Source organism: Spiroplasma endosymbiont of Labia minor (genome assembly GCF_964019845.1).
Classification (GTDB): Bacteria; Bacillota_I; Bacilli_A; order Mycoplasmatales; family Mycoplasmataceae.
In genome coordinates this window covers 922,744-980,414 of record NZ_OZ026465.1, presented here as the reverse complement: position 1 = coordinate 980,414, position 57,671 = coordinate 922,744, and the positions used below count along the sequence as shown (strand labels likewise).

The 57,671-nt window shown below is 26.4% G+C and carries 55 protein-coding genes (2 of these 55 only partly in view); 30 read left to right on the top strand and 25 right to left on the bottom strand.

All coding sequences use genetic code 4. The features are described from left to right. The 3 genes in view from mnmE to AACK85_RS04955 are tightly spaced (at most 53 nt apart) and all read left to right on the top strand, a layout consistent with a single transcriptional unit that may run on beyond the window. A protein-coding gene (mnmE, locus tag AACK85_RS04965; protein ID WP_422397530.1) for a tRNA uridine-5-carboxymethylaminomethyl(34) synthesis GTPase MnmE crosses the window boundary here: on the top strand, positions 1-30 show its 3' end. Its footprint begins 1,323 nt before the window's first position; 30 of the gene's 1,353 nt are visible here — the last part of the coding sequence; its start codon lies off the left edge, out of view; the stop codon is at positions 28-30. Positions 31-41: 11 nt separating this feature from the next. Then, positions 42-830, top strand: a complete 789-nt coding sequence (locus AACK85_RS04960; RefSeq protein WP_338969799.1) for a TatD family hydrolase — start codon at positions 42-44, stop codon at positions 828-830. Between the two features lie 53 nt (positions 831-883). Beyond that, positions 884-1,699, top strand: a complete 816-nt coding sequence (locus AACK85_RS04955) for a TatD family hydrolase (protein ID WP_338969797.1) — start codon at positions 884-886, stop codon at positions 1,697-1,699. Between the two features lie 68 nt (positions 1,700-1,767). Here the strand turns inward: AACK85_RS04955 and AACK85_RS04950 are convergent, their stop codons facing one another. From AACK85_RS04950 to AACK85_RS04870, 17 genes are all read right to left on the bottom strand, one after another. Next, a complete protein-coding gene (locus tag AACK85_RS04950; protein ID WP_338969795.1) occupies positions 1,768-1,983 on the bottom strand; it encodes a hypothetical protein in 216 nt (71 codons plus the stop codon). A 40-nt stretch (positions 1,984-2,023) separates the two neighbouring features. Continuing rightward, the gene (locus AACK85_RS04945) at positions 2,024-2,485 is read right to left on the bottom strand and encodes an AAA domain-containing protein (RefSeq protein WP_338970964.1); all 462 of its coding nucleotides are present in this window, start codon (positions 2,483-2,485) and stop codon (positions 2,024-2,026) included. 201 nt (positions 2,486-2,686) lie between these two features. Then, on the bottom strand, positions 2,687-2,938 hold the full coding sequence (locus AACK85_RS04940) for a hypothetical protein (RefSeq protein WP_338969793.1): 252 nt from the start codon (positions 2,936-2,938) through the stop codon (positions 2,687-2,689). Between the two features lie 9 nt (positions 2,939-2,947). Next, positions 2,948-3,706 (bottom strand): hypothetical protein, encoded by a 759-nt coding sequence (locus tag AACK85_RS04935; protein ID WP_338969791.1) that lies wholly within the window; start codon positions 3,704-3,706, stop codon positions 2,948-2,950. Between the two features lie 64 nt (positions 3,707-3,770). Beyond that, positions 3,771-4,025 carry a hypothetical protein gene (locus AACK85_RS04930; protein ID WP_338969789.1) on the bottom strand — a complete coding sequence of 85 codons (255 nt, stop codon included), beginning with the start codon at positions 4,023-4,025 and terminating at the stop codon, positions 3,771-3,773. Positions 4,026-4,101: 76 nt separating this feature from the next. Then, positions 4,102-4,320 carry a hypothetical protein gene (locus AACK85_RS04925; RefSeq protein ID WP_338969787.1) on the bottom strand — a complete coding sequence of 73 codons (219 nt, stop codon included), beginning with the start codon at positions 4,318-4,320 and terminating at the stop codon, positions 4,102-4,104. Positions 4,321-4,360: 40 nt separating this feature from the next. Further along, positions 4,361-4,552, bottom strand: coding sequence for a hypothetical protein (locus AACK85_RS04920; protein ID WP_338969785.1), 192 nt, complete (start codon positions 4,550-4,552; stop codon positions 4,361-4,363). Positions 4,553-4,682: 130 nt separating this feature from the next. Further along, positions 4,683-4,889, bottom strand: a complete 207-nt coding sequence (locus tag AACK85_RS04915; protein ID WP_338969783.1) for a hypothetical protein — start codon at positions 4,887-4,889, stop codon at positions 4,683-4,685. 714 nt (positions 4,890-5,603) lie between these two features. Further along, on the bottom strand, positions 5,604-6,653 hold the full coding sequence (locus tag AACK85_RS04910; protein WP_338969782.1) for a rod shape-determining protein: 1,050 nt from the start codon (positions 6,651-6,653) through the stop codon (positions 5,604-5,606). 90 nt (positions 6,654-6,743) lie between these two features. Continuing rightward, entirely contained in the window at positions 6,744-7,304 is a 561-nt protein-coding gene (locus AACK85_RS04905) for a hypothetical protein (protein ID WP_338969780.1), read from the bottom strand. Between the two features lie 73 nt (positions 7,305-7,377). After that, entirely contained in the window at positions 7,378-9,270 is a 1,893-nt protein-coding gene (gene mnmG, locus AACK85_RS04900; protein ID WP_338969778.1) for a tRNA uridine-5-carboxymethylaminomethyl(34) synthesis enzyme MnmG, read from the bottom strand. 89 nt (positions 9,271-9,359) lie between these two features. Beyond that, positions 9,360-10,871 carry a methionine--tRNA ligase gene (metG, locus tag AACK85_RS04895; RefSeq protein WP_338969776.1) on the bottom strand — a complete coding sequence of 504 codons (1,512 nt, stop codon included), beginning with the start codon at positions 10,869-10,871 and terminating at the stop codon, positions 9,360-9,362. A 7-nt stretch (positions 10,872-10,878) separates the two neighbouring features. Then, positions 10,879-11,478 carry a phosphoribosyltransferase gene (locus AACK85_RS04890; protein ID WP_338969774.1) on the bottom strand — a complete coding sequence of 200 codons (600 nt, stop codon included), beginning with the start codon at positions 11,476-11,478 and terminating at the stop codon, positions 10,879-10,881. Continuing rightward, positions 11,457-12,770, bottom strand: a complete 1,314-nt coding sequence (gene purB, locus AACK85_RS04885) for an adenylosuccinate lyase (RefSeq protein WP_338969772.1) — start codon at positions 12,768-12,770, stop codon at positions 11,457-11,459. Before purB ends, AACK85_RS04890 begins: the two co-directional genes overlap by 22 nt. Continuing rightward, the gene (locus AACK85_RS04880) at positions 12,763-14,076 is read right to left on the bottom strand and encodes an adenylosuccinate synthase (RefSeq protein WP_338969770.1); all 1,314 of its coding nucleotides are present in this window, start codon (positions 14,074-14,076) and stop codon (positions 12,763-12,765) included. The genes purB and AACK85_RS04880 overlap by 8 nt, the downstream gene beginning before the upstream one ends. Then, complete coding sequence (gene pth, locus AACK85_RS04875) at positions 14,069-14,659, bottom strand: aminoacyl-tRNA hydrolase (protein WP_338969768.1); 591 nt, start codon at positions 14,657-14,659, stop codon at positions 14,069-14,071. Before pth ends, AACK85_RS04880 begins: the two co-directional genes overlap by 8 nt. A 5-nt stretch (positions 14,660-14,664) precedes the next feature. Continuing rightward, positions 14,665-15,708, bottom strand: a complete 1,044-nt coding sequence (locus AACK85_RS04870; protein WP_338969765.1) for a ribose-phosphate diphosphokinase — start codon at positions 15,706-15,708, stop codon at positions 14,665-14,667. Between the two features lie 161 nt (positions 15,709-15,869). Here AACK85_RS04870 and AACK85_RS04865 point away from each other — a divergent pair, with 161 nt between their 5' ends. The 4 genes from AACK85_RS04865 (at position 15,870) to coaD (ending at position 19,538) form a co-directional block, all read left to right on the top strand. Further along, the gene (locus AACK85_RS04865) at positions 15,870-17,402 is read left to right on the top strand and encodes an ABC-F family ATP-binding cassette domain-containing protein (RefSeq protein ID WP_338969764.1); all 1,533 of its coding nucleotides are present in this window, start codon (positions 15,870-15,872) and stop codon (positions 17,400-17,402) included. Between the two features lie 105 nt (positions 17,403-17,507). Further along, on the top strand, positions 17,508-18,659 hold the full coding sequence (gene nagA, locus AACK85_RS04860) for an N-acetylglucosamine-6-phosphate deacetylase (protein ID WP_338969762.1): 1,152 nt from the start codon (positions 17,508-17,510) through the stop codon (positions 18,657-18,659). Positions 18,660-18,711: 52 nt separating this feature from the next. Next, positions 18,712-19,119 (top strand): hypothetical protein, encoded by a 408-nt coding sequence (locus AACK85_RS04855; RefSeq protein WP_338969760.1) that lies wholly within the window; start codon positions 18,712-18,714, stop codon positions 19,117-19,119. Continuing rightward, positions 19,113-19,538, top strand: a complete 426-nt coding sequence (gene coaD, locus AACK85_RS04850; RefSeq protein ID WP_338969758.1) for a pantetheine-phosphate adenylyltransferase — start codon at positions 19,113-19,115, stop codon at positions 19,536-19,538. Before AACK85_RS04855 ends, coaD begins: the two co-directional genes overlap by 7 nt. A gap of 10 nt (positions 19,539-19,548) precedes the next feature. Here coaD and AACK85_RS04845 read toward each other — a convergent pair whose 3' ends face one another. The 6 genes from AACK85_RS04845 to rnmV form a co-directional block, all read right to left on the bottom strand. Next, complete coding sequence (locus tag AACK85_RS04845; protein WP_338969757.1) at positions 19,549-21,822, bottom strand: fructose-specific PTS transporter subunit EIIC; 2,274 nt, start codon at positions 21,820-21,822, stop codon at positions 19,549-19,551. A gap of 1 nt (position 21,823) precedes the next feature. Next, on the bottom strand, positions 21,824-22,774 hold the full coding sequence (locus AACK85_RS04840) for a 1-phosphofructokinase family hexose kinase (protein ID WP_338969756.1): 951 nt from the start codon (positions 22,772-22,774) through the stop codon (positions 21,824-21,826). Between the two features lies 1 nt (position 22,775). Next, positions 22,776-23,477: a DeoR/GlpR family DNA-binding transcription regulator gene (locus AACK85_RS04835; RefSeq protein ID WP_338969754.1), complete on the bottom strand. Its 702-nt coding sequence runs from the start codon at positions 23,475-23,477 to the stop codon at positions 22,776-22,778. Between the two features lie 74 nt (positions 23,478-23,551). Next, positions 23,552-24,277, bottom strand: coding sequence for a hypothetical protein (locus tag AACK85_RS04830; RefSeq protein ID WP_338969753.1), 726 nt, complete (start codon positions 24,275-24,277; stop codon positions 23,552-23,554). Next, entirely contained in the window at positions 24,268-25,071 is an 804-nt protein-coding gene (gene rsmA / locus AACK85_RS04825; protein ID WP_338969751.1) for a 16S rRNA (adenine(1518)-N(6)/adenine(1519)-N(6))-dimethyltransferase RsmA, read from the bottom strand. The genes AACK85_RS04830 and rsmA overlap by 10 nt, the downstream gene beginning before the upstream one ends. 15 nt (positions 25,072-25,086) lie before the next feature. After that, complete coding sequence (rnmV, locus tag AACK85_RS04820; protein ID WP_422397528.1) at positions 25,087-25,620, bottom strand: ribonuclease M5; 534 nt, start codon at positions 25,618-25,620, stop codon at positions 25,087-25,089. Between the two features lie 133 nt (positions 25,621-25,753). On the opposite strand from rnmV, the gene AACK85_RS04815 reads away from it, so the two are divergent. The 20 genes from AACK85_RS04815 to AACK85_RS04720 all read left to right on the top strand — a co-directional run bounded on the left by AACK85_RS04815 (position 25,754) and on the right by AACK85_RS04720 (position 48,857). After that, complete coding sequence (locus AACK85_RS04815; protein ID WP_338969747.1) at positions 25,754-26,803, top strand: rod shape-determining protein; 1,050 nt, start codon at positions 25,754-25,756, stop codon at positions 26,801-26,803. Positions 26,804-27,028: 225 nt separating this feature from the next. Next, positions 27,029-28,078: a rod shape-determining protein gene (locus AACK85_RS04810; RefSeq protein ID WP_338969745.1), complete on the top strand. Its 1,050-nt coding sequence runs from the start codon at positions 27,029-27,031 to the stop codon at positions 28,076-28,078. A gap of 136 nt (positions 28,079-28,214) precedes the next feature. After that, positions 28,215-29,243, top strand: coding sequence for a rod shape-determining protein (locus AACK85_RS04805; RefSeq protein WP_338969743.1), 1,029 nt, complete (start codon positions 28,215-28,217; stop codon positions 29,241-29,243). A 190-nt stretch (positions 29,244-29,433) separates the two neighbouring features. Further along, complete coding sequence (locus tag AACK85_RS04800) at positions 29,434-30,165, top strand: lipoprotein (RefSeq protein ID WP_338969741.1); 732 nt, start codon at positions 29,434-29,436, stop codon at positions 30,163-30,165. Between the two features lie 212 nt (positions 30,166-30,377). After that, positions 30,378-31,409 carry a rod shape-determining protein gene (locus AACK85_RS04795; protein ID WP_338969739.1) on the top strand — a complete coding sequence of 344 codons (1,032 nt, stop codon included), beginning with the start codon at positions 30,378-30,380 and terminating at the stop codon, positions 31,407-31,409. Positions 31,410-31,490: 81 nt separating this feature from the next. Beyond that, positions 31,491-32,534: a rod shape-determining protein gene (locus tag AACK85_RS04790; protein ID WP_338969737.1), complete on the top strand. Its 1,044-nt coding sequence runs from the start codon at positions 31,491-31,493 to the stop codon at positions 32,532-32,534. A gap of 143 nt (positions 32,535-32,677) precedes the next feature. After that, positions 32,678-35,971: an FtsX-like permease family protein gene (locus tag AACK85_RS04785; RefSeq protein ID WP_338969735.1), complete on the top strand. Its 3,294-nt coding sequence runs from the start codon at positions 32,678-32,680 to the stop codon at positions 35,969-35,971. Between the two features lie 87 nt (positions 35,972-36,058). Then, a complete protein-coding gene (locus AACK85_RS04780) occupies positions 36,059-37,594 on the top strand; it encodes a hypothetical protein (protein WP_338969733.1) in 1,536 nt (511 codons plus the stop codon). A gap of 3 nt (positions 37,595-37,597) precedes the next feature. Next, positions 37,598-38,287 carry a hypothetical protein gene (locus AACK85_RS04775; protein ID WP_338969731.1) on the top strand — a complete coding sequence of 230 codons (690 nt, stop codon included), beginning with the start codon at positions 37,598-37,600 and terminating at the stop codon, positions 38,285-38,287. Positions 38,288-38,332: 45 nt separating this feature from the next. Further along, positions 38,333-39,043 carry a 16S rRNA (guanine(527)-N(7))-methyltransferase RsmG gene (rsmG, locus tag AACK85_RS04770; RefSeq protein WP_338969729.1) on the top strand — a complete coding sequence of 237 codons (711 nt, stop codon included), beginning with the start codon at positions 38,333-38,335 and terminating at the stop codon, positions 39,041-39,043. Positions 39,044-39,097: 54 nt separating this feature from the next. Further along, complete coding sequence (locus AACK85_RS04765; protein WP_338969727.1) at positions 39,098-39,868, top strand: AAA family ATPase; 771 nt, start codon at positions 39,098-39,100, stop codon at positions 39,866-39,868. After that, positions 39,858-40,757: a ParB/RepB/Spo0J family partition protein gene (locus tag AACK85_RS04760; protein ID WP_338969725.1), complete on the top strand. Its 900-nt coding sequence runs from the start codon at positions 39,858-39,860 to the stop codon at positions 40,755-40,757. The genes AACK85_RS04765 and AACK85_RS04760 overlap by 11 nt, the downstream gene beginning before the upstream one ends. Positions 40,758-40,794: 37 nt before the next feature. Beyond that, positions 40,795-41,895 carry a redox-regulated ATPase YchF gene (ychF, locus tag AACK85_RS04755; protein WP_338969723.1) on the top strand — a complete coding sequence of 367 codons (1,101 nt, stop codon included), beginning with the start codon at positions 40,795-40,797 and terminating at the stop codon, positions 41,893-41,895. A gap of 26 nt (positions 41,896-41,921) precedes the next feature. Then, positions 41,922-42,380, top strand: a complete 459-nt coding sequence (gene ispF, locus AACK85_RS04750; RefSeq protein WP_338969721.1) for a 2-C-methyl-D-erythritol 2,4-cyclodiphosphate synthase — start codon at positions 41,922-41,924, stop codon at positions 42,378-42,380. A gap of 24 nt (positions 42,381-42,404) precedes the next feature. Beyond that, positions 42,405-43,859 (top strand): glutamate--tRNA ligase, encoded by a 1,455-nt coding sequence (gene gltX / locus AACK85_RS04745; RefSeq protein WP_338969719.1) that lies wholly within the window; start codon positions 42,405-42,407, stop codon positions 43,857-43,859. Then, positions 43,860-45,056, top strand: coding sequence for an HD domain-containing protein (locus AACK85_RS04740; RefSeq protein ID WP_338969717.1), 1,197 nt, complete (start codon positions 43,860-43,862; stop codon positions 45,054-45,056). A 40-nt stretch (positions 45,057-45,096) separates the two neighbouring features. After that, positions 45,097-45,537: a DNA-directed RNA polymerase subunit delta gene (gene rpoE, locus AACK85_RS04735; protein WP_338969715.1), complete on the top strand. Its 441-nt coding sequence runs from the start codon at positions 45,097-45,099 to the stop codon at positions 45,535-45,537. 76 nt (positions 45,538-45,613) lie between these two features. Beyond that, entirely contained in the window at positions 45,614-47,206 is a 1,593-nt protein-coding gene (locus AACK85_RS04730; protein WP_338969713.1) for a CTP synthase, read from the top strand. Positions 47,207-47,296: 90 nt separating this feature from the next. Further along, positions 47,297-48,190: a class II fructose-1,6-bisphosphate aldolase gene (gene fba / locus AACK85_RS04725; protein WP_338969711.1), complete on the top strand. Its 894-nt coding sequence runs from the start codon at positions 47,297-47,299 to the stop codon at positions 48,188-48,190. A 43-nt stretch (positions 48,191-48,233) separates the two neighbouring features. Then, on the top strand, positions 48,234-48,857 hold the full coding sequence (locus tag AACK85_RS04720) for a lipoprotein (RefSeq protein WP_338969709.1): 624 nt from the start codon (positions 48,234-48,236) through the stop codon (positions 48,855-48,857). A gap of 43 nt (positions 48,858-48,900) precedes the next feature. Here the strand turns inward: AACK85_RS04720 and AACK85_RS04715 are convergent, their stop codons facing one another. Continuing rightward, positions 48,901-49,500 carry an FMN-dependent NADH-azoreductase gene (locus tag AACK85_RS04715; RefSeq protein ID WP_338969707.1) on the bottom strand — a complete coding sequence of 200 codons (600 nt, stop codon included), beginning with the start codon at positions 49,498-49,500 and terminating at the stop codon, positions 48,901-48,903. A 147-nt stretch (positions 49,501-49,647) separates the two neighbouring features. Between AACK85_RS04715 and AACK85_RS04710 the strand changes: the two genes are divergently transcribed. Both AACK85_RS04710 and AACK85_RS04705 read left to right on the top strand, forming a co-directional pair. After that, entirely contained in the window at positions 49,648-50,331 is a 684-nt protein-coding gene (locus tag AACK85_RS04710) for a hypothetical protein (protein ID WP_338969705.1), read from the top strand. A gap of 38 nt (positions 50,332-50,369) precedes the next feature. Further along, complete coding sequence (locus AACK85_RS04705) at positions 50,370-54,623, top strand: ABC transporter permease (protein ID WP_338969702.1); 4,254 nt, start codon at positions 50,370-50,372, stop codon at positions 54,621-54,623. 44 nt (positions 54,624-54,667) lie between these two features. Here the strand turns inward: AACK85_RS04705 and AACK85_RS04700 are convergent, their stop codons facing one another. Next, positions 54,668-55,747 (bottom strand): hypothetical protein, encoded by a 1,080-nt coding sequence (locus AACK85_RS04700; RefSeq protein ID WP_338969700.1) that lies wholly within the window; start codon positions 55,745-55,747, stop codon positions 54,668-54,670. An 82-nt stretch (positions 55,748-55,829) separates the two neighbouring features. Between AACK85_RS04700 and AACK85_RS04695 the strand changes: the two genes are divergently transcribed. Next, positions 55,830-57,671 carry the 5' portion of a hypothetical protein gene (locus AACK85_RS04695; RefSeq protein ID WP_338969698.1) on the top strand. 147 nt of this gene lie beyond the right edge of the window, so 1,842 of the gene's 1,989 nt are visible here — the first part of the coding sequence; the start codon lies at positions 55,830-55,832; the stop codon falls past the right edge of the window.

Below are 57,671 nucleotides of genomic sequence, written 5' to 3'. Positions count from 1 at the left end.
ATTTTTAGAAAATATTGTTTAGGAAAATAAAAGGAGTAATTATGAAATATTTAGATTCACACACACATTTAAATGAACAAAAATATAAAGAAGAAAAAATGTCTATAGAAAAAATTATTAAAGAGGCTCATGAAAATGATGTTGTGGCAATGATTGATGTTGGCTATGATATAATTTCATCTCAACAAGCTGTTGATAATGCAATTAATCATCCCACAGTATTTGCAGCAATAGGTATTCATCCAAATGAAGTTTCGAACGCAACAGAAAAAGATTATGAATTTTTAGAAAAATTAATTGCAAATTCAAAAGTTATTGCTATTGGAGAAATAGGTTTGGATTATTATTACTCAAAAGAAGATATTAATTTACAAAGAAAATGATTTATACGTCAAATTAGATTGGCAATAAAATTTAACAAAACAATTATGCTACATATACGTGATGAAAAAGATAAATTTGATGCATATTATGATGCTTTAGAAATATTAAAATTAGAGAAAGCAAAAAATGTAATGTTACATTGTTTTACTGCAAATATTGAAATTGCCAAAATATATCAAGAAAATGGTTTTTATATATCAATAGGAGGCATATCAACTTTTAAAAATGCTATAGATATTCAAGAAGCAATCAAAATAATAGATTTAGATAAAATGTTAATTGAAACAGATGCCCCATATTTGGCACCAGATCCATTTAGAGGGAAAACTAATTATCCTAAATATATTAAATATACAGTCGAAGCCATTGCAAGATTAAAAAATATACCATCATCTGAAGTGGCTATTAATACTTATAAAAACGCTTTAGAAATTTTTAAAATATAATTTCTTTATTTTAACTGAGTGTATAATTTATTTTGTAGAAAGGCTAAATTTATATGGCAGGAATATTTGATGTACATGCTCATTTAGCACATGAAAAATATGTGGAGGAGGGCGTTACAGTAGAAGAAATAGTTGATGATGCAAGAAATTTTGGTGTTGATAGAATAGTTAATGTAGGTTATAATGTAGAAACATCAAAAATAGTAATGTTACAAGCGAATCGAATTAATGGTTTATATGCTGCAGTTGGAATACATCCATTGGAGGTAAAATTTGTTACAGATGAAGCTTATGCAAAAATAGATGATTATGCAAATTCAAAAAAAGTATTAGCAATAGGTGAAATTGGCTTAGATTATTATGAAAAAAATTTTAATAAGGAAAATCAATTGCATGGTTTTGAGATGCAATTAAAAATTGCAAAACAAAATAATTTAGCTGTACTACTCCATATCAGAGATGTAGAAAATAATTATACAGCTTTTGATGATGTGCTTAAATTACTAGATAAATATGATATAAAAAGGGCAGCAGTGCACAGTTTTACTGGCAATTGAGATATTGCTCAAAAATTTATAAAAAGAGGTTACTATATTTCAATATCTGGATTAATTACTTATGCAAGAAAATTTGAAGAATTAAAAAATGTTGTTAAAAATGCTTCTTTAAATTATTTAGTAATTGAATCAGATTCACCGCACATTACACCAGAACCTAAAAAAGGTAAATTAAATTATCCGGGTAATTTGCAATTAACAATTAATAAAATTACTTCTATTAAAGGAATTGAAAAGGATGAAGTAATTTCATCAACTAGAGTTAACGCACAAAAATTATTTGGTTTATTAAATAAAAAAGACTTTTTATAGAAAATCACAAAAGGCAATTTCTAAATAAAAAGAATATTATATGAAAAAACAATCAAGCTTGGTTGTTTTTAATTTGCCTTATTTATTAAGATATTTAACTCATTAATTATTTTTTGTTTAGATAATTTAAAATTAATTTCTTTTATTCTATAGATATTATATTCTTTGTTTTCTAAAAAATCTTGTCTTGATAAATCATCAAGATATTTATCAAATCCTTGACCATCATGATATGCGTACCCATCAACTTCAATACCAAGTATGAATTCGTCTTTCTCGCTCATTAGTGCAATATCTATTGAGTAACTACCAACTTCAAATTGTTTAATTATTTTTTACCTTATTAACAGTTAAAAGATTTGCTTTTAAAAATTCTATTACATCTCTTTCAAATTTGGAATCAGATTCACCATAAATTTCTTCCAATTTGTTTTCGCCTTGTTTGGAAAATGCTTTTTGTTCTGCCTCGCTCATATCTAAAAATTCAAACCAATTTTTAAATGTTACAAAGTCGGATGACTTAGCATTTTTGATAGTTTTACTTGTAATTGATTTAATTACAATCATTTTATCCCTAGTTCTTGAAATTGCTACATTCAACGCATTTTTACCACCATCTCTTGCGACATAAGTAGAACTAATATTTGTTGTGTGATCATAAATAACTGATGCTATAACAATATCAGCTTCATCACCTTGGATATTTTCGATATTTCTAATTGAAAGTTTTTCTTCTTCTATTTTTTTATAAATTATTGGATGTTGTTCTAGTATTTCTTTTTCAATTAATTGTCTTTGATTTTAATTAAAAATTAATATTATCATAGAATTGTATTTTTCAATTTCTTTATAGGAAACTTCTAAAACTTTATCTTTTTCAATTATATTAACACCAGACTCTCAAAAGCCTTTTACATTAATAATTTCTATAGATTTATCTACAACTTTATTTTTATTATCAACTACATCTAATTTAGAATTATAAAATTATTTAGAAGAAAATGAAATTAAATTTGCAGATGAAGATCTATAATTTTTATCTAGCATTATTTGGTATATACCTTTGTCTAAAGCGTAATCGAGTAGGGAATCAGCGTTCTCAACTACATCCTCTTCTTCAGACTCTTCTATTTCATCTCTTGTTGTGAATCATGAAGAAGGATGTATTTGTTCAGTATCTCCAGCTATTATTTTTATTTTAGCCAGATATAAAATAGGCAATCTAATTTCTAAAAACATCTGTGAAGATTAATCTAAAATTGCATAATCAAAATGCTTTTTTTCTCAGTTAATAAAATTAATTTCTGGAGTTGTAATTATAATAGGAAATAATAATTTAATAATATTTATATGGTCATTCATAATTTTAAAAGGTAATCTTCTTTCGGCTCTAACAGCATTTGCAAAACGTTTATAGTCTCAAAAATTTCTGTCATCTAAACGTTTTCAATTCTCTATCATTTTAATAATTTTTTCAGATGAAAAGGCTGTAATAAATTTCTCATCTGAAATGTAATTATTTTCTTTGTCATCTATGCCAACACATAATTGTAGTTGTTTAACCGTTTTAAAATCAGTAGTTTTAGCCACAGCTATTAATTCATTTAAATTTATTTCTTCTTTTAAAAATAATGGTTCTGCATAATAAGAAATATTCTTAATTTTTTTAGGAATTTTCTTAAAACCAAAAATTCTCGTTTTTTTTATTTCGTTTAATTTTATTAACTCATTACAAAATTCTTTATTAGAATTAAAAAATGATGGATATTTAATTTCAAAATCCAAATTAAACAAATTATTTAATGAAGCATCATTATTATTAAGAATTTCTAAAACTTCTAATGATGTTTCATAATTACCTTCTCTTTTTGTTTTAGAAATTATTTCAAGCATTTCTAAATGAGTACTTTCAATTATCTCTTTACTATTATGAGATGTAATATAATTATTATTTTCAACCATGTTTATAAAACTTTGAAGTGGCTTATAAAATTCTGCTTTATCCATTTTGTTATTATTTAGTATAAATAATGCAAAGGGGGATATTTTACCAAGTCGTTTTTAAGAACATCTAGTGTTGCTTTTTTTGCGACATAACGATTGCGGTATTTCCATTTTTAAATACATTGGCAATGATATTGGCAATAACTTGAGATTTTCCAGTCCCTGGTGGTCCTCAAATAACTGTATCTTGAATTAAAGATGATATTAATGTTTTATCTTGGGAGAAGTTGTTTGGTTGTATTCTTACAAGATCTTTTGATTTGCCAACAATATATTTGTTAATTCTTTCTTTATATTGATTCTTATTTGGATCCGCATCCAATATTTCATCAATTTCATTGTTTTTCTGATGTTACCAGCAGGGGTTTGAACATACCTAAAATAAGTCCAGAATGAAATTATATTGAGGTATTTTTTATTTCTTCACCTTTTTTGTTTTCGAATTTATCTGTAAATTCAATATAAAGTTTTGATAGATTTAACTGTGAAAGTATTTTTGGCATTAATTCATCTAATTCATCATCTTGATTAAAAATATTTGCGTTTATAGGAATTCCATTTTCTGATAATAAAAATATTAATTTCTCATTAATTTTTCATGATCCTTCAGACTTCAATTGTATTGTGTCGTCATTCTTTATATTTAAATTCACTTCTTTAAGTAACGGGGGGGCCATAAATATTTTTATTTGTTGTTTGTATAGATATAAACATTGTAGCAATGTGCAAGGGTCAAACATTATCTTGTATATTTGAATCTAAAACTTTACGTCTGTATTGTTTTCATCTTATTTTTTCTTTCTGTATTTGTTCTTTTAATTTTTCTATAATTTCTTTTTTTTGTAGCATCAAAAGTCTCCCTATTTATTAAAAAAATTTTCTTTGTATTATAAAGTTTTTGACTGTAGTTTTCATATAATTCAATTATTTCCTCGCCAGATTCAGAAGAATTAATTAATTTTAATAATTATTGTAAGTCTTACTCTTCCAAGTTTAATATAAATTGTTTTTGTTTTAAAATTTTATCTGAAATAGACTTTGAAAATTTAGAAGTAACATCAAACGAATCCACGCTATTAACTTTTGTAAAAATAGATTGATTCCTACCTTTGATAGCTAGTAAATTATTTAATAATTTACTATATTTTTTATCACCCTTTATTGACTCATTATTTATTCCAAACATGTATTTTACCTCTTTTTCTCATTATACCCAAAAATAAGCATATTTCTTTATAATGGTTATATATATTCTTAGATATATATAAAGAAATATGTTAAAAATTCTCCTATTTTTTATCATTTTTTAATATATGCTGGCAATATGGGGGAAAAATATACCGGCAAATTTGGAATAAAAGTCAAAAAAATTTATACAGATTTAATAAGGTTTGATATACTGATATTTTTTATCCAATTTTAAAAATGGTAAAAGGTATATTTATGCGATAATAGAAGCTTCTAACAGACAAGTTATTGATTATAAAATTTTAATAAATAATGATAATGAATTAATTATGCCCAGTTTATCAGACACTATAACGAAAGCAAAAGAGAATGGATATGATGTCAATAGCATTATTTTAAACTTCAATAGGAGTTTTTGGTATGCATCGCTTGAATACACAAGAAATGTGTAAATTTCACGGAATATTATCTTTTATGGGCAAAGCAGGGGAGTATGTTGTATGTTCTGACGTTCTGACAATATCGTTATCTAATCGTTTTATTTCCGACTCAAAGAACAGCAAAAAGTCAAGAACATGGATTAATGGAATGTTAACGTTACTCTAAAAAAAATCAACTCCAGGAGTTGATTTTTTTTAGAGTAACTAGTTGATATTTAACACTATATTTGAGCATCAAATTACTTTTTTGGTTTAGACTATTAAGGCCTTTTTTATTTAATAAATTCGCTTCTTTCAATTCTATTAGCTTTTCCATAATATCCTTGTTCATAACGTTTATTAATCACTTTTTGATATTGTTTAGTGCCTTCTATAACGCACTCTAATGGATTTTTTGCTTTTTTACATGGTAATGAAAATATATCTTCAAAATATTTATCAACACCTTTGATTAAAGCACCACCACCACATACAATCATTCCGTTTTTTATAATATCTCCAGCCAATTCTGGTGGTGAAAGTTCTAATAATGAAATAACTGTATCTGTAATTTTTGCAAACGAAGAAACCATAACATTTCTAATTTCTTCTGATGATACTTTAGCTTCCTTTGGTAATCCTGAAATTATATCGCGTCCAAATACAGGTATTGATCGTTCGTCTTTTATTTTTTGCAATGAAGCTATTTCTTTTTTGATTCTTTCAGATGAAATTTCACCAACTTGAATGTTATATTCTGAACGAATGTATTTTCTTATTTCTTCATCGAAATGTTTGCCTGCCATTTTAATTGATTTTGAATAAATTATACTTCCTGATGCAATGATAGCAATATCGGTTGTTCCTCCACCGATGTCTATAACAATGTGTCCACTTGGTGAATCGATATTTAATCCAGCACCAATAGCTGCCATCAAAACTTCTTCTTCAACTATTGCAAAAGACGCTCCCATTTCAACTGCAATTTCTTTTAATGCTGCTCTTTCTAATTCGGTGATATCACTTGGACATGCAAGTAATACAACAGCATCTTTAAATTTATTTGTCATATTTATTTTTCCAAAAACATTTTTAATTAATTCTTTAGCGGCATCAAAATCAGAAATAGTTCCCTCATTAATTGGAACAACCATCCTTACCATATCTGGTGTTTTACCTATCATTTCATATGCCTCTTGTCCCATAGCTAATAATTTATTTGTCATTATGTCGTATGCTAGAACTGATGGTTCATTATAAATAATTCCTTGTTTAGCTACATATGCAATAATATTACTTGTTCCCAAATCAATACTAATAAATGGTCTATCTTCAAATTTCATATTTCGTTCTCCTTTTATTTAATTATATAATAGTATAGTAAGAATATATTGTTAAACTGTAAATTTAAAATTATATTTTATAAAAAATAATTAGATATTATTTTTTGTACTATTATCGGATACTAAAATGAATTGTGCCAATTGATTTTGATCATTTTTGTCATTTACAAAATTACCATTTGTATCTTTTGTAAATTTAAATATTTTTACAGAAATTGTGTAAATTTTATTTTCAGATGAATTATCAACTGGTATTAGTGAATTTAAATATTCACTGTAAGATGTTTCATCTTTAACGTTATCTACAGTTTCGTTGTATGCAATTGCATAAATAATGTTTTCATCTTTGTAGTCTGTATCAAAATTTTTGTTATTTGAATATTCTGCAAAAGTTTTATCTTTTAGAAATGAGGTCGTTCTAGAATTATAAAACGCAGAAATATATCCACCATTATCATTTTCATAATCATTATAAGTTTGGGGTAATAATGTTCATAAATTAGAATTTTTGTATGTATTAGTATCAAGTGATTGTAATAATGGTATATCATCAAAATACAATATTTCTTTTGCAATTTCACAAGAAATTATTGTTGATGCACTAGTTGATGCAATTGAAATTCCAGAAAGTAAAGTTAATATTTTTTTCATTTTAAAAACCTCCTTTTATGGTTTAATTTTAGCGATAAAAAAAATATTGTCAACATAATTGACAATACTAAATTTATATTTTGGTGTCATTTGCATACTCTTTTTTCAAATAAAATAATAACATTTGTATATCTGCTGGATTTACACCAGATATTCTTGATGCTTGTCCAATAGAATTCGGCCTAATTTTATTTAATTTTTGTCTTGCTTCTATTGCTAGATTTGATACAAGATCATAATTTATGTTATTTGGTATTTCTTTTTTATTTAATTTGTTCATTTTAGATGCAAGTTCATATTGTTTTTTTATATAGCCATCAAATCTAATACCAATCATTAATGATTGGTATTGATTATTTGTTAAATTTTGTAATTCAATTATATAAGGTATTAAATCTTTTATATTTATTTGTGGTTGTTTAATTAATTCTAAACCTGATATTCCTTGTGTGATTTCAAATTGATTAGTGTTTTTTAAATGTAATGCAAGTTCTGATTTTGGAGTAAATCTAATTTTTTGCAAAGCATTTTTTGCAACTTCAATTTGCATTGTATATTTTTTATATTTATTTCATTCTTTTTCTTTTATTAATCCAACAGAGTATCCAATTTCTTTTAATCTTTCCTCTGCGTTATCATTTCTCAATAAAAGTCTATGTTCTGCTCTTGATGTTAAAAGTCTATATGGTTCATTTGCACCTTTGTTAATTAAATCGTCAATCATGACCCCTATATAAGATTCATCACGTTTCAAAATAATTGGATCAAGTTTGTCAATTTTTCTAGAAGCATTTATTCCAGCAATTATCCCTTGTCCGGCAGCCTCTTCATAACCACTTGTTCCGTTTATTTGACCAGCACAAAATAAATTATTAATACTTTTTATTTCTAAAGAATGTTTAAGTTGTATTGGATCTATACAATCATATTCAATTGCGTAAGCTCATTTATCAATAACAACATTTTTAAACCCTGGTAAACTTCTCAACATTTTTTCTTGTATTTCTATTGGCATAGATGTAGAAAAACCTTGTACATAAAAGGTGTTCATTTTTTTTGATTCGGGTTCTAAAAAAATTTGGTGTTCATCTTTATTTTGAAAACGAATAATTTTATCTTCAAAAGAAGGACAATAACGAGGACCTGTAGAAAAAATAGTTCCAGAATACATAGCTGCTTTATTTAGATTTTTTTCAATAATTTTTTTAGTCTCTCTTGTTGAATGAATTAAATAACATGATTCTTGTTTTTTTAATGGAGTAAATTTACTTGTTGAAAATGAAAAACTTATTTCACCTTCAGTGCCATTCTCTATTTTTGCAAATGATAAGTCTATTGAATCTTTTTTAACACGCGGCGGTGTACCTGTTTTAAATCTTTGTAATTTTATATTATGTTTATTTAAAGTTTCTGAAATTCCCGATGTTGTAATTTCTTCATTTGGTCCAGCATTTTTTCTTTCTTTTCCTCTAAAAATTATACTTTTCAAATAAGTTCCAGTTGTTAATATAACTACTTTAGAAAATATCTTTTTGCTATTTTGTAGTATGACTCCATTAATTTGGTTATCTTCAATAATTAGGTTTGAAACTATATCTTCAATTATTACCAAATTATTTTCGTTTTGTATAATTTTTTGCATATATGTTGAATATTTCAATTTATCGGTTTGTGTTCGTATAGCTCAAACACCAGGTCCTTTTGATAAATTTAATAATTTTGTTTGAAGAGCAGTTGCATCCGCGGCTTTACCCATTTCACCACCAAGTGCATCTATTTCTCTAACTACTATTCCTTTTGCTGGTCCTCCTATAGAAGGATTACAAGGCATAGAAGCTATTTTATTTTTATACAATGTAATTAATGCAGTCTTTTTTCCAAGTCTTGCAGTAGCCAAAGCCGCTTCCACACCAGCATGTCCAGCACCAATAACAATTACGTCATAATTGAAAATTATGTTTGACATTTTTCGTTTTCTCTCCTTAAAAAAGTTTTTGATAAACTTTATTTATTATTTATGATTTACTTTGACTAAACGATTTTTATAATAAGTATTTATATTCTTTTGAAAATAATTAATTTGTCTGTAATTTTTTCAAATTTGATAGTATTTAAATTCGAAAAATCTATCTTTTCTTGTTCGTAACCAAATTGTTGTGCAAATAATTTTATTTTATTAACTAATATTGGTTTTAACATTAATGTCATCGCTGTTATACAATATCTAATTGCAGCTAAGAAATTTTTCAATTCGTCATATTTTTTTTTGTCAAATAAATTCCAAGGCTTAATTTCTTCAATAATTTTATTACAATGTTGTCCAAGTAATAATGCTGTATGTACTGCTTCTGAAATATCATAGTTATTCATTAGTGTCTGAAATTTATCAATAGTTTCATTTGCGAATTTAAATATTTCTGAATTATCAAAATTTGTATCAATTAATTCACCATCAAAATATTTAATTATCATATTTGAGACTCTACTTGCAAGGTTACCAAAATTATTGGCCAAATGAGTATTATATGATTCTATAATTAAGTCCTCTGAATAATTTCCATCTCTATTTGTTGGTAGTTCGTGTGCTATATAAAATCTTAATGTATCTGATTCAAATTTTTCTATTAAATCTAAAGGGTTTATTACATTACCAAGTGATTTAGACATTTTTGCATTTTTAAAGAGTATTCATCCATGACTTAAAAGCTTGTCTGGTAATCTTAAGTCAAGTGATTTTAAAATAACTGGTCAATATATTGAATGAAAACGCGTAATTTCTTTGCCAACTAATTGAACAATTTCTGCATCGTTTGATCAAAATTTTTTAAATAATGAGTCATCGCTACTATTATAACCAAGTGCAGTAATATAATTTGATAAAGCATCCAATCAAACATATATTACATGTTTTAAGTCTTCGTTTATTGGAATACCCCATTCTAGTGTTATTCTTGTGACTGATAGATCTTCAAGTCCTGGTTCTATGAAATTTTTTAACATTTCCTTGCGTCTAGACTCTGGAATTAAAAAATTCGTTTTTAATAGTTCTGTTAAAAATTCTTGAAATTTTGAAACTCTTAAAAAATAAGTATCTTCTTTAATTAACTGCGGTTTGTCACCAGAAATTATACAAAAACCTTCGCTACTTATTTGTGAAGATGTCAAAAATTCTTCGCACGTTACGCAATATATTCCATCGTATTGACCTTTGTAAATTAAATCTTTATTATACAAATTTGTAAAAATTTTTTTCACAGCATCTATATGTTGAATATCTGTTGTTCTAATAAATTTAGAATAATCTATATTTAATTTTTCTCATAATATTTTAAAATTTGCTGTTACTTTGTCAACATATTCTTGTGGGCTTAATTGCATTTCGATAGCTTTTTTTTCTATTTTTTGACCATGTTCATCTGAACCTGTTAGAAAAAAGGTTTCGAAATTTTGGATTTTTTTATATCTGCTCAAAATATCTGCAAGCGTTGTTGTATAGGCATGACCAATATGTAAATTTCCAGAAGGATAATAAATGGGTGTTGTTACGTAAAAGTATTTTTTTTGCATTAATTTTTTATTTTCCTTTATTTGTTTCATTTGATCTTAAATCTGTAGTTGATAAAATTTTTTCTTTAATTTTGCCATCAGCATCAATTGTTGAACTCTTGACAATATAAATATTTTTCAAATTAGCGTAATGACCGTTATAGTTCATCCCATACCCACAAATAAATTCATCTTTATCTATATTAAATGATGCTGTGTAAGGTATTTCAAATTCTTGATGATTTTTTTCACGATCTATTAGAGTAATTACTTTTATATCTGCTGGGTTTTCATTTTCAATTACTTTATGAACCATTTTTGTAGTTTTTCCGGCATTAATTATGTCGCAAAGCAAAATAACATGTTTACCTGTGATTTCTCTTGAAAATTGTGCAGAAACATATCTTTCATTTAATTCATTTTTCTTTAATTGCACAAATTCAACAGAAACATCGTTTGGTAATTCTCTTATTAAATCGGCTATAAACATAAATACAGAACCTGTTGTGCAAACAAAAACTATTTGTTGTCCCTCATAAGTTCTTTCTATATCACTAACCATTTTATTAATTGCAGATTTAATTTCTTCATAAGTAATTAAAATTGTTAAGTCATTTTTTTCAATCATGATATATCTATCCTTTCATAAATTTTTTCTGTATTTCGTAAGAAATACTCATCTTTAAATATTTTATTAAGCGCGTTTATTGAAATAAATTTTTGTATATTATTTTGTTCCAAAATACTTTTAAAATCTTTATTTTCATTCATTGCTTTTATAGTAGCTGCTTGAATAAAATCATAAATCTCTTCTCTTGAAAATTTTGTAGTTTTTATAATATAAGTTAACAAAGTTTGAGAGAAGTATATATTTTTTGCTTCTTTAATATGTTTGTTAATTTCATTTTTGTCAATTACTAATTTTTCTAATGTGTCAGTTAACCTATTTATACTATAAACTAATATATTAAATACATCTGGTAAAATTAAACGTTCGTTTGATGAATGTGAAATATCTCTTTCGTGTCACAGCAAATTATTTTCAAACGAAACAGAAACAAATGATCTAATATATCTAGATAGTCCACTAATATTTTCTGAAGAAATGGGGTTTCTTTTATGTGGCATTGATGATGAACCTTTTTGATTAACACCAAAACCTTCATTTCATTCTTTAATTTCACTTCTAGAAAATAATCTAATTTCTTGAGCAATTTTTTCTAAAGTTGAAGCTATATTTGCAAAACAAGACAACAAAAAAGCATGACGATCACGTTGTGTTACTTGTGTATTTATACTATCTATACTTAGTTTTAACTTTTCTGCTACAAATTCTTCTATTTCAGGTTCTATGTGAACATAATTACCCATTGAACCCGAAATTTTAGTTATTTCTATTTGTTTTTTTGAAAATAATAGCCTTTCAATTTGTCTACCAATTTCATCGAATCATAATAAAAATTTTAAGCCAAGAGATGTTGGTTCGCCATAAATTCCATGGCTTCTACCCATTATTAATGTATTTTTATATTTTTTTGCAAGACTAAATAATGTTTCTCCTAATTTTATCATTTCATTTTGAACAACTTCATTTGATTCTTTGATTAAAAAATTTTGAGCTGTATCAATTATATCTGTCGATGTTAATCCGAAATGAATTCAGCGTTTTTCATCATCTAATGTTTCACTAATCGCTCTTGTAAAAGCAACCATTTCATGTTTATTTTCTATTTCTAATTCAAACATTCTATTTATATTAATTTGAGCTTTATTTCTTATTAGTTTTGCATCTTCATTTGGAATTACCCCAATAGAAGATCAAGCCTCTACTATTAATTTTTCAATTTCCAATCAAGTTTCATATTTATTTTTGTCAGATCATATTTCAACAATTTTATCGTTAGTATATCTATTAATCATGGTTAAATATTTGATCTAATAAAATTGTTTGTTTTCGATCTGGACCGATTGAAAATCCAATTATGTCTATTTCACAAATTTTTTCAATCATTTTTAAATAATTTTTTGCATTTTCTGGTAATTCATCAAAAGATTTAACTTGTGTAATATCTTCGTTTCATCCAGGCATTTCCAAGAAATTTGGTATACATTCTTGATAATCTTCATCACATGCAGGCAAAGAGTTTATTTGTCTGTTGTTTAGAGTATAAGATGTGCATATTTTAATTTTTTCTAAACCAGATAACACATCAAGCAATGTAATGAATATATTTGTAATTCCACCAACTTTTATTGCATATTTTAATGCTACTGCATCTAATCAACCAACACGTCTAGGTCTACCTGTGTTTGAGCCGTATTCATGTCCTTTTTCTCTAATTTGATCACCAATTTCACTTAATAATTCAGTTGGGAAACCACCGGCACCAACTCTAGTACAATATGCTTTTGCAACTCCAATTACATGTTTAATTAAATTTGCAGAAATTCCAGCACCTGTTGGTGCATTGTTTGCTGATGTATTTGAAGATGTCACAAAAGGATAAGTACCGTGATCAATATCTAGCAAAACACCTTGAGCTCCTTCAAATAAAACAGTTTTATTTGATTTAATTGCGTCTTCAATTATTATTGCTGTGTCTGTGATTTTATCTTCAATTTTTTTGTATAATTCAATTGTTTCATTATAGATATCTTCAAAATTTAATGGTTTACCATCAAACATAGCTTTAATAAATTTATTTTTGTATTCAACATTATATTTTAGTTTTTCTTTAAAATCTTTTTTCGCTATATCGCAAATTCTTATTCCTTGTCTGTCAACTTTGTCAGAATAAGCTGGTCCAATTCCTCTTTTTGTAGTTCCTATTTTTTTATTTTTTCTTTCTTTTTCTTGAAATTCATCTATAACTATATGGTATGGAAAAACCAAATGAGCTCTGTTTGAAATTTTAATAGTATCTGTTATGAAACCTTCTTTTTCCAAAATTTCCATTTCTGAAATAAGACTTGGTAAGTTTATTACGGTTCCGTTACCAATAACATTAATAACTCTAGAATTCATTATTCCAGAAGGCACTATAGTTACTTTTAATTTTTTCCCGTTTTGTTCGATAATGTGACCTGCGTTATTTCCTCCTGCAAATCTAACTACCATATCAGCAGATTGAGCAAAGTAATCCGTAATTTTCCCTTTTCCTTCATCTCCTCATTGTGCGCCCACAATAACTAATGAACGATAATCTTGGCTTTCGTTTTTATTCATTTTGAAATTCCTTCCTTTTATTTTTATTGTATTTTGACATTAAATTATTTATATTTTGATTATTGGCTCAATCTTTAATGATATTTAAAACTGTATCTGATAAATTTTTTAATTGTTGTATTTCTGCAGTATTCATTTTTGAAAGAACTCAGTCAATGATTTTATAATTGTTTTCTGGTGTTCCAATTCCAATTCTTAATCTTGCAAATTTTTCTGAACCAATTTCAGCGATAATGTTTTTTAATCCATTGTGGCCACCATGTGATCCACCAAGTTTTATTGCTAATCTTGCAAATTCAAAATCCTTATCATCATGAATTATAATGATGTCATCTAGACTCAATTTATAAAACTGCATACACATAACAAGTGACTGCCCACTTAAATTCATAAAAGTATGTGGTTTAAGAATAATTATTTTTTCGTTATTTATGATAAAAGTATGCGTTTCACCTTTAAATTCTTGTTTGGTTTTAACATTGTCAGTGTTACTTATTAATTCATCTGCTATTATTCAAGCTGCGTTATGTCTTGTATTTGCATATTCTTTACCGATATTTCCTAATGCAACTATTAGTTTCAATTTTATTATTTTTTGAATGAAGATAAATATAAATTTATTCGTTCATTGATTTCTTTATGATATTGTTCATAAACACCTGTTAATGAATCAAATTCAACAGATGCGGAAATCATATCGGCTAATAATTTAGCGACTGAAATAACTTTTAGGCCAGGAAATATTTTATTTTCAGGAATTTCAATAGTATTTGTAACTACAACTCTTTTGATTGTTCCTGCTTTTATTTCGTTTGCCATTCTTTCTGGCGCTTTACCATTGAATAAACCATGTCCCGCGAAGATATAAACCTCTTTTGCACCTTCTTTTTTTAATGCTTTTCCAGCAGCTAATATTGTGCCACCTGTGTCAATCATGTCATCTATGATAAAACAAATTTTGTCTTCAACATTTCCATTGACAAATTCAACTTCTGCAACATTTGGTTCTGGACGTCTTTTTGCGATTACTCCAATATCTTTAATTATTGATTCTAAATATCTTCCAACACTATGGACACGTTTTAAACCACCTTGGTCAGGTGAAATGAGCATACAATCTTTTGGATCTAAATTATTTTCAATTATGGTATTAACGATTTCTGATGCAAGAACTTGAGCACTATTTAAATTATCTGATGGAATATCAAAAAATCCCATAGATTGTTCCGAGTGCATATCTACAATTATAATTCTTTGTGCTCCAGCTCTTTCTAATAAATTTGCAATCAATCTTGAAGTTATAGGTTGTCGTCCTTTTGATTTGCGGTCCTGTCTTGCATAACCATAATATGGTATAACAACATTGATTTTTTGTGCTGATGCTCTTTTAAAGGCATCTAAAGCAATTAGCAATTCCATTAAATTTTCATTAACTGGAGCACTTGTAGATTGAATTAGATAAATTTCTCTTCCTCTAACTGTATCTTGTGCTTGAACTAGCATTTCTCCATCTGCAAATTTCATAGTAGTTACAGATTTTGGTTTTGTTTTTAATATTTCACAAATTTCTTCTGTTAATTGATGTGAATTTGATAATGGAAAAATATTGTATTTTAAATTTTCTTTTGACATTGTTTGTTCCCCTCAAATTCAATTTTAACAAAAAAACACACTATGAAATTGAATTAGTGAAATATTAGAATTAATTTTATTTTAGTAATATACAATAATTAAACATTTTTGCTATAATGATATAGTTTTAATATTATTTAAAGAAAGTGCGTGAATATTTTATGAGTTTAATATTTTTTGAAAATCTTACCCATTCAAATGGTGGCAAAAAATTATATAACAATGCCACAATGCGTATAAATAAAGGTGAACACATTGCGCTACTTGGTGCAAACGGAACAGGTAAAACCTCTTTATTGAATTTAATTGTTAATAAAACAATTCCTGATGTCGGAGAAATTGAAGTACAGCCCCGCATAAAAATAGGTTATTTAGATCAACATCATGACATAAATCAAGAACAAACAGTTGAAGAATATTTAAAAGACACATTTAGTGATTTATATGAGATGCAAGATAAAATTACTAAAATATATGAGAGCATGGCTTTAGAATACAAAGAAGAAGAATACATTAAGGCACTTGAATATCAAGAATATTTGGATATGAAAGGTTTTGATTTGATTGAAAAAAACATTGGTAATTTTATTAGTGGTTTAGGTATTGAACAAGAAAATTATACGAAAAAATTAAAACAATTATCAGGCGGGCAGATAGGAAAAATTTTGCTTGCCAAATTGCTATTATCAAATTCAGATGTTTTGTTATTGGATGAACCGACTAACTTTTTAGATATTGAACAGGTTGAATGATTGATGAAATTTCTGCAAAATTATGAAAATGCTTTTTTAATTGTTTCTCATGATAATGATTTCATAAATAACACAGTTAATATAATTTATGCAATAGAGAATCAACAAATTAATCGTTATGTAGGAAATTATGAAAAATATATAGAATTATCTAATTTAAGAAAAGAACAATACGATAAATCTGTTGAATCTCAACAAAATCAAATTCAAAAATTACAGACGTATGTAGATAAAAATAAAGCGAGAGCTTCTACAGCCAAATCAGCTCAATCAAGACAAAAGAAATTAGATAAAATGACAATATTAAAAGAGAGAACTGAATTAGCAAAACCAAATTTTAAATTTAAATATAAAAGACCAGCTACATCCATAACTATAAAATTAGAAAATTTAGAAATAGGTTATGATTTCGCTTTAACAAAACCACTTAATTTTGAATTAAGAGAGGGAGAAAAAGGTATTGTTTCAGGTTATAATGGCATTGGTAAAACAACTTTTTTAAATACAATCACAGGAAATTTACAACCAATTTCTGGAAAAGTGGAAATTGGCAATGGTGTGATTATTGCGTATTTTAAACAAACAGAAATTAGTGATGATTTAACGCCAATAGAATTTTTGATGAGAAAATTTCCAAATATGGCAGAACAACAAATAAGACAAACGATTGCAAAATTTGGTGTTAAAAATGATTTAATGTTAAACAAAATGAATCTGTTATCTGGTGGCGAACAAACAAAAGTAAGATTAGCTGCGTTATCTTTAGAATCATGTAGTTTATTAATTTTAGATGAGCCTACAAATCATATTGATGTATTAGCAAAGGAATCACTTTTGGAAGCTATTGAATTATTTGAAGGAACAGTTTTATTAACAACTCATGATATTAATTTTCAAACAAATTGAGCAAATAAGATAATTAATTTTGAAACATTAGTTTAAAAATTAATTATTTTTTTATTACTTATTAGAAATATAATAATGTTTAATTTAAAATAAAATTATAATAAAGCATATAAATTATTTGCTTATAAAGGAGTTTAACAAATGTATATTTTAAAAAATGCCAAAATTGTTTTGGAAAACAAAATCATTGAATGTGGTTGATTGGAGATTAACAATTCAAAAATCACTTCAATTAATGAAGGTGTGACAACCAAAGAAGGAATGAATTTAAATGGTAATATTTTAATGCCAGGATTTATTGATGTACACATGCATGGTGGTTATGGAATAGAATTTGAAACAGCAACCATTGATGGATATAATCATGTTGCAGAAAATATAGTTAAAGAAGGAGTAGTGCGTTTTTGTCAAGGCCCTGTTACAGCAACCATTGATGATTTAGTTAAATATTTTAAAGTTTATGCTAATTATTTAGATAATCATAATGTAGGAAAAAAGGCAAGACATATTGGCGCTCATATGGAAGGACCTTTTATAAATGAAAAATTTAATGGTGCACACAATATTAATTTATTACATAAACCAAATGTTGATGAAATGAAGAAAATTATTAATGCTGCAAATGGCCACATAGCGTATGTTACTTATGCACCGGAATTACAAAATGGTGAATTTACAAAATTATTAATTGAAAATAATATAAATCCATCAATTGGGCATTCAAATGCAACTTTTAAAGAAGTTGAAAAAGAATTACAAAATGGCGCAAAACATATGACGCATTTGCATAATGCTATGTCGCCTTATCATCATAGAAACCCAGGAATGGTCAATGCTGGTCTATTTTTTGATGAAATTATGACGGAATTAATAACGGACGGAATTCATAATGATATAGATGTAATTAGAGAAGTATATAAAATAAAAACTGCAGATCATATGATGATAATTACAGATTCTATGAAAGCAAAAGGAGAACCTGATGGTGATTATTATCTTGGCCCATTACCCGTGACAAAAAAAGGTTTAAAAATAACTTTAGCAGATGGAACATTAGCCGCTTCTGGTGATACATATAACTATAATGTAAGTTGTTTTGCAAAAGCAACTAAGGCACCATTAACTGATATAGCTAAAGTTTCTTCATTAAATGCAGCTAAAGAATTAAGAATTTTTGATAAAACCGGCTCAATAGAAGTTAATAAATATGCAGATTTAGTAGTTTTAAATAATGAATTTGAAGTTTTAATGACAATTGTTGAGGGAGATATTTGTTTTAATACATTTAATTAATAATTAATTTTTATGCTTTATAGGAATAAACTTAATCATGAGGTGACTTTTAATGATTGATCTTAGAGTAACTGAAAAAGATTTATTGAATATGGATATTGATAAAAGACATATTACCTTGCAGTCATTATTAGAATACGCTCAACAATATTGAAAAAAAATAAAATCACCATCTGAAAGTGAAATAACTGGTTTTTTGCAAATTGTTTTAAGAGGAAAATTAGAAACACAAATCAAGAAATATTTTTTGGCAGATATTAATTTTTTAAGTTCATCATCTTCTAATAGAGATAATTTTAAAGAGCAAATTAAAATTTTGAAATTTTGATGACTTGGTTACACACAAGATTTGTATGAAAACATTTTAATAGCAACAGAAGATGATGTTTATGATTCAGTAGAAAGAATTTTTAGTGAAATTAATTATTTTATTAATTTCAGTGAGGGGAAAATATGATAGCAATATATCCTGGTTCATTTGATCCATTTCATGACGGTCATATGAAAATTATTTCTAAAGCCTTAAAATTATTTTCAAAAATTTATGTTGTTGTTACAAATAATATAAATAAAGTTCATAGAACTCAAATTGACTTAAGATTTCAAAAAGTTAAAAAAATTTTAGCTCATATGAGTGTTGTTGAAGTAATTATTAATTCTGATGATTTAACTTCTAATGTGGCAAAAAAATATAATGCAAATTTTATGATTAGGGGAATTCGCAATGGTGAAGATCTTCAGTATGAAATAGAACTTTCCGATGCAAATAAAATGATGAATAAAGATTTAGAGACAATTCTTTTTATATCAGATGTTGATGTCAGAAATATTTCATCAACCTTTATATCAGAAATTGAATTATATAAAAATAAAAAATAATCCGTAAGGATTATTTTTTATTTTTATGATTTATTTTTTCTGCATATAATTTTTGTTTTGTTTTTAGATTTTTTTCGTAATCATTATATGCATTTATTTTTATATTCAATTTTTCAATTTGTTTTTCCATTTTATTATGATTTGGCTTTTGTAAATTTAATTTATCATTTAAACTAATTAATTTATTTTGATATTTTTCTTTTAAACCATTTGTTTCGTCAAGCACGAAACTTCCTTTTTTGATATCGTGTGTTCTTCAAAATCCTAAAATTAGAGATGAAATTATAGTTCCAATTATTAAAATTCCAAAAGCCAATATTATTCCTATGCCTATTGAACTTGCAGTTAAATCATAATTTGGATTATTAATTCCTGTTTTCATTAATGCAAAAACAAATATTCCACCATGTGGTGCTCCAACAGATAGTTTAAATAATCCAGTTGTAAGACCAACAAATAAACCACCTATCATAGCTGATACAGAAATTCGTTTTGGATCTTTAATCATAAATGGTATTGCACCTTCTGTGACAAAACACAAACCCATAACTCAATTGACTTTTGCAGCATCACGATCTTTTGCAGTTCAAGCTCTTGGAAATATAATTGTACATAAAGCAATCATTAATGGTGGCAACATTCCTGCAAGTAATGCAGCTGCCATTAAAATTTGTTGTTGGCCTAATAATGCACCAGTAGCTGGGTTATTTCCATCTTTCACTAGCTGTCCAGCAACTGCAAGTACACCTAACGAATAAGCGATTTTATTTATGGGACCACCCATATCAAAACACATCATTATGCCAAATAATGCAGATACTAATAATATTAAATTATTATTTGCAAGTCACTTAATACCTTCACTTAATTCCATCATTAAATAACCAATAGGAATATTAATAATAAACATTGTAATTCCAATAGATAAAATACTTAAAATTGGTATAAATACAATATCTCTTGCACCTTGCAAGCTTTTTGGTAATTTCTCAAAAGCTTTTGTTCAACCAAAAACTATAAAGGCGGCTAAATAAGCTCCAAATATTGCACCAATGAATCCAGATTCATGACTTTCAAAAGGTAATAATTTCCCTCACATATTTGATCAATCATTATTTGAACCATATGCAAACGACATAATATTTGAAGATGTTAAGCCTGCAATCATTCCGGGCATTAATCCTTGTGGACCAACGATTGAATAAGTGATATAGGCACCTAATATTGGAATCATTAGTGACATTGATAATTTACCTAAAGCAGCAAATCAACCGGCTACTTTATTTGTTGTTCCAAAATCACTGCCACCCTTTGAACCTGCTGCAAAGTCTATTAGGAAGGCTATCCCTAATACTATTCCACCAGCAACGACAAATGGTAACATTCTAGAAACTCCCGCCAATAAATTACCTTTAATATCTTTAAATTTTTTTAAAGATAATTCAGAATCACCATCTTTGGTATTTGCATGAATAGTTTTTAAATTTTCTCCTTTTAATGCATTTTCTATAATTTCTTTACCCTTAAAAATAGCATTTTTAGTTCCAGTTTCAATTACTTTTTTGTTATTGAATCTATCCATTCCTGTAATCGCTTTATCGTGTGCTAGAAAAATAACTTTTGCATTGTTTATTTCTTCTTGCGACAATTTAAACTCAGTTCCTCTACGGCCTTGAGTTTCTACTTTAGCTGTTAATTCTAGTGATTTAGCGTAATCAATAATTTTTTCTTGTGCCAAATATGTATGGGCTATTCCTGTTGGACATGCAGTGATTCCAACAACATCGTAATAATTTTCACTTTTAGAAGATATAGTATTTTCCTTAACTGATATGCTGTAATCATTAAATAAGTTTTCTATTTTTTTGGCGCTCTTAATTTCATTTAAACTTAAAATATTTTCTTTTTTTATTAAAAATTTTGATAGTTCTCCGAGTGCCTCAAGATGTTCATTACCATCAACTCCATTTGTGATAATAAAAAATACTAAATTAACTTTTTTATTATCAAATGCATTTCAATCAAGGCTATTTTTTAAACGAACAATTATTATTCTAGATTCATTGACTGTTGAATTTAGGATGTGTGGTATTGCTATACCATCACCAATGGCTGTTGATTCTTGATTTTCTCTGTTTATTATTTCTTTTATAAATTTTTCTTTGTTTTTAATTAATTTTATTATTAATAATTTTTCTGCAATTATGTCAATTAATTCCTTTTGTGAATTAGCTTCTAAATCTAAAAATATTGTGTCTTGTGTGATCATATTTTTTAAAAGCATATTAAAAATCCCCTTGTTTTATTTTTTCTAAAACGATTTCTTGAATGTGATTTTCGATTTCTTTTTTTGTTGCAAGTCAAGATGTAAATGCGGTGGCTCCTCCAGCAGCAGCAGCATATTTAAGACAATCTTCAATATTCATTTTTAATGAAAGACCGTGAATATATCCTGCAAGCATACTATCACCAGCGCCAACGGAATTAACTAATTTTCCTTTAGCTACACCTATTTTTATAATTTCATTTTCATTTGAAAAATAATAGCTACCTTTTGATCCCATACTCAATAATATATTTTGTGCACCTAACAATTTTGTTTTCTTTATCAAAAAAGTTATACCATTTAAGTCATCTTCGCTTATGCTTGTGTTTAATAAATCATTTAATTCATCTATATTAGGTTTAATTAAAAATGGTTTTTCTTTTAATGCAAATTTTAAATTATCTTTTGCGGCGTCACAAATAAATATCGCTTTGTGTTTATTTGCAATATTTCCTATTAATTCATAGATATTTGATTCAATATTTTTTGGAATACTTCCGGTAGTAACTACAATATCACCATCAATAATATTTTCATCTAAATAATTCAATAATTTTTCAGTATTGATTAATTCTGTTTTAAATCCTTGGCCATTTAATTCTGTTTCTTGTTTGGTACTCAAATTTTTAATTTTGTAATTTGTTCTTGTATTCCCTTTGTTGATAAAAAAATTATTTTTAATGTCTATTTCTGAGAATTTTTCCAAAAATAAATTTTTATTATTTTTCCCAATAATTCCTGTAATCATAACGTTGTTTTCTAAATTTTTTAATATAATTCCAACGTTGATTCCTTTGCCACCAATAACAAAATATTCATCACTATAATAATTAGTTTTGTTTGCAATCAAATCATTCTCCATTAAGATTATGTGGTCAATTGCTGGGTTTAGTGTAATAGTATAAATCATATTAGTATTCCTCATGTATAATTGGCATTTTATTTTTCGAACTAAATTTAACAATTGAGATAGAATTAAGTTTTGAACTATCTATTAATGCAAAAGGTAAAGTTGAATGTTCAATTATTTTTTTCTTTATAGTAGCTTCATCTGTATCTGTTGTGTAAAAATTAAATTCTTCATCAACTGCATTAACACCAATAAAAGCTGCATCAAAATGAAAATTATCAAGATAGGAAATTGCATCAACTCCAACAATTGATCCGGTAGCATTTTTTAAACGACCCGGAATTAAGTTAATGTTATTTACATTATTTTTTGATAATTGAATTGCGTTTTCTATTGAATTTGTGTAAATCTTTAAATTCAAATTTGGCTTTATTAATTTTGCGAGTTGCAATGTAGTTGAACCTGCATCAATAAAAATAATTTCATTTTCTTTGATGCAATCCAACGCCTTTTTAGCTATATTTTTTTTTGCTGTTATATTTTTTTCTAATTTTTCATCCAATTTTTGTTCATAAATCACGTTATTCAAGATTGATTTAGCTCCGCCATAAATTCTAATAATTTTAGAAATTTTATCTAGTTCATCTAAATCTCGTCTTAAGGTAGTAAGTGGTATATTCAAATTTTCGGAAATAAGCTCATTAGAACAATATCCGTGTTTATTCACAAATTCAGTAATTAAATCTAATCTTTGCGCTTTCATCTTATCACCTCTGTGCCATCTTACAACCAAAATAAACCAAAGTCAACTAAAATTAACAAGAATTAATTAAATTTTTATTTTAACATAGGTCATTTTATGAATGTAGATCCACTACCAGTCATTGAAATTTGCTTATTTATTGTTTTTAAATCATTGAACTCTTTTTCTAGTTCTGGATAAATTTTGAAACAGGGGATTATTAAATTATTATTAAATTTTCTTCATTGCTTATTATAATTTTTATCAAAAGATTCATAAACTAATTTTGTGTCACACTTTATATTAGAGAAAAATAAATCACGTTTCACGAATGATATATTTTTTAAACGCTTAATTTTATTTCCATATTTTGTAACTAAAGCTGTTTTAAAGTTTTCTAAGAAAAAAAAGCAATCACTGCCAATCATTTTTGCATATTTTAATTTTTGTGATTTTGATATATTTAATTTGAAAAATTCGTCTAATAATTTTATTGTTGCCATTGCATCGCTAGAACCACCACCCAAACCAGATTTAATTGGAATATTTTTTGTAAGAACTAATTTAATTGGATCATCATTTAAGTCAAAATCTTTTCTTATGAAATTTGCAATTATTGAAACATAATTTTCTTCATTATTTAATTCTGGAATATTGGTTTCTATATGTCATAAATGATCTGGTGATTTTTTAATTTCAATAGTGTCATATAAATCGTCGACTAAAGTAATTATTGATTTTATTTTATGCAATTTTCTTTTTTCTTTTTTTGGAAACACTTTTAAAGTTAAATTAATTTTTGCAAATGCTTTTACTTTCATTTTTGTATTTCCTCTATTAATAAAATAAATTCTTCTATTGAAATATTTTCTGGTCTTAAATTTATATCTATATCAACATTTTTTAAAATATTTTGTCCGTCCTTTTTAGTTATTAAAACATTTTGCAAGTTATTCAAAATTGTTTTTCTTTTGTTATTAAATAATTTTCTTATTGTTTTTGTAAAAAAAATGTCAAACTCATAATTTTTAGATAATGATTTTGAAAAATCAAAAGAAACAATTGCAGAATCAACTTTTGGTTCTGGATTAAATAAATTTCTTTTAACTGTAAATTCATATTTTGGTTTCGAGAAATAATTTGAAATCACTGTTAAATTATTATATTTTTTCCCATCAACTTTAGATGTTATTCGTTCAGCCACCTCTTTTTGCATCATAAAAATTGCTGACACAATTTTATGTGATGATGAAAAAACTTTAAATAAAATTTCGCTAGTTATGTAATAGGGAAGGTTTGAAATTATTGCAACTGGAAAATTATTTATATTTTTTGTTTTTATAAATTCATCTAAATTTAAATCTAAAACATCTTTCATAACTAATTCAAAATTAGAATCTTTAATTTCGCTTTTCAAATAAATTTCTAAATCCCTATCAATTTCAATTGCAATAACTTGTGAAAATTTCCTTACCAAATTTCTTGTAAGTGCGCCACGACCCGGACCAATTTCAATAATCAACATCTCTTTTTTATCACCTAAAAGTGAAATTATTTTGCCTATTAAATTTTTATCTGTTATAAAGTTTTGGCCAAATTGTTTTTTTGCAATCATAAATAATTCCTCTTTTTATCTCTTTAAAATTTTCTGGACTTCATTTTTTGTTATGTTAAATAAATTAATTCATTTAAATAATCTTTTATTATTTATTGTTTTTTCTAAATTTAGATATTCACAAATTTTATTGTGGTTGCTTTTTAAAAAACAATCTAAATTTAAATAGTCTTTTCATTCCAAACTTAATTTATCATTTTTTTTAATTTCTAATGCATTGTTTAAGGCATTAATAATTGCACTGCTATTTGCTTCTGCAATTCCTATTTTCTTTTTATTTTGGATATCTTTTTTTGTGATAAAGGCATGTGTAACTTTATCATTTAAAAAATTTGAAATGATGTCTCTTATTTTATTTCCTGCGCCATCGGGATCTGTAAAAATAACAACTCCTACAGAATCGTTTATTTTTTTAATCTGTAATAGTTTTTCATTTGTTAAACCCAATCCATTAGTTTCAATGATGTTTATGTTATTGCCATAAATGCTTTTTAACTTATTTGAATCTGTTTTTCCTTCAACAATAATTACTTTATTCATCTTATCCACTTCTTATTCGTTATTATTCTAATACATTATCTTAATTTTGTGGTATAATATTTTATGTATAAGTTATATTAAAGTCAATAAGCTTTTTATAATTTTGTGCAAACAGCATAGAAAGTCGAAAGGAGAAATACTTATGGCATCATGAACACAAAGAAAAGAATTTGTTGCTTTAGATTTAGGTACTGCAAACACAGTTGCTTATTTGGGTGGGCAAGGAATTATTTATAATGAACCTTCAGTTATAGCATATGATATTTTTACAAATAGTGTTATTGCGGCTGGTGAAGCTGCTGGAGATATGATAGGTAAAACAAACTCAAATATCCGTTTAGCAGTTCCTTTAGTAGATGGAGTTATTGCAGATATGGATGCTGCAAAAGATTTAATTAAAATTATTTTTCAACGTATTCGTTTAAATGAAATTTTGAAAAATGCATTAGTTGTATTGGCTTGTCCATCAGGAGTTACTGAACTTGAAAGATCTGCTTTAAAACAAGTAGTAGCTGATATGGGAGCTAGAAAAGTTTTAGTAGAAGAAGAAGTTAAACTATCAGCAATAGGAGCTGGAATTAACATTCAATTAGCTTCAGGAAATTTAGTTGTGGATATCGGAGGAGGAACTACCGATGTTGCAATTATATCTTCAGGTGACATTGTTGTTTCACGTTCTGTAAAAATAGCTGGAAATCACTTTAATGAAGAAATCAGAAAGTACATTCGTGCAGAATATAATGTTATGGTTGGTATTAGAACAGCTGAAAATATTAAAAAAGACATTGGAGCATTAACAAAAATAGATAATTCAAGAACATATCGTGCATATGGTCGTGATATTATTTCTGGTTTGCCAAGAGAAGTTGTTATTTCACCAGAAGAAGTTAAAAATGCCTTGTTAGGTCCATTCTCAAAAATTACAGATTTAATTGTTGAAGTTATGGAAAATACACCCGCAGAATTAGCTGGTGATATTATTAGAAATGGTATTACTATTTGTGGTGGTGGAGCATTAATTCGTGGAATTGATACTTATTTTGAATCAATTTTCCAATTAAAAGTAACTAAAGCTTCAGATCCGTTAATGACAGTTATTGATGGCGCAAAAGAATATGAAAAAAACATTGATAAATGATTAGAAGTTGTTGAACTTCGTGATAAAAATTCATCATTCAGTGCTTATAAATAATGAAGAGGCTAATCTTTAGGGGTTAGTTTTTTTATTGTTTAAAAATGGTTAATATATTTTTATTTTTATGATAGAATATAACATGAAGAGTTTACTATGCCTCTTTATTCAAGGATGATATTTTAATATTTGTTTGATTAATCGAACAATAAATTATCGCATTTGTTTTTGTAACATAAGCATAGTACATATTTAAAGAGATATTAAACAAGAGGAGAGAATATTATGGCATCATGAACACAAAGAAAAGAATTTGTTGCTCTAGATTTAGGTACTGCAAACACGATTGCTTATCTTGGCGGTCAAGGAATTATTTATAATGAACCTTCATATATTGCGTATGATAATTTTACTAATTCAATAATTGCATCAGGAGAAGAAGCAGCAGAAATGCTTGGTAAAACAAATTCAGATATTAGAATTACTGTACCTTTAATAGATGGAGTTATTGCAGATATGGATGCTGCAAAAGATTTAATTAAAATTATTTTTCAACGTATTAAATTAGAGGGAGTTCTAAGAAAAGCATTAGTTGTATTGGCTTGTCCATCAGGAGTTACTGAACTTGAAAAAGAATCTTTAAGACAAGTTTTAGTTGATATGGGAGCTAGAAAAGTTTTAGTAGAAGAAGAAGTTAAACTATCAGCAATAGGAGCTGGAATTAACATTCAATTATCTTCAGGAAATTTAGTTGTGGATATCGGAGGAGGAACTACCGATGTTGCAATTTTATCTTCAGGAGACATTGTTGTTTCACGTTCAATTAAAGTGGCAGGTAATAACTTTAATGAGGAAATCAGAAAATATATTCGAGCAGAATATAATGTTTTGGTTGGTATAAAAACTGCAGAAAGAATAAAAAAAGAAATTGGAGCATTAACAAAAATAGATAATTCAAGAACATATCGCGCATATGGTCGTGATGTTATTTCTGGTTTACCAAGAGAAGTTGTTCTTTCACCAGAAGAAGTTAAAAACACTTTATTGTCTCCATTCTCAAAAATTACAGATTTAATTGTTGAAGTTATGGAAAATACACCTGCAGAATTAGCTGGTGATATCATCAGAAATAAAATTACTATTTGTGGTGGTGGAGCATTAATTCGCGGGGTTGATACTTATTTTGAATCAATTTTCCAATTAGGTGTTAAAATTGCACCAGAACCTTTATTGAATGTTATTGAAGGTGCAAAACAATATGAAAAAAATATTGAAAAATGATTAGAAGTTGTAGATCTTCGTGATGCTGCATCAACATTTGCATCTTTTAAATAATAAAATATATTTAATTATTGTCATGTTAATTTAATTAACATGATTTTTTTTAATTTAAAATTTATTATTTAATTAAAATAATATATAATCATAATGAATTTCTATATTTTATGTAGATGGAGAGGCAATAAGAATTATGGATAGAAAATTAAAAAAATATGTTGCAATTGATTTTGGAACAAGTGCGACTAGAGTTTATATTCAAGGTTTAGGTGTTGTATTTAATGAACCTACAATTTATGCATGGGACATCAAAACACGTAAAATAATTGCTGCTGGTCTTGATGCAAAAAGAATGATTGGTAAACATAATTCCTCAATTAAGATTGAACGACCAATTGTTGGGGGAGTTGTTGCAAGTATTGAAACATTAAAAATTTTTTTCGCGGAGATATTAAAAAAATACGAAGATAAATTACAAGATTCAATTATTTGTATAGCATGTTCATTATCTGTAACTTCATTAGAAAGAAAAGCGCTAATCGATTTTGCTAGACATTTAGGTGCATATTATGTTCAAGTGGTTGATGATGTATTGCTTGCAGGTTTAGGTGCTGGAATTAATGTTAATGAACCAGAAGGAGTTTTAGTTTTAGATATTGGTGCTGGAAAAGCTACTGCTGCAACTATAGCATCTGGTGATGTAGTTTCATATAAATGAACAAGAACTGCTGGAGCTGTAATGGATCAAGAAATTATTAAATTTATTAGAACTAAACATAATTTAGCAATTGCAGATTCATTTGGAGAACAACTAAAAATTAAAATAGGAACACTAGTTAAATCTAAAATGCCATTAAAAGAAAAAATTCTAGGAATAGAAGTTTTGTCTGGATTACCAAAAGAAATTTATTTAACAGATACAGAATTAACTAAAATTCTTCAACTTTCATATAATAATATAACTTCTTTGATTACACAGTTATTAGAAGAAACTCCAAGTGAGTTAACAATAGATATTTTGAGAAATGGAATAACAGTTACTGGTGGTATGGGTAAACTAAATGGAACAAAAGATTTTCTAGAAGAATATTTTGAAATACCAGTAAAAATTGCAAAAAATTGTTTAACAACTGTTATTGATGGCGCAATAGCATATGAAAAGCAAGTAAGAAAAGAATTAGAAAGAAAAATAGAAGATAAAGAAAATTTAAGATCATTTTAATTTGATTAAATAATAATTGTAAATCTTTATGTATTGTTTGCGAGAATTAAATTCAATATATAAAGATTTTTTCTTATTCATATTTTTAAGTTTTATAATATTTTAAAAATTCTTGACTTTTTTATAAAAAGAATTATAGTCAAGGTAGTCAATTAAGTTGGCGTATTATGAAGAAAGGAACAAAGATATCATGAAAAAATTATTATCATTATTAGCTACTTTTGGTTTAATTTCTACAGGAGCATCAACAGTAGTTGCTTGTGATTCATCATCTGATACAGATACAAGTACAGTAGAATTATCATTTTCTACAACTCCAACAGATGCTTTAGTTGTAACTGGTGTAACTGGAAAAGTAGGAGATGATGTTAAAGGTTTAATTGGTAGTATCGTAAAATCTGACGCAGATACATCTGATTTAGCAGTTGGAACTACAAATCAAGCAGATTACAATAAATTACTTGATGCTAATAAAGCAGACTATACAAATTGAGAAAAAGGAATGGAAGTAAAAGCTATCTTTGCTGCATTTAAACCTGCAGCAACTAAAGCAGATACAGATACAGATGTTCTAGAAACTTTAAAAGTATATACAGTAAAAATCACTAAAGAAGCTTCAACTACAACTGATTTAGCAAAAGTTACATTTACAGCAGTTGACAATACTGTTGCAAATAACAAAGCTGTAACTTCAGATGAAGCAACTGCTGCTGTAGAAAAAGTTACAACAGATGTTCAAACACAACTTGTTGAAGTAGTTTCAGGTGTTACATCAGCAGATTATACATTAGATACAACAGCAATTGTTGCTAGTGATTTAAGTGCTGGAGTTACTGTTAAAATTACAGCTACAACTGATTCAAAATTACTAACAGGAACACAAACTATTTCAGTAACATTTATTAATGCTTCATTGTATTAAAACAAAGTTTATTTTGATTAGTTGAAATTAACTAAAACACACTAATAGTGTGTTTTTTATTATTAAAATTGATTTAAACAGAGTTATATTGTGAGATAATTATTGTTTTTTGTGGTATAATACTAATAGATTGTGGATTACTTATACATAATGGTCATTCATTAATCGTAAATGTTTATTATTAAAGCAATTATGTGAGAGGAGAAATTAATATGGCAGGAAGTAAAAAACCTACATTTGTCTCAATGGATTTAGGTACTGCAAATACTTTAGTTTATATAGCAGGACAAGGAATCGTTTATAACGAACCTTCAATTGTTGCATATCGAATTAAAGAAAACCGCATTATCGCTGTTGGAGACGAAGCATATAAAATGATAGGAAAGGGTAACAAAACTATTCGTGTTGTAAGGCCGATGGTTGATGGAGTTATTACAGATATCCGTGCAACAGAAGCACAATTACGTTATATTTTTTCAAAATTACGTATTTCAAAAACATTACGTAACTCAATTATGTTAATGGCATGTCCATCAGTTATTACTGAACTTGAAAAAACAGCACTTAAAAAAATTGCTATGAATTTAGGAGCCGACAGAGTCTTTGTTGAAGAAGAAGTTAAAATGGCTGCTTTGGGTGGTGGAGTTAATATCTACGCACCAACAGGTAACTTAATTGTTGATATGGGTGGAGGAACAACAGATATTGCTGTTATTGCCTCTGGTGATATTGTGTTATCAAAATCAATTAAAGTTGCTGGTAACTATTTAAATGATGAATGTCAAAAATTCATCCGTTCACAATATGGTCTAGAAATTGGATCAAAAACAGCTGAATCAATTAAAATTAATATTGGTTCATTGTCAAAATATCCAGATGAAAGACGTATGAAAGTTTATGGACGTGATGTAGTTTCTGGATTACCACGTGAAATCGAAATTACACCAGAAGAAATTCGCGAAGTACTAAAAGTACCTGTATCACGTATTATTGACCTAACTGTTCAAGTTTTAGAAGATACTCCACCAGAATTAGCTGGAGATATTTTCAGAAACGGTATCACTATTTGTGGTGGTGGAGGTTTAATCAAAGGTGTTGATAAATACTTTGCTGATACTCTACAATTACCTACAAAAATTGGTGAACAACCATTATTAGCCGTTATTAATGGAACTAAAAAATTTGAAAGCGAAATCTTTGAAATTGTCAAAGCAGAACGTCATCATCAAGAATTAGGTTATTAATAATCAATTTTATAAGAGATCTGCAAAGTTTAGCTTCGTGGATCTTTTTTTAAATTTATTTTGTAGAAAGGAATTAATAAAATGGATAAAGAAGAAAGAACGTTTATTTCACTAGATTTAGGTACCTCAAATATTTTGGCATATGTTTCTGGACAAGGTTTAGTTTATGACCAACCATCATTAATGGCTTATGATAATAATACAAATAAAATTATTGCAATGGGTGATGATGCATATGATATGCTTGGAAAAACTCATGATCATATACGAATTGTAACCCCATTAGTAGATGGAGTTATTGCAGATATGGATGCTGCAAAAGATTTATTACGCCATTTATTTTCTCGTCTAAAAATGATGAATATTTGAAAAAATTCAATTGTTTTATTAGCATGTCCATCGGGTGTTACTGAACTTGAAAGACAAGCTTTAAAATTAGTTGCAAAAGAAATGGGAGCATCATTAGTAATTGTTGAAGAAGAAGTTAAAATGTCGGCTTTGGGTGCTGGTATAAATATTGAATTACCACAAGGAATTTTAGTGGTTGATATCGGTGGTGGAACTACAGATATTGCCCTTATTTCTACAGGTGATATAGTTATTTCTAGATCAGTAAAAATAGCAGGTAAAGCATTTGACAGTGAAATTACAAAATACATTAGATCTGAATATAATCTTGCAATTGGTAAACGTACAGCGGAAGTCGTTAAAAAAACAGTTGGTTCTTTGGTGAAATACCCAAATGAACGTTCAATTCAAATTTATGGACGCGATATAATCTCGGGATTGCCAAAAGAAGCAAGAATTTCTTCAGAAGAAGTTCGAAATATTTTATTAACTGCTTTTTCAAAAATTACAGACTTAATCATAGAAGTTTTAGAAAATACACCACCAGAATTAGCTGGAGATGTTATGAGAAATGGTATTATGGTTTGTGGTGGTGGAGCATTAATTAGAAATATTGATAAATACTTTGAAGGTATTTTTCAATTAAAAACGAGAGTTGCTCCAGACCCATTAAATTGTGTTATTGATGGAACAAGAGCATTTGAAAAAGTTATTAGAAAACGTCTTGAAGATGGTTTATACGATCACATAAAAGAAGATACATACAAATACCTATAATTTAAAACACCAATTATTTGGTGTTTTTTATTTGAAATTTATAATAATTGTAATTTAATAGGTACCATTTAATAGTGAATAATATTTTGCGGTGTTATAATGAAACTATTATGTTTAGTTATTGGAAGAGGTAATAGTATTTTATGAATTTGAAATTGTTATTTAAAAATTCATTTCATAGTTTAAAAAATAATTTTGGTGTTCTTTTTATTTTTTTCCTATTTTTATTAACTTCATTAAGTTTAATTTTTGGTATGCTTGGACTTACTTTTAATTTATCTGATAAATTAACTTATGAGCTTTATAAAATTAATAACAGAGTTGATAGTCAACTTTCAAGTGAAGTTACTTCTCAATTTAGCGACAAAATTCAATGATCTGATCAGTACAAAAATGACTTAGTCAAGTTTTTAAATCAAGATTTAGCAAAAAACGGATTTAGTGATGATGTTTTTTTAGATATTAATTACGATTCAGAATTACTAACATCTCTTGGAAATGTTGATGGTTATGTTCAAAATGTAAAAGATAATGTCATTATTTATAAATATTACGATAAATTAATAGCACTTTGACAAATATCACAAAAAAATTTTGGGAATGCATTTTTGGAATATGTTTATAATGAATTAAAAAAAGACGATTTTGCTTTTAATACAACTAAATTTGCAATTCCTGGATTTGCTGGTGGTGATGATTTATGTATGTATGCCACAGATTTTTCAGATACAAAATTAAAGCCATTTCATTTATATAAAGTTAATGATGTTGTTGAAGGCAAATTGAATATTTATTTAACGCAAAATTCATATAATAAATTTTTAAATTCAAATTTAGATTTACATATATATCTAAACGGATCTACAAAATTAGATTATAATATCGTTGGCTGAACAGATTCTTATTTTAAAATGGTTAAAAATACTGAATATACTGTTCTTTGTGATTCAGAGGAGCTTGTAAAAATTTTATCAAAAAATTTTAATGCAGAAAAATATGAAATGCCGCCACTTTATGATAAAAATATAGATAAAACTTTTTCTGGGGCGCATTATTTATTTGAAGATTTGCAAAACAAATCACATAAAATTAATTATAAAAGAATGATTACGTCAATAATTAATAATCATTCATCATGATTTGTAGATGGATTAAGTTCACAAGATCTTGCAGAATATGCAGCGTTATATGCTGGGGGTTATAATCCTATGGAATATAGTCAATATACTTTGATAATTACTATTTTAGATTACGTCAACATATTATTAATAGTAATAATGTTATGTTTGTCAGCAGCCATTTTATTTTTTATAATTAAACAGCTAATTGAAAATGATAAAGAGATTTTATTTTTTTTAAGAAATATTGGCATAAAAAAAATTAATTTAGCATTTATAAATATTACTAGTTTAGTTTATCCGCTTTTACTTGCATTAATGTTTAGTATTTTGGGAATGTTTGTCACACAAAATGTTTTATTTAAATCAATTTCTAATGCATATACGTTTGAATTAGATTATTTTAAAATTCAGTGATATATTTGGTTATTTATAATCATGATTGTAATGGCTTATTTTGGAATATTTTTTATTTTAATATTTGTAAATATTTCAAATTCTAATCTAAAGCCTGAAAAAATATATTCAATTTCGCATACAGAAAAATCACTAAGTTTCTTTAAACCTGTTTTTAGAAAAATATTTCATAATAATTTATTTGTGTCATTTGGTTTTAAAAATTTTTATAAAATTATTGTTTCATTTATTATTATATTTTTATCTTCAACTATTGGATTATTTGGCTTAATTTTTAATGATAGTGTTAATTATACAACTAGTTTAATTCAACAACATTTCTATCCATATAAAAATTCAAGTTCTTATATGTCGCCTTTATTAAACGGTAGTGAAAATGATTTTTCAGTTCATCCAAAATATAAATATGTTGATTCAACATATGAAGATAATGACAGTAAAAGAATTTTACCTCAAATTGATAATAATAATTTATTAGTTGGATTTTGTATAGGTTCTGTAACACCTGAAAACTGTTATCCAAGTTTAAATAAATTTCCAAATGTAGAAGGATTATATATTAATAATGATGACTCTAATAAAGTTTTAAATAGCAATTTAACAAATTATAATGACGAATATCCAAATTTAATAAATGTTTTTTCAGAAATACAATCTTTATATTTAAAAATAAAAGGTTTATATCCATCATTTAATGGAATGAATTATTCTGCTGGAACAATTTATAAACAATTGAATCAATTACCATTTTTATCTTTGTCTGGTAAAATTTTAAATGTAAAAAATGGCAAAACAATAGGCTATCCAAATAGAATTAGTTTAGTATCCGATGATATGCTAAAAAGCATTGGAGGATTAAATGAGATTGGCTACACAAATGATATTAATAGTGTTAATTTAAATGTTAATGCAGATATTCTAGATTATTATGAATTAGGTCTGATTGATAGTCAGCAAGTAAAAATTGATGATAGTGTTAATTTGGATTTTAAATATATAAATGCAACTGTAGATCCAAGTTATAAAAAATTAAAAAATTCATTTGTTTTGCTAGAATTTGATTTATTGGAAAATAATGATTTGATGATTACAGTTCCGTTATTAGTGCGTATAAATAATGTTGATTATAAAATTATCAATTCCACAAAGCAATTTCTAATTAATCAAGATAGTGCAATGAAATTAATTAAAGAAAATTTAACTTATCAACTAAGTGGAATGAATTCTATTTTAAATCAAAATTCAAATGATAATTTAGAAACTGAATTAAAATTTACAAACAATATAATTAATTTTCTTAATAGTTCAAATTTTAAAATTTCTGATTTTTATAATTCATTTTATTCAACAAATATAATACCGAAGGTTTATGAAAATTTTGTGTTAATGGCAAGCAATGGAGAAATCGGCGACTATTCTAGCTATGAATTAAGCACAGATATTATAGAAAAAAATACAATAATTTCTGATGATTATTTGATAATTACTAAATTTATCAAAACCACATTGTCATCAATTACAAATATAATTTTAAATATAATGAATTTCTTTACGTATCTTGCCGTCTTTACTTTATTATTATTGATTTATTTAGTTATTAAAGAAAACGAATCAATTTTTAAAACACTAAAAATACTTGGCTATTATAAACGCGAATTACTTGGCTATATAATTTTGGGTTATGTAATTTCGTCAGTAGTTGCGGTTGTGGCAGGATTTGGCTTTTCGTTTCTACTTTATAATATTGTAAAGGGAGAAATAGCCAATTTATATCAATTTACACTTCTTTTTAAAGTATTCCCATTTTATTGAATGATTTTATTTTTAATTCCTTCTTTTTATACTTTTTTGATTACTACAACAATTTTAATAAAGATAAAAAATGAAAAAACAATTGCTTAGAGTGAAAGGGGGCTGTTAAAAAATTCACAAAAATGTGATATAATTATAAAAATAGTTCTAATTTAAAATAAAAAAGGGGCGGTGCGCATGCCTATTAAAAAGCAAGAAGCATCAAATAAAATAAAAGGGCAAAAAATTAATTCAAAGTTATTATTTATATTTATTATTAATTTTCTATTTTCTATTTTATTGATTTATTTTTCTTTAATAAATATTTTTACAAAAAATATTGAACTGTTGGCAAACAAAAATTATAATGCCATATCATCATTAAATAATTTTGGTTTATCAAATACTATTTTTGGTGGAATATTAATTTATCATGGTCCATTTGCAATAAGTGTATCTTTTAATAGTTCATTTTGATTTTTTTTAACGTACATACCACTCTCTTTTGGAATATTAATTTTGTGTTTGTCATTTATAATATTTTTTAAAACAAAGAAAAATTTGAAAAATTCATTTACACAAAAAAACTATAGAAATTATTGAATTTTTAATTTTATTAATCTAATTTTAATTTTATTTGCAAATGTATTTCTATTCTGAGGATTAATTACCAGTTTGCCAATTTACACTAATTATTTTTTAATATTTAGTTTGCAAAATGGATTAATTAATGTTAAGGATTCAAATTTTGTTTCTGCAATAAATGGTTATTGAATACCATTAAATTTATTTAAAATCAATTCTCCTATTTTAATTGTTAGTTTATTTTTCTCGCCTTTATTTTTATTTTTATTACTTCAAATTATTTGTTTAATTTTATTTTTTGTAGGTAATAAAGAATTAAAAATATTAAGAATTAAAAATTCTGAAAATAATTTAAAGCCATATAAAAATAAATCAAAAATAAAAACTAAAAAAATAAAAACCGAAAAACAAGATTTTTTTGAAACACCATTATTATATCAAGCCCCCGAATACGCTTCAGTTGGAGTTACTTCAAGCCCGATGTTTTTAGAAGATAGCAATATGAATGATTATCAACCAAAAACATATATATCAAATATTAGAATTGATTCCGAAACACACGCAAACATTTGAACTTTTTTCCAAAACCAAGTTTCTTGAATGAATTTAGCAAAATTATATAATAATTTATTATTTAAAAAAATTGAGTCATCACGAAATGATTATGTATCTGGTGCTTATGAAAATCAAATTAATAAATTATGTTTTGGTATTGAAAATTTTATTGAAATTTCAACAAAAAGTGATAGAGACTTCGTTTCGTATATGTTAAGTGCATCAAGTGATATTTCAAATCTATTAAATAAATTTACAAATGAAATTAGGGATATTGCTTTTAATTATCAAAAATCAATAGACAGTTGAAACCTGTTAGGTGCTGAAATTCAAATAGAACAGCTATTTGCCATTGCATCAAATTTTACTTATTCGCTTGCTAAAGTGGGTTACGTTATTAAAAACAGATTTCAAAATATTTTTACATCATTAAATGTAGAAAATAATATTGTAGATAGATTAGCTAAAGCTAAAACAAGAGGAAATTACAAAATATATAAAGAAATTATAAAAGAAGCGGTTATTTCTATTTCTCCATTAAAATCACAAATAGAAACTATGTTTAATTCAGGATATTTAGAAGGGGTCAAATAAATTATGCGTAAAAAAAGTAAATCTATTGGAGAATTTGCAAATGAAAATTTAATTCCATATACCAATTCAATAGTAAATATAGGCAAAATAAAAATTGCTGCGATAGATTTTTTTGATCAAATGATGAAATGATTTGAATATACAGATAATGATAAAACTATTTTATACACAAAATTTAGTGATGCAAAAGCGAAGCTGCAAAAAGGTTTTTTTAGAAGAAATTTAGATTCTGTCAAATCATCAATTGAATCATTTATCGATTTTATAATACAAACAGATCGTCAATTTATTTCGTATTTTTCAACTTCGCTTTCTGATAATTCTAAAAATCTTATTTCTAATGTTAATGAAATTACTAATCTTGTAAATAAATATAATGTTGCTGTTCAAAGTTGAGATTTAGTTTCAGCAGAATATGCAATAGAAAAAATTTACGCAATAGCTCTTAATAATAAAATGATGCTACCTAAGGTTGGTTATTGTATAAAATACAAACTTGAAAATCTATTTTTATTTACTGAAGGACAAAATTCTTTTATTCAAAAAATGGAGGGTTTTAAAATTAAATATGATTATGAATCATATAAAAATACAGTTTCTTCTGCCATTTTAGCTTTTTCGCCTAACAAAAAATATTTATGAAGTTTTTTTACAAATATTGCTGCTGAAAAATGAAATGAATTTAATAAATAAATCACTTATTGGTGATTTATTTTTTTTTCAATGTAAGATTAATTTATGGAAACTTTACAAATAAAAAAATTATTCTCAAATTGAAAAATAGATGATGAGAAAATATTAAAATTAGAAAAATATAAATTTTTTTTGCTGCAAGAGAATGCAAAATTTAATCTAACTGCAATAATAAATGATCAAGACATTTATTATAAACATTTTTATGATTCATTATTAATAACACAAAATGTAAATATTGAAAATAAAAAAATAATGGATATTGGTACAGGGGCTGGATTCCCGGGTATTATTTGGAAGATATTTTTTGACAATATAGATTTAACATTAGTGGAGTCGAATACAAAAAAATGTCTCTTTTTAGAACAATTATGTAAATTACTTAATTTGCAAAATGTGAAAATTTTAAATATGCGGGTTGAAGAAATAAGCAGTAAAGAATATGAACAATATGATTTAGTAGTGTCAAGAGCTTTAGCTAAGTTATCTATTTTTATGGAAATTGCATCGCAATTTTTAAAAATTAATGGATTATTAATTTCTATGAAAGGAATCAATTGGCCTAAAGAAATTGAAGAATTAAATAATTCAGAAGAATTAGTAGGTTTACAATTTTTAAAATTATTTGAATATGAATATGAATTTGATAATGAAACACACAAAAGAATTGATTTAATTTACAAAAAAATTGCAAAAACAAAATCTATTTATCCAAGAAAATATAGCATAATTAAAAATAAACCATTAGGAAGTTAATGCTATAATAGAAATGGAAAACTTATGTGTGAAGATATTCAAAAGAGGTAGTGTATGGGTAAGATTATAGCGGTAGTTAATCAAAAAGGTGGAGTTGGTAAAACAACAACTGCAATTTCATTGGCTTGCGGTATGGGAATGAAAGAACAAAAGATTTTATTAATTGATTTGGATCCACAATATAACGCAACAACAGGATTGAGTATTGAAGTAAATAGAAAAACCTTGTCTATGTATAATGTGCTTATTGGTGAAAAAAATATTGAAGACATTATTATGAAAAATGTAAAACATAATGTAGATGTAGCTCCATCATCAATAGATTTGGCAGCTGCAGATTTATTTTTACTAGAACAAAAACAAAATAATCAAGATATTTTAAAGCAACAATTAATCAAAATTAAAAATAATTATGATTTTATAATAATAGATTGCCCCCCATCATTGGGATTAATTAATAGAAATGGATTATCGGCGGCGGATACGGTTTTGATTCCTATTCAGGCTGAACATTTTGCAATGTATGGAGTATCGCAACTTTTGAGAACAATTACAAAAGTTAAGGAAACTTTAAATCCAAAATTGACAATTGAAGGTGTGATTGTTACTATGTTTGACCAGAGAACTTTGCTTTCAAATGACGTTTTAGCTGAAATAAAAAAATCATTTAAAGACAGAGCATATAAAGCAGTAATTCCAAGAAATATCAGAATAGCAGAATCTTCAATGGAAGGAAAATCTATATTTGAACATGACCCAAATGGTGCAGGTGCGAAATCATATTGAGAATTAGTAAATGAGGTTATGACACATAATGGCAAATAGCAAAAAAACAAAATATGAATTCAAAGGTCTAGATAAAATATTTGGAGATTCTCTTGAAGAAACATTATCAATTATTGACAGTAAAATTCCACAAGAGCAAATAAAAAACGCGACGTACACTGTGAACATAGATTTTTTAAAACCAAATCCATATCAACCGCGTAGAAAATTTGCAGAAGAAGACTTAAAAGAACTATCAGATTCTATTAAAATTAATGGAATTATTCAACCAATTATTGTAACTGAAAATGAAGACGGAACTTACACGATTATCGCCGGGGAAAGACGTACTCGTGCTGCCAAAATTGCCAAATTAATCGAAATTCCAGTGTTAATTTTAAAATTAACACAAAATCAAATGAGAGAATATGCCATTATTGAAAATGTTCAAAGGGTAGATTTGTCTGATATAGAAGAAGCAATTGCGTACAAGTCTTTAGCTGAAGATCTAGGTTTAACACAAGAAGAAATCGGAATAAGAGTTGGTAAATCAAGATCACATGTTGCAAATATTATGCGTCTATTGAATTTACCAGAAGAAATTAAAGATGGTATGCTTAATGGTTTAATAACCATGGGGCAAGCAAAGCCATTATTAACAATTACTTCTGATAAAAAACTATTAAATACTATTTTTGAAAAAATTATTAAAGAAAATTTAACTTCAAGAGAAATTGAATATTTAGTAAAGCAAAAAAATAAAATTTCAAATAAACAACATGAAAATAATAAACCAATTAAATCATCAGCTTTGGATAGTGTTCAAAATCATATGATTAGAAAACTTGGTACAAAAATATCAATAGATGACAAAACAATTAAAATTTATTATTCTGATACAAAAGATTTAAATAGAATTTTAGAAATTCTTGATTTATTAGAAAATTAATTTTTTTACTATTTTAAAAATTGGAGGGACACAAATTATGCCATTACAAGTAGGTATTGTTGGATTGCCAAATGTAGGCAAGTCAACGCTTTTTAATGCAATTACAAACTTAAAAGTTGAAGCAGCCAATTACCCATTTGCGACAATAGAACCAAATGTAGGAACGGTTGAAGTACCAGATGAAAGACTAACAAAATTAGCATCAATATTTTCATCGCAAAAAACAATCTCAACTACAATAGAATTCGTAGATATAGCCGGCTTGATTGCGGGTGCTTCAAAAGGCGAAGGATTGGGTAATGCGTTTTTAGCAAGTATTAGAGAAACAGATTTAATTTGTATGGTTGTCAGGTGTTTTGAAGATAAAGAAATTACACATGTTGAAGGGTCGGTAGACCCTATTAGAGACATAGAGATTGTAAATTTAGAGCTTATGTTGGCAGATGAGGCAATAATTAAGAAAAGACTTGATAAAGTTATACCAAAAATTAAAACTACAAAGGATAAAATTGTTTTAGCAGAGTATGAATTACTTCTTAAATTAAAAAAACAATTGGAAGATAATAAAATGCTTTATGATTTAAAATATACAGATGAAGAACGAAAAATTTTGAAATCTTTTCAATTGTTAACTTGCAAGAAAATGTTATTTGTTGCAAACATTAAAGAAGAAGAATTATCAAAAGAAAATAATGAATATGTTAAACAAGCATTAGATTATGCAAGCAAAAATAATTGTGCAGTAATGAAAATTTGTGCAAAGATTGAAGAGGAATTATCAGAATTAGATAAAGACGAAAAATTATTGTTTATGAATGATTTACAAATAAAAGAATCAGGATTAGATGTATTAATAAAATCTGCTTATAAGGCTTTAGAACTTCAAACATTTTTTACAGCAGGTCCAAAAGAAGCGCATGCTTGGCAATTTAAAAAAGGATCTACTACTCCGCAATGTGCGGGTATAATTCATACAGATTTTGAAAGAGGTTTCATTAAAGCTGATATATATTCAGCTCAAGATTTGTTTGAATATGGTAATGAAAGTGCATTAAAAAATGCTGGTAAATTACGTTTAGAGGGTAAAACATACATTGTCCAAGATGGTGATGTTTGTAATTTTAAATTTAATATTTAATTAAGAATGGTTGTGTGATTATTTAAATGTTAAGAATAGGCACAAGTTGAGATCAACATAATCTTATACCTGGGACTGGCTTTAAAATAGGCGGTCAGCTTTTATTGGGTATGAAAAATATAGAAGCATATTCTGATGGCGATGTCGTTTTTCATTCAGTCGGAGAGGCCATTATTGGTGCTTTAAATTTAGGTGATTTAGGAGATCATTTCAATGAAAAAAATCAAAAGCCAAATTTTAATTCAAAAATTATTTTGGAATGGTGTCGAGAAAAATTAATTGAATTATCAGCTACAATAAATAATATAGATATATTAATAATTTTAGATACACCGAATCTAAAAAAATATAAAGAAGAAATTAAAAATGCTATTGCACAGCATTTAAAAATAGATGTTTCACAAATAAATGTAAAAGCAACAACATCAGAGAACAATATGCAAAATATTATTCAATGCTTATCAAGTGTTCTTGTTGAGAAATAATGAATTAGAAAGATATGACAAATTATGAATAAAAATTTCAGATTAAGATATGCCCCCAGCCCGACTGGATATTTACACATAGGAAATGCAAGAACGGCATTAATGAATTATTTGTTTGCACATCATTATGAGGGGTCATTTATTATAAGAATAGAAGATACGGATTTAGAAAGAAATGTTAAGGGAGCAATTGATTCACAGTTCAATAATTTGAAATGATTGGGAATTATTCCGGATGAATCAATTTTTAATGAAACTCCAAAAGAATACGGTGAATATATTCAGTCCAAAAAATTCAATCATTATTTAGAAATTGCAAAAATTTTAGTTAATGATAAAAAAGCATTTTATTGTTTTTGTACACAAGCAGAATTGGAAATAGAAAAAAATCGCCAAGTAAATAATGGTATTATTGCAACTAAATATTCTGGAAAATGTAAATTATTATCGCAAGAACAAATTGATAAAAATTTGAAAAATAATTTGCCATATTCAATTCGTTTTTTGGTTGATTCTGATAAAACATATAAAATTAATGATTTAGTAAGGAAAGATGTTGAATTTTCTTCAAATGAAATTGGTGATTTTGTAATTATAAAGACAAACGGAATTGCAACTTATAATTTTGCAGTAGTTATTGATGATCACGACATGCAAATAACGCATGTTGTTAGAGGTGAAGAGCACATGTCAAATACACCTAGACAATTAATGATTTTTGAAGCTCTCAACTGAAATATTCCAATATTTTGTCATTTAACATTAATAGTTGATAGCAATAAAAAGAAACTGTCAAAAAGAAGTGATAATTCGTTATTTTTTATAGAACAATATAAAGAACAAGGTTATATTCCAGAGGCGGTATTTAATTATATTTCGTTATTGGGTTGATCACCAAAAAATGAGCAGGAAATTTTTTCAGAAGAAGAATTTATAAGAATTTTTGATGAAAGACAATTTTCAAGATCACCATCAACTTTTGATATGAATAAAATGAAATGATTTAATTCAGTATATATGAAAAAAATGTCAAGTGATGATTATTTATTTTTTATCAAGGAATTTATTGATTCTAATAGATTCAAAATATCAAATAAAAATAATGAATGATTAGATGACGTTCTTTTATTGTTTAAAAATGAAATTGAATTTGGATTACAAATAAATGATCATTTAGATTTATTTTTTAATGAAAGAGATTATACAGATAAATTAAAAAGCGAACTTTTAAAGTTAAATGATTACAAAAAATTAATTGAAATTTTTAAAATTAAATTAAATGAATTGACTGAATTTACAGAGGATAAACTAAAAACAATTATAAAAGAAACTGGTCAATTAACTAATACTAAAGGTAAAGAATTATTTATGCCAATTAGAATAGCAACTACATTAATGACTCATGGACCAGAAATAGCAAAGACTATTTTATTAATTGGTAAAGAAAAAATAATTGCAAACATTGAAAAGGTGATTTAAATGTTACAAAAAGTGATTCGTGATAATGTTTATGGGGATATTTTAATAGATAATGAAGTGATTATTGATTTAATAGATACCCCTGAATTTCAAAGATTAAGAAGAATAATTCAATTAGGTGGTGGGCAATTTGCCTTTACAGGTGCAAATCATAATCGTTTTTCACATTGCATAGGTGTCTATAACATTGTTAATCAATTTTTAAAAAATGATTCTTTTAAAAAAATGAATCAAACTCAACAACTTGAAGTCAAAATTGCAGGATTACTTCATGATTTAGGTCACGGACCATTTTCTCACTCATGAGAAAAAGTTAATAATCGTTCTCATGAACTTTATACAGTAGATATTATTAAATCAAAATTAACAAATATAAACAAAATTTTAATAAATTATAAAATAAATATAGACAACGTTTGCCAAATTATAGAAGGTAAACATCAAAACAAAATTTTAAATTTTTTGGTGTCTTCACAATTAGATGCTGATCGCATGGACTATTTAAAACGTGATGCAATTCAAGCTAATGTCAGTTATGCTTCATTAGATGTAAATTGAATAATTAGGCACGCAGAAGTTTTTGACAATAAAATAGTGTACCCAGAAAAAATAGTCCCTGCAATTGAAGCATATTTGCTTGGAAGATATCATATGTATAATCAAATTTACAATCATAAAATTTCAATTGCATTTGATGTGATGTTGCAAAAAATAATGTTGCGAATTGTTGATTTAGGCAAATCAAATCATGAATTTAAGAATAATCGTGTAAAGGAATTATTTGGAGATCTTTTTTTTGATAAACCAATATCTTTAATTAATTATTTACAATTGGATGATTATACGCTATTTGAAATATTTAAAACCTGCAGTCAGGAAAATGACAAAATTTTAATCGATCTCTCAAATAGAATTATTAATCGTGATTTTTTTTCTCATTTTACAGATGATAAACAAGAAGCAATAGATAGTTTAAACAAATCTGATTTGGATCAAAAATATTATTGCGGAGAATATACAATATCTAATTTTGAAATATATAAAGTAAAGACAAATACTTTAAGTGAAAAAGATGAAGACATTTATATCAAAGATAAGAATAATTTAATAACAACATTTCCAAATAAGACAAAAATTATCAGTATTACAACTTTACAAAAACAAAACAAAATATCTTTTCTTTTTACAAAAAAATAGAGTATACTAACTTTTGTAATTAAAAAAGAGAGGTATTTTTATGTCAAAAATTTCTAACCTTGAATTGGCTTATACTTATTTAAGTGGTTTACAAGATAGTGCTACATTTGAAGATATTTGAAATAATATTTCACGAAACATTGAGGGAGAAAATTCACACAAAAATGAAATAATTGCAGAATTGTATAGTGATTTAGTTTTAGATAATAGATTTGCATTAACATTTGAAGGTAAATGAGGGTTACGAAGTTTTCTAAAATTTGAAGATGTTAAAAAACAATATGATTATGTAGATAAGTTTGAAACAACAGAAGAATTTGAAGATATAGAATCATATATGGATGATGATTTTAAAACCATAGATATTATGAATAAACACTTTAAAACGGGATCAACATTTACAGATGATGAAGATAATGTTAATGATGATGAAACAGATGATAATGATACTACAACAAATGAAGATACATTTGATGATTAAAATTCTTAAAGACAATTATTGTTAATAATTAACAGTTGTCTTTTTATTTTTATAGATATTTTGAGAGGAGAAAATTATGGCTAAATATATTTTTATTACAGGTGGTGTTGTTTCTGGTTTGGGAAAAGGTATAACAGGTTCTTCACTTGGTGTATTGTTAAAAAACTCTGGGTGTAAAATTTTTATGCAAAAATTTGACCCGTATTTAAACGTTGATCCAGGAACTATGTCCCCAATTCAACATGGAGAAGTTTATGTAACTAATGATGGAGCAGAAACTGATTTAGATTTAGGCCATTATGAAAGATTTATTGACATTAATTTATCAAAAAATTCATCAATTTCTGCAGGAAAAATTTATAAAGATGTTTTAGAAGCAGAACGTAGGGGTGAATACGATGGCGCCACTGTCCAAGTAGTACCCCATGTTACTAATGCAATTAAAAACAAAGTTTATTCAGCGGCGACAGAATCTCAAGCAGATATAATTATTACGGAAATTGGTGGAACTGTTGGTGATATAGAATCACAACCTTTCATCGAAGCTATTAGAGAAGTTAGAATGGAAAAAGGAAGAGATTCAGTTATTTTTATTCATGTTGCATTATTGCCATTTTTAGGAGTTTCAACAGAATATAAAACAAAACCAATTCAGCATTCGGTTAAAGAATTACTGCATTCTGGTATTCAACCAGACATTATTGTTGCAAGAACAACAGGAATGATAGATGAAAATATAATTACAAAATTAGCAATGTTTTGTAATATACCAAAACAAAATGTTATTGTTGCTTTAGATGAAAAATCAATATATCAAGTACCCCAAGCTTTGGAAAAACAAAATTTACATAAAATTGTTGCAGAACAATTTAAAATTAAATTACAAAACACTGACATGAATGCATGGAACTTATTTGTAAAAAAAATTAATGAATCAACAAAAGAAATAGTTATTCATTTGGTAGGAAAATATGTTGAATTGCAAGATGCATATTTATCGGTTATGGAATCGTTAAAATTTGCCGGCTACAAGTATGGAGTAAAAGTAAAAATAAATTGAATTAGAGCTCAAGATTTAAATGAAGAAAATTACAATGAATATTTAAAAAATACAGTAGGTATTTTGGTGCCGGGTGGTTTTGGAGAACGCGGTTTCTTGGGTAAATTTTTAGCTGCAAAATATGCTAGAGAAAATAATATTCCCTATCTTGGAATTTGTCTTGGTATGCAAGTTGCATGTATCGAATTTGCAAGAAACGTCTTAAAAATAGGAGATGCAAATTCTACAGAATTTGTAACTAATACTAAAAATCCTATAATAGACATCATTGAGGGTAAAAACAGAGAAAATATTGGTGGTACATTAAGATTGGGAGCTTATAAGACAACAATAAAAAATAATACTCTAGCTGAAAAATTATATAATTCTGATGAAATTATGGAAAGACATAGACATCGTTTTGAATTTAATAATAATTATAGAGAGCAATTTGAGAAAGCTGGTATGATTTTTTCAGGAATTTATGAAGAAAAAAATTTAGTAGAAATAATAGAAATACCAAAAAACAAATTCTTTGTAGCATCTCAATATCATCCAGAATTTACATCAAGGCCGAATAAACCAAACCCGTTATTTGATGGTTTTATAAAGTCAATTTTGACCACTTAATTTTTGAATTATAAGAAATTGACAATATTATAATTAACTAGTAAGAAAATAAGTTTATAATTAACTAGTAAGAAAAAGGAGAAATAAAATATGCCAAAAATTTATCATGAACGTTTAGTTAATGCAAAAGAAATGGTTAAAAAGGCTCATGCAGGAAAATACGCAATCGGCCATTTTAATATTAATAATTTAGAATGAACTAAATCAATTTTGGAAGCTGCACAAGCTTCAAACACACCAACAATTATTGCTACTTCAGAAGGTGCAGTTAAATACATGGGTGGTGTAAAAACAATTGTGGGTATGGTTAATGGATTATTGGAAGAATTAAATATTACTATTCCAGTATCACTTCATTTGGACCACGGACAAAGTGTTGAAATGGCTAAAAAATGTATTGAAGCAGGTTATTCTTCAATCATGTTTGATGGATCACATTTACCTTATGAAGAAAACAAACAAAAAACAAAAGAAGTTGTAGAATTTGCAAAACAATATGAAGTTTCAGTTGAAGCTGAAATTGGTTCTATCGGCGGAGAAGAAGATGGAGTTGTAGGACAAGGTGAATTGGGTGACCCAACAGAAGCACAAGAATTTTCAACTTTAGGCATTGATATGTTAGCGGCTGGAATTGGTAATATCCATGGTAAATATCCAGAATGATGAACTAGTTTATCTTTTGAAACTTTGGAAAAACTACAAACAGCTTCTAAAATGCCAATGGTTTTACATGGTGGATCTGGAATACCACAAAATCAAGTTGAAAAAGCTATCTCATTGGGTATTTCAAAAATTAATGTTAACACTGAATTACAATTAGCATTTAGAGATGCAACACGTAAATATATTGAAGAGAAAAAAGATTTAGATGATAAAACAAAAGGTTTTGATCCTCGTAAATTATTAAAACCAGGAGCAGATGCAATTAAAGCAACATTTTTAGAATTAACAGGTTGATTTGGTTCTCAAGGTAAAGCTAAATAATTAATTTTAAAATTAATTATTTATATAACAGAGTAGTTTTAAGATGAAAAAAATATTAAATATTTTATCTTTATTAAGTTTAACAACAACAATTAGTTCTCCAATAATTTCCTGTGATGTTTCTTCAATGATTTGAACTTTAGGTACTTTTGAATATAAAGCAGCAGATATGCTAAATAAATGAGGCGATGGTGAAACTCCAGAAAGTATTGCAAACGAAAAGGGTCTAAAAGAAGATGAAATATTTAATCAATTCTATACAGACGAAATAGCAAAATGAGGTTACGATATTTCTAACGGATCAACTTATTTAAGCAAAGTTTTGTGTAACGATCCAAAATATTTAGATACATTTAATAGTAATAATACAGTAAAATCAAATGAATATTTGGATTTCAATTTTCAAACAGTTTATATTAATTTAGCATTCAATTTTCATGAACTAAATTTAAATTTGGATTTAGATGAAGATAAAAAAATTGCTTTAGACATGGCTACAAAATTAGATGAATTAGATATAACTCTTGTTGTATTAAAAGATACAGCAATAGATAATTCTATTGATTGATATTCAAAAGAAACTCTAGCTCGCCTTGCAAATAGAGAAACTAACCTAGGTGGAGTTATGTATTATAGAATTACTTTAGAAGCTAATACTTCTGCATAATAAAAAATCTTGTTTAAGAATAATTCTTAAACAAGATTTTTTATTAGAATTCCTCTGCCTTTGCAGTTAATTCTTTAGTAAAGGTATTGATTGCCTCTTTTGTCGACATATCTTTTAAAGGTTCTACTTTAGTTCCACCTATCATAATTGGCTCTTTTACTTTTGCTCCGGCAAATTCTCAAGTTCCTTTTAAATAAGCTGTAATATCTCCTCAAGGATATCAACCTTTTGGTGCACCTTGCGCTGCAATAATTTGTACTGTCAAATGATCAAGCAATCCTTTTGAAGCACCTTTTGTTTGATATTTATATGTAAATACTTTATTTGAAACAAATGTTCTGTCAATATAATTTTTCATTGCAGTAGTTATGGTGAAATTATTCATTGCACAAGCAATTATTAATTTATCAACTGATTTTAATTGATTAATATATTTATCTGAATCAATATCGTTTCAGTAATTTGCTAAATTTTCTCTAGTTAATGAAGTTTTTGCCATTTTTTCTTCCTCAAGATCGATGATTGTAAATTCATCGTTAGGATTTTTCTTTTTATAAATTTCAATAAATTTTTCTAAAGCTGCAAAAGAATATGATTTTTCTTTTTCAGAAAGGGTAGCGTGTAATACTAATATTTTACTCATTGTTTTTCCTCCTAAATTAATTATATCAATTTTGAAGTAAAGAGATTTGCAATTTTTGTTTAATAGTTTAAAATGGTATAATAATTCAGGAATACAATCCGCAAATTATGAAAGAAATTAAAATGAATAAAAGGAGATAGCTGTGGTATGAATAAAAAAATACTTTCAATTCGTCTAATTTATTTAATTTTAATACTTGCAAACGCCTGTTTATTATTGATAGAATTATTTAAATTTGACACACCAGAAAATATTAGTATTGCCTTTTCTGCTTCAGCTTTTATTAATATAATTTTTTCAATAATAATATTACTTTTCATATTTGCAACTTTTGTTACTTTTTTACAAAAATGAAAAGGTACATCAGTTAAAAAAAGAAGACAAAAATTTTTATCTTTTAAAATTTCTAAAGATTTAATTTTTATTTCAATTAATTCGCTTCCGTTCTTAATAATTTCTTTTAAAATTGCAGTAGAAGAACTTATAAAAATAAATTTATTTACTTATACACTATTTTGAGTTATTTTAATTTTTTGTGTGATTATATGATTATTTGTATTCATTCTAACTATCTCGATATATGTAATTTATAAAAAAGTAATCAAAAAAATCATGCCTTTAGAAGTAGAAAATGATATTTTTTGATTTTTTGAAGAGGATAATTTTAATTTAGAGATTTCTGATTTCTATAATTTTGATTTAAATACTGACAATGAAGAAATCAAAGTTACTATAACAAAATACAAAAATATTTATTTAAATGATTCATTTGTTAAACTTCAATTTATAATTAATGAATCAAAGAGATCTTCTAATCCACAAAGATTTTAATATTTTTAATTTCTAAAATAGAAAATGAGAGGTATTTTATGCATGGAATTAGACTTTTAATTAAAAATGCTTTTAAATCATCTATAAGGAATATTTATCAAATAATAGGTTTATCTTCATTGATTTTACTTGTTTCTTTGATAATTTCATTGTTGATTTCAACAGCAAATGCTGTTGTAATTTCAAATGGCAGATTAAATGAAACATCTAATCTAAGAGATGATTTAATTCAAATTTCAGGAAATAGCAGAATTAATTATGATTCAAAAAATAATCCAACACCTGAACAAACAGAAATTTTTGGTAAACTTAATGGAGAAACAAGCCAAGAAATTTTTCAAGAAGCATTGGTTAACTATTTATCAAAAGAAATGAGTTTTGATTGAACTAGAACTGAAGGTAGAACTTTTAGTGATTTAAAAATAGATTCACAAAGTTTATTAATTAAAACTTTAATAAAATTTGGTAATAAAACCCAAGAATTATCTGCAGATAATTTGATAGACACAAATAGTGTAGATAAATTAAATGTTTTTTCGGGAAATTATTTTTCAAGTGATTGAAAACAAGCAAAACATCAAGTTATTTTACAGGGTTCATTTGCCATTAGAAATAATATTAAAATAGGAGATATTATCAGACTTCAAAAAGATTCATATTCAGAATTTTATGGCGACCAATTAAATGTAAACTCAGATTCAAAAATTAACAATTCTTTAGCGCAAAGTTTAAATGGTAGACATTGATATGAAGCATTTGCATCTACAGAATATGCAAATGCTTCATGATTTGAAGTAATAGGTTATGGAGAATCAGCAGATTTTGCTATGCCAATAATAGATGCAACAACACCATTACCAAATATCAAAAAGGATTTGCTTGCATATCTAGCACCTAATGTTTTTGGGTTTGATTCCCAAAATTCAGAAACAAAAGAATTATTATCATATAATCCACGTAATGCTATTTTAACTTTAACTTCTGATAGCGATCGTGAAGTTTATTATTCATTAAAAGCACAAAATAAATCTTCAAATTTTATTGAAGTGTTGCAAAATAGATATAAAGAAATTGCACAAATTTTTACAGATACAAATTTTGTGTTTGCAAATGGTGATTCAAAATATTCATTTAATAATCGAGTTACTATGTTTCATACGGTGACTTTAGCATACAATGTAGTATCTTATGTGCTGTTGTTAATAGTTGTTGCAATATCTGTAGCTACAATTATTTTAATGACTCAAAAATATGTAGAATCTGTGCAAAAACAAATAGGTTGTTTGAAAGCATTGGGATACAAAAAAAGAGAAGTTGTTTCTAACTTTATTGCAATTCCACTGGTGACATCTGGAATAGGTTGTATTTTGGGTTATTCCATTTCATTGGGAATTGGACAACTTGTCCTGTTTGGTTTTCAAGGATATTTTAATATTCATTTTGGTTCAATTAGTTTTAATATTTGATCTTTTGTGAGTTCAATATTATTTACATTTCTGATTATGACAATAATTGCATTTTCTACGGCTTACTTTAATATAAGACACAGTCCACTTGTGTTATTAAAAGGTAGTTATCAAAATGATTCTGCATCAAGTTTTGCTCTTAAAATCAAAAAAATATTGCCACATAAAGGATTTAATGCTAAATTACAAGCAGCTTTAATTTCATCATCATTTGGTAAATTATTGGGAATGACAGTAACGATTTTTCTAGCAACAGTATTAATGTCAGCAACAATTATTGCACCGAAAATGATGTCAGATAATATTAAACAAAATTTTACTGGTTTGGATTATAAAAATGCAGTAGAATATACAACGCCGTTATGAAATAATCCGTTAACTTTCCAAAGAACATATAATCCAAATTACCAAGTCAATAATGCAGCCAATGATGGTTGAGGTTATTTGGATGCTGATCAAAAAAGAAAAGATTCTGTAGCTGTTATACAAAAATCTGAACTTAAAGGATCAAGCGCATATACAGTTGATGCAATTTCAGCTTTACCTTACAATTCAGATCCTTCAAGCATTGAAGTATTTGATGTAAATAAAATTGTAAATGCAATTATGTCTGGTAATTTAAGTAGCGATTTTTATTCATACGATATACCAACAAATGATGCTATGGGTTCGAGTTGATCTAAACTAGCATATATGGGATGAAAAACTTTATCTATTGAATTTTTAAGAAATTTAAATTCTGTTTTGGGAGGATCATTAGCAATTGGAACACTTGCAAAACAATGACCAGATTATGTGGATTTATTAAATAATCTTTCATCAGAAACAAATGAACATAGTTACTTTGCAATTTTATTAGCTTTTTATAAAAATTACTCAAATGGAATTCCGTTATTTGATTATGCAGATACTACAACCACAGTTACTGCAGATAAAATTGCATCAGACTTAGGAACATACTTGCCAAATAAAGATTGAATAACTGATCCATATTTGCAAAAAATATCTATTGAAACAAATGAAAATGGTATAGAATCTAATTTTACTTTCCATGATAGATCTGATAGCGAAATAGATATTAATAAAATAGATGCATCAACATATATTGATACTGAGGATGTAAAAAATATTACAACACAAATATTAAGGTGATTTTGAGGTACGACTTATAAAAAAATCGGAACAATATTATTAAACACAGCTTATTCTCGTGCTCCATATTTTGTGCAACAAAAATTAAAAAATGCAATGCTATTTAATAATCAATATTCATTGTCATTTAATGTTTCTCCATATGATCAAACAATAGATGATTTAGGAACAATGTTAAATGCTTCATATAATTTATCAAATGGATCAGAAAGATCAGTTAAAATATATGGAATAGATGAAAATCAAAAAACAGTTGATTTTAATGGTTTATCAAATAATTTGTTTGAAAAAGATTTAAGTAATGTAATTCCAATAATTATTAATAAAACTGTTCAAAAACAAACTTCTAAAAAAATTGGAGATTCAATTGACATTGACTATTATTATAATGAAATTCAAAAATATGATGATACTTTAAATGAATGACATTCTTCACAATTGACAGATGATTTTACAACTATAAATGATTTAGATACAGCAATTGGATTTGATAATAAAAATATGGTTTCTACATCATATATACCAGAATCTGCAATGGATTATTATTCAATTAATGGTAATTATACAGATGCATTGGTTTCTGGTGTAACTAATGCAAAAGTAGGTGGAAGTGGCATTTCTGCAGCTGGTTCTATTACATCTACAAATAGCTTACCAATTCATGATGATGTGTTGAATGGTAAAATAAAATATACATCAATTAATAAAAATGCAGTGTTCAAAATTGTTGGTGTTCAAGATTCATACGGTAATCCACAAGCATGAATATCTAATGACAATGCAAATATTTTAACAAAATATAATGAGACACAAAAATATGATTATAAACATCTTTTTGTAAAACAATGACAAAACATTTTAGCAAATGCAACAACTTACAATTTAGAAGATGCTGATGGTAATCCATTATTTTCATCAATAGTAAACCTAGAAGGTGATTATCCAGATTATGATACTTTGATTGAAAAAAGTTCAACTGGAAATGTAGATGCACAAAAAATATTAAATTTATTTAATAAAACATATCCTATTTATAATTATAAAAATTCATTGTCTGCTGAAACATACGACATTGATCAAGTAATAAGCACCAATCAAATGTATGGTGATTATTCTGCAATGGGATTAAATGGTGGTTATAATGAAGTTGATGATGGCAGTGGCGGAACTGTAAAACAAGTATATCAAGAAGGATTTGGTCAAGGTGCTATTTCCTTATTGTATCCAATAACACAAGCAAGACAAATTTTAGAACAAATTACAGATATTGTTAATATGGTTATTATTATGTTTTTAATTATCGCGTTAATTGTTTCACTTACAATAATTATGCTTACAACAAACATAATTATTAAAGAAAATGCACAATTTATAGCAACAATGAAAATATTAGGTTATACAGACGTATATATTGTGACACAAATTATTGGTATGTATCTTGTCGGAATAATAATATCGTTTATAATTGGATTTGTTGTTTCTTGATTTACAGTTTTAGGAATGGGCAATTTACTCGCAATGAATTCAAGTTGAGTTTTACCTGTTAATTATTACTGATGATATCCATTCGCTGTATTTGGTATTCTATTAGTGATTTATACATTTACAACCTCAATTGGATGGGTAAGTATTAAAAAAATAAAACCAATTGTAGCATTACAATTTGAAAAATAATTAAATAAAAAGTTGACAACTAATATAGAGTGTCAACTTTTTATTTATATAAATTCACTTAGTTTATTATATTTTGTGAGAATTTTATTTTTAGCGTCTTCATAATTACCGCTTTTTTTCAAATTTTCTTTTCAAATAATTTTTGCTCTTTTTTTGATTGGATTTTTTTTATTTGGATTTGGAATTAATAAACCAATTAGTATTATATAAGATAAGTAATAAAAAAACATTTTCAATGTAGATGGTTTAGGAGCTCGTCAATTATTTCGTTCTTTTTCTCACTGAATATTTGTATTTTTTATAATTTCATTTTGTAAATTAAAAATTGCCAATTTATTTTGCTCCTTTTTAATTGCACTTTTTAAAAATTCCAGAATATAATATTTTTCTAGTAATTCTAAAGAATTTACAAAATCAATTACGTCTAAATTTTTAAAAACAATTTTTTCAGTTATTATTGGATCGTCGTATTTTTCTTCAATCACTATTGGGATTTCTTTTACTGGCATTTGTATCGGTTTAACATTAACATCGTTTATATATTCTGTTTGATTTATTGTATGTTTAATTTCAAGTTTATCTTTTAGTTTATTGATTAAATTTTTATTTGCTTTCGGTCTACTTTTTTTTGTATTGTTCAAAGCGTCACCATTACGCATGACTGGAACATTAGTCGGTATTTTTTCTATATTATTGAATATATGCTTTGGTCCGTCATATTCAAATTGATTATCCAAAACTTTTTCTACATTTGTCTTTACAATTATTTCTTTTTGACTTGTTTCTTTTTTTAATGTCTGAAATTCTAAATAATATTCTTGCGCATTTTCATTAAGTGAATTTATATTGGAACCAATTTTGATAGAGCCAATTTTAGCTAATGCTATTAATTCGTTTTTTGTATTCTTGTTAATCAATAAATTATTAGGTAGTGACTCAAATAAATTCATTACAGTAATTGATTTATTTTTCTTAATGATATTTAAAATTTGATCACTATATATAGTTGTTGCTTGATTATTGAATGATGCAATATTTTTCTTTTGCATTATCTTTGATTGACAAAAGTCACACCAATTTAAAAAATTTTGTTCTCTTGTATCAGATCATCCGCGTATATCCATAAATTAGTTCCTTCTTTTAATTTAAGTTTAATTAATTTAATGTTATCATAAACATAATAAGTTCTTTTAAGTAGGTAATTTTATGAGTGAAAAAAAACAAAATAAAACTAATCCCAAAAATGTAATGCCAAATACCTATGAATCATTGCAAAACGAAATGGAAATTCGTGTTTTAGAGAAATGAAATAAGTTATTTGAGTCAGCTAAATCAAATAAAGAGTCAATGAATGCTGATAGATTTTTCACATTATGAACATCTGTTTACAATTTGGTTCATATGGTTTATTTTCCTTCAGAAGTAAAAAATTTGAAACGTTTTTTAGATCCTGAAATTTTTGTAAACAAATATATTCTGGAAGGTAGATATATTCCCTGACTGCAAGATATCCAAGAAACTATTGAAAATTTAAAAGAATCGTTTTTGTTTTTCTTGCGAGATCGCAGAGTTGACAATTTGAAAACCAGATGAAGCAGACAATTTATTTGATATATGAAAGAAAATATTGATGGCATGTTTTCAATTTATAATATGCCAAATATGATACATGGGATTTATTCAACTTCTAAATTTTTGGCAATAAATGGTGAAATAGAATTATCTTGACAAATTTTGCGTTGATATTTAATTAAATTTCAACATATTATTTCAAATGAAATTGAGCAATTTGAAATGCTACTTGATGGATATGAAGATGAAAAAACAAAAATGATGTTTATAGAGCAAATTTGACGTATATATGTTGCTAATTCTGCATTTTTTTTGGACTCTGTTGATACAAAATGAAAAACTTCATTAAGAAATGAATTTATTTATGAATATGGAATTTTTACATCACAATATCTAGAATTACATTATAAAGCTTCTCAAGAATCAATTTTGTTACAGAGAAATTGAATGTCAGTATCTATTGCTTCGCATGAATATTTTATGAATAGAATAGAATCGTATGAACCAGATATTAATTCTCCGATTTTAAGACACTATTTAATTTGAACAGCATCAGAGATTATTCCAGCATTAATGGAATTTCCTTTTCAAGACGATGATATTACAGCTATGCAATTTGAAGTATATTATTTGACAAAATTAAAAGATCTATCAAATGATTTAGATATGGTAAATGATGTTTTTGCACAATTTAATTTATACGGTGGATTTAGATCTAATTTATTTGAGATTTTTAATTTTGTTATTAAAAAAGATTTGCGTACCTTATTTAGACAACCAGATACAACTAATTTCATTTCTAAAAATAAATCATTGAAAAAAGCGCTCAAGGAACTTGCGTATGAGAAAAATCAGTCTTTGAAATCACAAAAACCACTTTCTTTTGAAGGTTCGATAGAAGTTTCAACATACAGCAATGAATTAATTAAAGAAACTGATGCTTTAGAAAATTTTGATGCAGTTAGAAATGAACAAGCTCATAAAGGTCATTTTATACCTAATTCAATGATTAGCGACATTAAAGATATTATTTCAGATGTTGTAACAGACTTTAATTCACAAATTCTTGAAAATCCAGAAAAACCCGCAACACCAATTGATCTAAATCAACAAGTTAAATTAAATATAAATGATAAAAGAGATGATGTTTTAATTAATGAAATGTTTTGAGAAAATGAACACAAAAAATTTGGTGATAAACTTAAAGAAATAAACTTAAATAAAATAAATCAACAAAAAGTTGAAATAATTAAAGATGCACAAGCACAAGCGATGATAGACTCTGCAAAAGCTAGAATGGCTCATTTACGTGGTGAAAGCTTTGATTCAAATCAACTGTCAAAACAACCAGGACAAATTAAACTACCATCATCACTAATGAACGCAGAAGTTATTGGTTTTAATAGACCATTACGTAAAAATTTCAATTCTAACGAGGCAGATTTATTAAGTTCTGCTATTTCAGATATTAAATCA